Genomic DNA, 57,361 nt, shown 5'->3' on the forward strand with positions numbered 1-57,361 from the left:
ACCTATGTCATCGCCATCCGCTTCACGTCGAACCGGCCGGAGCGGGCCGCTTACTACGCCAATGCCATCGCCGAGGCGTTCGTCGCCAGCCAGGGCCGCAGCCGCACCGATGCGACCGACGAGGCCGCCGACTGGCTCAGTGGCCGGCTCAAATCATTGAGCGAACGGTTGAAGGCGTCAGAGGACGCCGTGGCCACGTTCAAGCTCGAGCACAGGATCGTCAACGCGGGCAAGGATTCCACCACCCAGCAATTGCGGGTCACCGAACTGTCGCAGCAGGTTGCCGCTGCGCGCGCCCGGACCGAAGAGGCGAAGGCCCGCTACGAGCAGGCACAGCGCGACGTGAAGGCGAATGTCGACAGTCCCGTCAAGCAGGATCTGCTGAGCGCCCTGCGCGCGCAGCGGTCGGCGCTCAATGACCAGATTGCGCAGAAGCGGGCGGTGTTCGGCGATCGCCATCCCGACCTCGTCATGTCGTACAGCCAGTTGACCGATCTCAACAGGCAGATCGAGGTTGAGCGGACGAAGGGCATCGACACCGCAAAATCGGAATACGAGGCCCAGCGCGAACAGCAGAAGGCGCTGGAAGGCCAGATGAAGGCGGCGGAATCGCAGCTTCTGGTCGATGGTCAGGCACTGGTCCGGCTCCAGGAGCTGCAGCGCGACGCCGAGGCCAACAGAAACATCTACGAGCAGTTCCTCTCGCGCTCCAAGACGACGAACGAGCAGCGCCTCTTGCAGAGCTCCCAGACCAAGATTGCGTCGTCCGCCATTCCGCCGCTGCGCTCGACCCTTCCACCGCTGTCCTTGCTGCTCGCCGCTCTCGCGATCGGTTCGCTGCTGACATCGACGGCGGTCGTTGCCGCCACGGGACGCGGATCGGACAAATCCGCTCCCGATATCCGCGACCCCGAACCGGCTCCGCGCCAGCCCGCGACGTGGTCGCGTCCGCCCATTTGGGCCCGCATTCCCGACTTGGCGCCAGGCGAAGCCCCCAGAAACATCTGGCAAGCTCCGGTGTCCGCGACGACCGAACTCGATCTCGGTCTCCACCTGCGTCCGCTGCTGGAGCGGCTGGAGAAGGTGCCGGGACCTCGTGGCAAGGTCGTCCTCGTGATGTCGGTCGGGAAGCGCGCCGGCGGCAACACCGTCGCGCGGTCGCTGAATCGATGGGCAGTGAACACGGGCAGGCTGAGCGTGTTGATCCGGGTCGAGCCGGACCTCGGCGGTGCCGGAGCTGGCCTCGCCAAGGGCCAGGCCGACGGCATGACCACCGCAGATTTCCGCAGCGTCGATGAGCTCCTGAACGCCAGCAAGAAGCCCCAGCCACAGCCCGCGGACGATATTCGTTCGGAGTTCGATCTGATTGTCGTCCACGCCACCTCCCTGGCCTTGCAGCCGGAGGCGGCGGCGCTGGCTGCTCACGCCGATCTTGTCATGCTGGTCGCGCGCGAAGACGCAGTCGACTCGGCCGCAATGCGCAGGGCGATCGCTGCGCTCTCCCGGTTTGCCGGCGTGCCGACGGGCATCGTCGTCAATCGTGTGCCGGCCGGCCCGTCGGCGTCGCGTCGCGGCGAAGTGTTGGGGCTGGCTGGTTGACGCCACCGGCAACGGATTGCCGAGCCGAGCCGTGCCATTGCCTCGGCTGACCAGAGGTCTATTCGCCGGAGTCCGCGCCACGGACCGCGTAGGCGCTGGGCTTCGATGCCGAGAAGCGCAAAAGCCCCAAAATCGAAGGATCGACCCCGGTTCGCCGGCGACAGAGGATGTTGAGAGCGATGGTCGCCAGCGCCAGCGACACAGTGGCCGAGATCGCTGCGCCAAGAACGCCGAGCCAGGGAATGAGGACGAGAAATCCGACCAGCCGCAGCGCTACGTTCCCGGCGATCACGGGGACATACTCGCGCTCATAGCCGGTCAGCTGCAAGATTGCCGCAGAAGGACCGCCCGCCGCCTGGAACGCTGTTCCGATCGCGAGCACGATCAGGACCCAGTGCTGCGCAGCAAAATGCGGCCCGAACAGGTTGAGCAGATGGGGACCTCCAACCCAGATCAGGAGAAGTCCGCTAACCACGCACACCGCGGTTACTTCCGCCATGAGCCGCAACGTTCGCTCGAATTCCTGATGGTTCTTGCTGAAGTACAGCGAGGGGAGCCGACGTGCGCCAAAACTGTACAGTGCGGCCGACAGCATGGCGAAGATGTTGGCCAGCCGCGAAGCGGCAAAGTAAATTCCGGCGGTCGCCGGGTCCAGCATCCAATAGACCAGAATGACGTCGAAATACTGGTTCGCGGCTTCGAGGATGGATGCGACCCAGAAATGAAGCGCGCTCGATCTCCAGCGCGACGTCTCGGACCCCACCGCCGTGCCGCGGAAATCCGGCAGGGTTCGCGCAATCGCGATGATCTGTGCAATCAGTCCGACCGACATGGCAATCGTCATCACGGCGATCAATTCGGCGGGATCGAGCTGGCGATGGCCGAACACGATCGCGAGCAGGAACAGCACGACGCTGACGCGCCAGAAGAACTCCCTGTTTCCTTCTCCCATGAGAATGCTGACCAGCGAGCGTGCGATCTGGCTGCCAAGCATCAGTCCCGCATTCACGGCCGTGTAGGCCGACACCGCGAGAACCAGCAGCCACGAGGCGCCTTTGATGTTCGCGCCGATCGCCATTGTGCCGATCGCGATCAGCATCGCGACGGAGGAAATTTTGAGGCTCGATAGCAGCACGCCTTTGGTGAGATCGGGCTGATTTCCCACCCGATACTCGTTCAGAAATCGCACCAGCAGCGATTCCTGGCCCACCAGTCCGACGACCGCTGCCATCTGGGCGACCGAAAGCCAGGTCGCAAAGATACCAAACCCATCGGGCGACATCGTTCGTGCCGCAAGCGAGAACAACGCGAACGCAAGCGCGCCGCTACCAACCTTGAGAAGGATGGTTCCGGCAACGCCGCGCGTCACGTCGCGCCGCATGAATTGGACGATGGATTCGATCATGGAGATTTAAGGGGCAACTTCCCCTGAAGGGACATTTCCGATTACCTGCAAAAGCCTAGCATGCCGAAAAACCGCGAGTGTTAATGGACGGCCTCCATGATCCTGCCGACCGCGGCGACGTCGCGGCCATTCCTGTTGCTTCACTATGGAACATCGCCGACCCCATTGTCCCAGATAGAGCAAAGTGCGGCCTGATCGCGTGGCGGCATAGCGCCGCATCGACGGCCAATGAGGCGAGATGAGCCGCTGGAATGCGGACCGGCTCGCCGGGAATGCCTACCCCGAGCAAGGCGCGTGCCGGATCTCGTCGGGCCGGGCCGGTCTCCGCTGCATTAACCGAGATATCGAGAAATGATCGCGTTTGGTCCTGCGATGCGACATCAGGCGAGAGAATTGCACGGGCAATCATCGTTGACCGTGGGAGCCTGGACCATGACGGCGGATAGCAACGCGCCCGAGCCGATTGCCGCAGCCGGCCCTTCGACGATCGTCGCCGACATTGTGATCGTAGGCGGCGGCCTCGCGGGCTCGCTCGCGGCGGCCGTGCTCGCGCGGTCAGGGCATCGTGTCGCGCTCGTCGACAAGCGCGCGGTCTATCCGGACGAGTTCCGGGTCGAGAAAATTGGCGGCCATCAGCTGGAGATGTTGCGCAAGCTGGGCTTCCTCGACGCGCTCAACAGCGTCGCCTGCCGATATGATCAGGTGCTCAATATCAGGGAAGGCAAGGTGGTCGATATCAGCGTCGGCCGGGCTTACGGACTAGCCTATGCCGATCTCGTCGCCATGGCGCGCAGTCAACTGCCTGATCCGTGCAGCCTGATCGTCGACGAGGTCACTGCCGTCAACTGTAGCGACGATATCCAGCATATCGAGCTCGCGTCCGGGAGACGCATGACAGCGCGCCTCGTCGTGTTGGCCACGGGCATGGCGGGCGTTCTCGGTTACAAGCTCGGTATCAAGCGGCGGGTGCTGGCCGAGCGTCATTCGGTCACGTTCGGATTCACGACCGCGCGCCGAGACGATGCGCCGTTCGATTTCGAGGCGCTGACCTGTTACGGCGAGCGCACGGCGGACGGCATCGATTATCTCAGCCTGTTTCCCGTGCGTGCCGGCATGCGGGCAAATCTCTTCATGTTCCGCGACGCGGCCGATCCGATCATGCGCGAGCTGCGCCGCGAACCGGAAGCGACGGTGTTGCGCCTGCTGCCGGGTTTGCGGCCTTACCTCGGCGATTTCCACGTGATCGACCGGGTGCAGAATTGGGTGATGGACCTGTCCGTCGTGGAAGGACATCTCCAGCCCGGCGTCGTGCTCATCGGCGATGCGTTCCAGACCAATTGCCCTGCCGCCGGCACCGGCGTTGCCCGCCTGCTGGTCGATGTCGACCGCCTCTGCACCGAATATGCGCCGCGTTGGCTCGTGACCGAAGGCATGAGCCAGGACAAGATTTCGGAATTCTATTCCGATGTCGACAAGGTCGCGGCGGACCAGCAGTCGCTGAAGATGGCGCACTTCCGGCAGGCGCTGACGTCCCGCAACGATATCGGCTGGGACGTGCGACGGCGCCTGCACTTCCTGCGACGCAGGATCACCCACCGGGTCGATCAAATGCGGCCGGGCTGGCTCGCGCATGTTCGAGGCGCGCTACGCGCCTGAGAGCCGCACTCATCGGGGCCTCGCGCCGGTCAGCGCGTGGGCGTTGAGGTCCGGGTCGGCAGGAGCCGGAACTCCGACATTCGCTTGGCGGCCAGTTTGAGCCAGGGCGCCTGCTTCAGTGCGAACAAGGAAATGGCGCCCACGGTGCTGCCGGCCTGCGTGACCACCCACATCGGCGCGGGCTGCGCGCCGAACTGCTTCTTGTAGGGCTCGTCACCGATGGTGAAATCGAGCATCTGATCCCCGCGCTCAATGCAGTCCTTCGCGACTTGCTCGAACATCAGCGCGCCCAGGGACTGGCTCTTGTATCCGGCAATGTCGAAGGCGCTCATGATAACGAGGAAGCTGCCTCGATGGCAGAGCCCGAGCACGGCGGCAATCACCTCGCCATCCATCTTCATGGCATAGAGCCGGACAAAGGAGCCGAGGCCGCGCTGCGCCATCTCGGAATAGAAGCCGTAATATTCGGGGCGCTGGAGCAGATCTCCGTCGCCTTGCGCCTGAAAGCGCGGACCGCGGAATTTTCGCATTACGTCCAGCGCCTCGATCACGGAGGCGCTGTCGCCGCAGCATGAAAAGCTTAGATCGCCCTTCTTCTGGAGCTGCCGGGATTTCTTTGCGAGTTCCTTCTGATAGGAACGGTCCATCGCGCTGGCGCGCCATTGCTCGAACGGCGCGACGAGAACGGTCGCGTAGGCGTTGGAGTCCATCGCGGCGCGGCGGGGCGTAGCCAGGAGGTTCTCGATCGGAAGCCGTCCATCCGGGAGCTTGGTCATTCGGAGCAGATCGAACGGGCGGACAAGGTACCTGATTTCTGCGCACGCGCCCTCGTCCTTGAGTAGCTCGGAAAAGACCTGCGGACTGCACACCGGAGCCAGATAGTCGGAGACGCGAAGGTCGGCGAATTCGACGGTCCGTATCGGGCCGCGCCGGATCCGCAGCAAGGGCAGCACCATCGCAAGGGCGCCCGTCGCGCGGTGGCGGACCACGACAACCAGAGGCGTTGCGCCTGCATGAGACGCGAGCCTGGTGTAGAGGGTGTCCAGCCAGAGCGGATGCTGGAACGCGGTGGCGGCCGAGTTCTCGAACAGCTCTGCGTAATCAGGTGACAGGAAGTCGAATCCCTGCTCGATGGCGATGTCGAATTTGCTGCTAGGTCTGTTCATGATAACCAGGGAAGCCGGATAGCTCGGGACTGTCGATCGAACCGGACCTGCGCTTTATAGCAGGGTCGTTACAGGCGAGACACCGGGGCGTGTGATTTGCACTAATGCTTCAAGCAGGGCTCGTATCGTTACCAAACCGTTAATTTCTCGCAACGGCGCCGCCTCGCGGCGTGGAGATCGACCTGCGCTAGCGAATTATTAACCGCGCTTAAGGAAGGTCATCTCATGGCCAGCCTGCAGACCGAGGTGGATTCCGGGGCACCCGGGCGCGCGATCTGGACGACGCGCAGCGTTGGCGTCGAGAGGATAGCCAGGATCGCGATCAGCTGTTCGATCACCATCAACGTGGTCGCATCGATGGGCATCTTCAACGCTGCGCTAGTGCCGGCGGAACTGAGCTTTCTGCAACAGGCCATAGCCCTTCTGATGTGGGCTATCCTGATCTACGCAAGTGCATTCGTGCAGCCGCGCCTGCGGTTGCAGGTCAATCCCGATCTGGTGGCGCTGGTCGCATTCTATGCCTTCGCTATTCTCTCGGTGTTCTGGTCCAGCCTGAGCGTCGCGGCGATCATGAAGAGCGCGGCGCTTGCGATGACGACGTTCGGCGCATTTTGCCTCGTCACGCGCGTCGACGTGGACGACATCGTGAGAGCCACGGCCCTTGGGCTCTTCATATTGGTCGCCGCGTCGGCTGTCTGTGCGTTGGCCGTGCCCGACATCGGGATCGACCACAGCTGGATGCACAACGGTCAATGGCAGGGCGTCTACGAATCCAAGCAGACGCTCGGCTTCGTCGGCGCGTATCTGATGTTCTTGGCCTGCTATCAAAAGATGACGGGGCAGGGGTGGCTGGCCTTCCTCGCCGTGTTCCTGTTGGCGTCGACATGTGTGCTCGCGTCGGAATCGCGCGGCGCCGGCGCTGTCGCCCTGGCCGCCTGCGCCATGCTCGTGACCTCGATGTGGTCGGTCGGCTGCATGAGGCTCTATGCGCTCCTGCCGTCGGTCATGTGCGTTCTGGCCGGCCTCCTGATCCTGTATTTCTACGTGACGGGATACGACGCGATCCATATCGGCGATGCCAGTATCGATTTCACCGAACGAACCTTCATCTGGCATTACGCGATAAGCCATTTCAACGATGCGCCGCTGCTCGGCTTCGGCATCAACGGCTTCTGGACCATCCCGTCGATCTACGATTATTTCGAACAGAATCACGGCTGGGTGCTCGACAATTATCACAGCGGCTACATTGCGATCCTGATGGAAACCGGCTTCCTGGGGTACATGCTATTTGTTGCGAGCGTCCTCCTGTTTTCGCACAAGATCCTTCATCTGATTTCCGCTCGCACGATCGACCGATCGCATTGTGCCCTCATCATCGGATTTGTCGTCCTCAGCTTTCAGACCAATTTTACGGAGACGACGTTCCTTCGCTCGACGATGTTCACATCGGTGCTCCTGGTGGGATTTTTCTTCGCGACGTGCAGGCCGGTGCGACCGACGGAATTCCAGGCTCTAGGAATGGAAGCGGTATGACCGCCACGCGCGCTCGCTGGTCGAGAAGCTTCAATCTCGCGGTAGCGGCGTTCTTCCTTGCATCGCTGTTCTCCCACGCCCACGGGGCCGAGCAGACCGCCGCCCGTGACATGCCAAAACTGGGTCGCGGTATCAACATTCTCGGCTACGATGGTATCTGGGAAGGCGGCCAAAACGCGCCATTTCGCCTGGACAATCTGACCGCCATCAAGAAAGCCGGGTTCGCGCATGTCAGGATCAATTTCTTCGGCTTCAAGTTCATGGGGCCGGGGAATGTCATGGACGAAATCGTCCTGAGGCGGCTCGACGCCGTCATCGAGGAGGTTCTCGCGAGGAAGCTCGTTCCCATCGTCGACGAGCACGATACTCATCTTTGCCAGCGCGACGTTTCCGAATGCGCCGAGAAGCTCAAGGCGTTCTGGCGGCAGATCGCCGAGCGCTATGCCGGAAAATATCCGGCACTCGTCTTCGAGGTGTTGAACGAGCCTGGTGGGGAAATGACGTCCGCCGGCTGGAATTCGCTCCTCAATGAATGTCTCGGCATTATCCGTCGCACCAATCCCGAACGGCCGGTCATCGCCGCCGTTCTCAACACCGACGAGATCCCTGTCGACGCGCTGGCTCTGCCGCCAGAGGACAGGCATCTCATCGTCACGTTTCATTATTACGCGCCGATACGGTTCACCCATCAGGGCGCGCCGTGGTCTCCGACGTTTTCGCGGATCGGGCCCCTGGACTGGGGCAGCCCGGAGGATGAAGCGAAGGCTGCCGCGGACTTCAGGAAGATGAGCCTCTGGGCGGAGAAAGAGCAGCGCCCGGTTTATGTCGGCGAGTTCGGAGTGTACGAGCGTGCGCCATCCGACAGCCGGCAGCGATATTTGTCATTCGTGGCGAGAAGCGCCGATAGGCTCGGCTGGTCATGGGCCTACTGGCAGTTCGATCACGACTTTGCCGCCTTCGACAGCGCGCGTCAGGCCTGGAAGCCAGGTATCCTGCGTGCGCTGATGCCGCCGATGCGTTGAAGTCGGGTCCCAAGCCCGCTCATGTCGCGGAAGGAGTGTCGGGCCTTGTCCCGTCGGGCAAAACACCCGCCACCGCGTCAACCCCTCTCCGCAAAAAGATTCCACTTTACCGAAATTCGGTTTTGGCGTATGTGTCGCTCATCCCGGCTCATCCTTGAGGGGCGATCTTGTGGTCGTCACGTTCGCGAGCCGGGCTTGCGGTGGACGCGGCAGCGTTCGGGTGCGAGTGGCCAAGGGCAGGGCGGATTGCTCTCCGTGAGCCCAAGGCTTCGTTCCGACGAGCGGCGCTGCTAGGCTTCGTCTCGTCTGTAAGTTTCCGGCTCTGTCGACAGGGCTGGAAAAACTGCGGCGAAATGGCGAACCGTGCGTACGGCAAAACCGTGTGGTCCTGGCCGTCGTTGCTACGGTCAAGCCCTGGCGAATGCGGCATCTGCGTCAACCGGCGCGGTGCCGGTGAATTTCGCGAAGGCGAGGGAGGCCAAAGAGAACTCGGCTCCCGGGAGAGCACGGCATAAGCCGTCCAACCATCGCGCAGGGAAGGCCGAGTGATTGGCTACACCTGTATGCTGCTGTGCGGTTTTCCTGCGTGTGCTTTTCGCGCAGCGGACCGCGGGTGCCAGCCGGCACCCGGCCTTCCCTGCGCCCTCTTGGATTTGAGGGTGGAGTGACCAGGCAAACCTCGGGCGAATTTCGCCGCGAGAACGCGGCGGTGCGTCCGCCAACCCCAATATTCCGGTTCGGGCACCGATGACTTGTCCCTAACGCTAGGGACAGACACGTTGCTGCGATCCGCTTAGCATGGCCCACCCGGTTGCTCGGGACCGCAGGAGGAAACGCGTATGTCGGACGACATGCCTCTTGAGCGGCGACGGTGTCGTGGGGAGCACTGCAAGCTCGAGCCGGGGCGCCGACGCAGCCGGCGGAATCGTCAAAGCGGACAGGGAGGAACAGGACATGAAGATCGGTTTCGCGCGAGCCTCGCTTCTTGTGGCATGCGTCCTCTATGGAAATGCGGCTCACGCGGACATCAAAATTGGAATTGTGATTTCGGCAAGTGGCTCGGGATCCGCACTGGGACAACCGCAGCTCAAGACGGTTGCAGCTCTTCCGAAAGAGATCGGTGGAGAGAAGGTGACCTATATCGTTCTGGACGACGAGTCGGATTCGACCAAAGGGGTCCAGAACGCACGCCGGCTGGTGATCCAGGACAAGGTCGATGTGCTGGTCGGCTCCTCTCTGACGCCGGTGACCATGCCGATGCTGGATGTCGCGCTCGAATCGAAGACGCCGCTGCTGTCGCTCGCTGCCGCTACCGCCATCGTTCAACCGATGGATGAGAAGCGCGCCTGGGCTTTCAAGGTCGTTCCCAATGACGACCTCATGGCGGCCGCCATCCTCAAGCATATCGCGAATTCAGGCGTGAAGACGCTCGGCTATATCGGTGTTTCGGATGGCTACGGCGAGGGCTACTACAAGGAGGTGAGCCGCCTCGCGCCCGCGCTGGGGCTGACCGTAACCACACACGAAGTCTATGCGCGAGCCGACACCAGCGTCACCGGTCAGGCGCTGAAGGTGATGTCGACCAATCCGGATGCCGTCTTCATCGCGTCCGCGGGAACTCCGGCGGTCTTGCCGCAGCAGGCGCTCCGCGAGCGCGGATACGCCGGGAAGATATTTCAGACTCACGGCGTGGCCAGTGAGGAATTCATCAAGCTTGGTGGCGCGAACGTCGAAGGTGCCGTATTCGCGGGCGAGGCCTTTACCATTGCCGCCGACCTCCCCACGGGAGATCCGTTTCGTCGCTCGACGGAGGAGTTCGTGACCGCGTATGAAGCGGCAAACGGGCAAAAGCCCAACATGTTCGCTGCTCACCTCTGGGATGTCGTCGCGCTGATCGGAAAAGCTTCGCCGGATGCGCTGAAGACGGCAAAGCCTGGCACAATCGAATTTCGCGCGGCCCTGCGGGACGCACTCGAGCGAGGGCAGAACATCTATCTCAACAATGGGCTGTCGAACATGAGCAAGGCCGATCACAACGGCTATGATGAGCGCTCGGCCTTCCTGATCAAGGTCGAAGGCGGGAAGTTCCGCCTGGCAAAGTAGCGGCGCGCCAATGCACGATCTCGCCTGCTCCGCCTCAGACCCAGCCTCCATCGACGATGTAGTGCTGGGCTGTACAGGCGGAAGCCTCGTCGGAAGCGAGGAAGATGGTGAACTTCGCGACCTCGTCCGGCATGAGCTTGCGCTTCAGGCATTGTCGCTGCATCAGCTCGACCTCGCCCTCGGGCGTCATCCATTTGTCGAGCTGGCGCTCGGTCATGATCCATCCCGGCGCTATCGCGTTCACGCGGATGTTGTAGGCGCCATAATCGCGCGCCAGGGAGCGCGTGAGACCGATGACGCCTGATTTGCTGGCGGTGTAGGCGGCCATGCCGCCTTGTCCGGCGATCCACGATACCGAACCGAAATTGATGATCGCGCCGGCATTCGCCGCCTTCATGTCCGGCAACACGGCCTGCGCAGCAAAGAACTGGTGCTTCAAGTTGACCGCGACACGGTTGTCCCAATATTCCGGTGTCATTTCCTCGGTGCTGTGCCGCTCGTCATGTGCGGCATTGTTGACGAGGATGTTGATCGCGCCGTGCACGTTGCGCGCCTCCGCGACACCGGCACGCAACGCGGCGATATCGGTCAAGTCGATACGCATGAAATGCGCGCTAAGACCTTGGCCCGATAGCTCGCGTGCCAAGAATTGGCCCTCGTCAGCTTTGATGTCGAAGAACACGACATTGGATTTCTGCTGTGCGAAGCGCCGCACGATCGCAGCGCCAATTCCGGATGCGCCCCCGGTGACGAGAACGACCTTGCCGGCGAGGTCGGAATAAACGGCAGCCATGGATATCCCTCGATTTGCGTTGGGGCAGCGCGACGCGCCGCCCGATTCTCGCGCTCACCTTAACGACCTCCTTCGTGAGGTGCATAGATCAGAATTTTAGTTGCGTACCTCAAAAATCGAAGGCAGGATTGCACCAAAGAATAAAAGCCGTTGGGAGGAATGTGATGAGACTGCTCGGGAAACTGGGACTGGCCGTTGTCGCATGCCTGCTCGGAGCGAAACTCGCTGCGGCCGATACGACGGTGAAGTGGCTGCACATCGAGGCCAACCCGGCCCAGGTCAAAATCTGGGAAGAGGTTGCGCGCGCCTTTGAGGGGTCGCATCCGGGCGTCAAGGTCGAGATGCAGTTCCTCGAGAACGAGGCCTACAAGGCCAAGCTGCCGACCATCCTCCAATCCAAAGACCGGCCCAACATCATCTACAGCTGGGCGGGCGGTGTCCTGAAGACGCAGATCGAGGCCGGCGTGCTCGACGACATCACCGATTCTGTGAAGGGCTACAGCGACAGTCTCACGCCGGCGGCGCTCGCCGCCTTCACCCGCAACGGCCGCGTTTATGGTCTGCCCACGGCGCTCTCGCAGGTCGGCTTCCTCTGCAACAAGGAGCTGATGGCCAAGGGGAAGGTCGATCCTGCCGGGATCAAGAGCTGGGACGATCTGCTTGCTGCCGTGAAGGCGTTGAAATCCGCCGGCGTGACCCCGATCGTGGTCGGCGGCGCCGATAAATGGCCACTGCACTTCTACTGGACCCATCTTGCTGTGCGCATCGGCGGCAAGGCGGCGTTCGATGCGGCGCTGCGCGGCGAGAACGGCGGCTTTGCCGGGGAAACCTTCCAGAAATCCGGCGAGCTGTTCAAGCAGCTCGTCGATCTCCAGCCGTTCCAGAATGGCTTCCTGGGCTTCAAGAATCCGCAGGCGGTCGGCTATTTCGGCGACGGCAAGGCGGCGATGACGCTGGCGATCAGCACGGTCTATCATCTGCAGCGCGCTCTCGCCGCCGACAAGGTCGGGTTGACCGAGGACAAGATGTGCTGGTTCGACTTCCCGGTCGTGACCGGCGGCAAGGGTGCGCCCACCGATACGCTCGGCGGCATCACCGGTTGGCTGATTACGAAAGGCTCGCCGAAGGAAGCCGTCGATTTCCTGAAATACTTCGTCTCCAAAGAGGTGCAGACGCGGCTTGCCGCCGGCAACTTCATCATCCCGGTGGTGCAGGGCGCGGACGCAGGGCTGAACAACAGCTTCATGAAGCTGATCGCCGCCAATCTGGCGAATTCGAACTACCACCAGAACTTCTATGACCAGAGCCTGGGTCCGTCGGTCGGCCGCGTCGTCAACGACGTCACGGCCGAGATCGCCGGCGGCAGCATGAGCCCGCAAGAGGCTGCCAAGGCAATCGAGGCGGCGTGGAAGCAGGGCAACTGACGGTGGCGCGGCGGACCGCGAGCGTGTCGGCGATCGGTGCTGCTGGCGAGATGGTACCGCAAGTCAGGGTCCGTGGCCCGGTTTGGGACGGCAGGCTGACGGTGCTCATCCTGTTCCTGCCGCCGGCGCTGCTGTTGTTCACGTTGTTCGTTGTGCTGCCGATCGGCGAAGCAGCCTGGTATTCGGGCTTCAATTGGAACGGGTTCGGCAGGCCCACCAACTGGATTGGCTTGGACAATTACCGCTTCGTGCTGGAGACCCGCGCCTTCTGGCTCGCGCTGCGTAACAACGGGCTGATTATCGCTGTTTCGCTCGCCATCCAGCTGCCGCTCGCGCTCACGCTGGCCTTGATGCTCGCCGAGCGCTTTCGAGGGGCGGTGGCGCTGCGCATGCTGTTCTTCATGCCCTATATCCTGGCGGAGATCGCGACCGGGTTGATCTTCAGCTTCGTCTATGATGGCGACTACGGCCTTGTGGCTTCGATCTGGCGCAGCTTCGGCGCCGAGCCTCCGCATCTGCTGGCTTCGACGGATACGGCGATGCTGGCGGTGCTGATCGTGATCGTCTGGAAGTACTTTGGCTTCCACATGATGCTGTTCATCGCAGCGCTCCAGAGTCTCGACAAGAGCCTGGTCGAGGCGGCACGCATCGACGGCGCGACCCGATCGCAAGCCCTGCGACATGTGGTCATTCCCTTGCTCTATCCGACGATAAGGCTCTCCGTGTTCTTCGCCATCGTCGGCTCGCTGCAGCTGTTCGACCTCGTGATGCCGCTGACGCGCGGGGGGCCAGCGGACTCCTCGAACACGATGGTGAGCTTTCTCTACAACAACGGCATCTCGCGCATGCGGGTCGGCTACGGCAGCGCCATCGGTGTCATTTTGTTTGCGATCTGTGTGACCTTTGCCTTCACGTACAAGCGATGGTTCATGCGCGATGAGTAACGCCAGGATCATCCGCGCGCCGTTCGATCCCGCAATGCTGTTCAAGCTGGTGTTCCTCGCCGTCGTTGCCATCATCGTACTGGTGCCGCTGCTCGCGACCTTGTTCGGTGGCTTCAAATCACTCGGCGAATTGCGCGTCAATCCGTTCGGCCTGCCACGTCACTGGGAGTGGCAGAACTATGCTGATATCCTGTTCTCGGCGCGTTACTGGCAGCTCTTGCGCAACTCGCTGATCATCTCGACCCTCACGGTGGCCCTGACCCTGATCGTCGCCTCGATGGCGGCGTTCACCTTTGCCCATATCAGGTTCTTCGGCAGCTCGATGCTGCTGAGCTACCTGACGCTGGGCCTGCTGTTTCCGGCGGCGACAGCGGTGCTGCCGCTCTTCATCAAGGTGCGCGATCTCGGATTGCTCGATACATATTTTGGCGTTGCCCTGCCGCAAGCGGCCTTCGGTCTTGCGATGAGCGTGTTGCTGCTGCGGCGCTTCTTCAAGGACATCCCGTACGAACTGCTGGAAGCCGCGCTGGTCGACGGCTGCAGCTATATCAAATTCTTCCGCTATGTGACGTTGCCGTTGTCGCGGCCGATCCTGGCGACCGTCGGTACCATCACCTTCGTCAACAGCTGGAACGCCTATCTGTTGCCGCTGGTGATGCTCAACACGGACGCGCTCTATCCCTGGCCGCTCGGCATCATGGTTTATCAGGGCGAGTATTCGTCCGAGTGGCATCTGATTCTGGCCTTCATCACACTGACCATCCTGCCGACGATCATTATCTTCCTTCTCGCGCAGAAACACATCGTCGCAGGCCTCACTGCCGGCGCGGTCAAGGGATGAACGGCACCTCACGGAGATCACAATGAGAAAAGTCGGCATCGGCATCATCGGCTGCGGCAATATCAGCACCGCTTATCTGAAGGCGGCCCAGCGCTTCCCGGTCATGGAAATCAAGGCGCTCGCCGATATGCGCAGCGACATCGCAGAGCGGCAAGGCGCCGCCTTCGGGCTGCCGGCGATGCGGGTTGATCAACTGCTCAAGCGGGACGACGTTGAGATCGTCATCAATCTCACCGTGCCACTCGCCCACACCGACGTCAGTCTCGCGGTGCTGAACGCCGGCAAGCACGTTCATTCCGAGAAGCCGCTCGGCATCAACGTCACGGAAGCCCGCAAGGTGATGGAGCTCGCCGCGCAGAAGAGTCTTCGCGTCGGCTGCGCGCCCGATACGTTCCTCGGCGGGGGGCACCAGACGGCGCGCAAGTTGATCGACGATGGTGCGATCGGCAGGCCTGTGGCCGGTAGCGCGTTCTTTGGCTGCCCCGGTCACGAGCGCTGGCATCCGGCGCCGGGTTTCTACTATTTGCGCGGCGGCGGGCCAATCCTTGACATGGGCCCGTACTACATCACCGATCTCGTGCAGTTGCTCGGCCCGGTGGCGAGCGTGATGGGCTCGACGGCGCGTCCGAAATCCGAGCGGTTGGTCACCAGCCAGCCGATGAACGGAACGCTGATCCCGGTCGAAGTTTCGACCCATGTCGCCGGCACGCTCGAATTCGAGAGCGGGGCGGTCGTCTCGATCGCGATGAGCTTTGATGTGCCCAAGCACCGACATGCGCCGATCGAGATCTATGGCGACAAGGGCAGCATGCTGGTACCGGACCCGAACCGCTTCGGCGGCGAGGTGCAGGTCGCGAAGACCGGCGGCGAGTGGGAGCCGGTGCCGCTGACTCACGGTCATGTCGACGGCGAGTTCCGTTCCATCGGTGTCGCCGACATGGCCTCCGCGATCCTGAACAACCGGCCGCATCGTGCCAGCGGTGCGCTCGCGTTCCACGTGCTGGAGGTGATGGAAGCGTTCCAGACCTCTGCCGACGAAGGGCGACGCGTCAAGATCGAGAGCTGCGTCGAACGGCCGGCGATGCTGCCGGCCGGGCGTGAAACCGGACAGATCGACTGAGGGAATGACCATGCGCAAGGCAATGATTGTATGGGGCGGTTGGCCGGGGCACGATCCCGATCTCTGTGCTTCGATGATCCGGGGCTGGCTGAAGGCTGAAGGCTTCGAGGTGCGGATCGAAACCACCACCGCCGCGTTCGCCGATCCCGCGATTCACGACCTGTCACTGATCATCCCGATCTACACCATGTCGAAGATCGAGAAGGCGGAAGCGCTCAATCTCTGCGCTGCGGTCCGTAGCGGCGTCGGGCTCGCCGGCCATCATGGCGGCATGGGCGACGCTTTCCGCGATTCTGTCGACTACCAATTCCTGTGCGGCGGGCAGTGGGTTGCGCATCCCGGCAACATCATCGACTACAAGGTCGACTTGACGAAGCCGGATGATCCGATCATGAAGGGCCTGAAGAGTTTCGAGCATCGTTCCGAGCAGTACTACATGCATGTCGACCCCGCCAACGAGGTGTTGGCGACGACGACCTTCACCGGCGAGCACGCACCCTGGATCGAGGGCGTGGTGATGCCCGTGGTCTGGAAGAAGCGATACGGCGCGGGCAGGGTGTTCTATTCCTCGCTCGGCCACCGCGCTTACGAGCTCGACGTACCGGAGATCCGTACGTTGATGATCCGCGGCATGCTGTGGGCGGCGCGCGAATGAATGCTGGTGCGACCCAGCCGGTGCTTCGTGCCACGCTCGAGGACGTCGCGCGCACGGCAGGTGTTTCGCTCGCCACCGTCGACCGCGTCGTCAACCGGCGCGAGGGCGTGCGCGCCAAGACCGTCGCGCGGGTCGAGGCCGCGGTGGCAAAACTCGGCTATCGAGCCGACGTCGCGGCCGCGCGGCTTGCCCGCGGGCAGACGTTCCGCTTTGCCTTTGTGCTGCCGACGGGTAGCAACAGCTTCATGACCAACCTGACCGAGCAGGTCCAGCGCACCGCGGACTGGCTCGCCGGCCAGCGCGGCTTCATTGATATCCTGCATGTCGACGTGTTCGATCCGGACGTACTCGCTGCCGCACTGGAAAATCTCTCGCCGGTGTATCAGGGCGTCGCCGTCATCGCGCTCGATCATCCCAGGGTGCGCGCCGCGATCGACGAACTCACCACGCGCGGGGTCGCTGTGGTGACCCTTGTGTCGGACGCGCCGAGCTCGCGCCGGCTGCACTATGTCGGCATCGACAACCCGGCGGCAGGCCGCACCGCTGCAACGCTGATGGGACGGTTCCTCACTGGTCGCGAGGGGACGGTGGCCGTGATCGCGGGATCGTTGTCGCTGCGCGATCACACCGAGCGGAAATTCGGCTTCCACCAGATCCTGTCCAGCGAGTATCCGAACCTGCTCGCGCTGCCGGTGATCGAGGGCCGCGACGACAGCGAGCGCACGCGGGAGCTCACTGCGGCACTGCTCGCGCGCCAGCCCGATCTGCGCGGCATATACTGCTGCGGCGCCGGCAACCGTGGCATCGCCGATGCGCTCGAGGCCTCGGGACGCGCGCGCGAGGTGGTCTGGATTGCCCATGAGCTGACTCAATACACACGGCGTTTCCTGGTCCGCGGCGCGCTCGATGCTATCATCAACCAGGATCCCGGCCACGAGGCACGGTCTGCGGCGCGAGTCCTGCTCGCGCATTGTTCGGGTGAGCCCATCAGCCCCGACCAGGAGCGCATCCGCATCGACATTTTTCTGCGGGACAATCTGCCGTAACCTTTGAGTCGCCTGCGGAGCGCATCAGAAGCTCGCGGCCATTGCGGCCAGACGTTGGTGGGCGCGTTCGCGGGCCGCCTCGATCGGCTGTTGCGGTCCGGTGGTTGGTCCGATTGGAATGAAACGGACATTGTTGATCCCGACAAAACGCAAAATTTCGCGCAGGTAAGGTGTTGCCATGTCGATGCGCCCGCGGTTCATTCCGGTGGCGAAATCGCTGCCACTGGCAATGATGACGATGGTCGGCCGGTCCTTCAGCAACGGGACATACCCCAGCGACGGATCGAACCGGAAGGTGAGCCCGGGCTGGACGATGACGTCGAACCATTGCTTGAGCTTATAGGGAATGCCGAAATTCCACATGGGCGTGGAAATCAACACCCGCTCGGCAAGCGCCAAGCGCACCGCCATCCGCTCGGCCTCCGCGAAGCTGTCCCGCTGCGCGTCGTTAAAGGCCTGCGCCTTCATCCGTGCATATTTGGCCTCGACAATAGGGCCTGAAAACTCCGGCAGGCGCTCGCGCCAGAGATCCATGACGTCCACGTCCCAATCGGGCCGAGCTTGGCGAAAGCCATCGAGGAAAACGCGGGCGCCGGCGCTTGACCAGGAGTCGTCGCGGGGCGAGCAGGACAGGTGCAGGAGGTTCGCCACCGCTCATCCCAGCGCTTTGATGACCGCATCGGCCCTGGTCACGACGGCGACGTTCTGCATGGCGAAGTTGATCGACGCGGCGTGCCAATCGGCGTTCATGGTCGAGCAGCAATCCTCAGGAACGATCATGAAGTAGCCCTTGTCGGCACCGGTCCGCGCCGTGTGCTCGACCGACATGTTGGTCCAGGCGCCGGTGTTGATGATCATGTCGCGACCGGTGGCTCTCAGGATCGTTTCGAGCTTCGTGCCTTCCCAGGCGCTCATTCGCACCTTCTCGACCACGAAATCGCCGGGCCGTGGTTCGAGACCTGAAACCGGTGCCGCGCCCCAGCTTCCGCGCACCATCGCCTTGCTGTCGACGAGACCCTCGAACAGTGGCGCATTCAGAGTCACGCCGGGCGCGCCGGGCTCAACGACGAACCAGACATGGATGACGGCGACGCCGCGCGCCCGCGCGGTTTCGGCCACGCGGCGGACGTTCTCGACGACATGCTGCTGGCGCGCATGCCCGGGCGCGCCGGAATCGGCAAAGGCGCCACCGTCCATGATGACGTCGTTCTGGAGGTCCTGGATGATCATAGCGCAGCGTCGCGGGTCGAGCTGCATCTCGCCGTCGGCGAGGACGGGTGCAGCGGAAGCAGAGCCGGCCGCCGCTGTGCCGCCGCCTCGCTTGCCGCTCATATAGGGCTCGTGGCGCGGTCCGACCTTGGTGGGAATGGCATAGACCGAGTGCGTCGAAGTCAGGTACAGCGTGCGGAAATCCGGCCCGCCCCAGGTAAGGTTGGCGACAAGCTCGGGCAGGCGGAGCTTGCCGAGCAGCTCGCTGCGCGGCGAATAGACCCACACGCCGCCGGGTGCCGTGACCCAGATGTTGCCGTGCTGGTCGCACTTCATGCCGTCGGGCAAGCCGGGCTCGAGCTCGGAGCGGATGCCGCTCGCGAACACACGCGCACTCGACAGCGAGCCGTCGCCGTTGACATCGAATACGCGGATCAGTGCCTGTACGGTGTCGTTGACATAGAGCAGTTTCTCGTCGGGCGAGAAGCACAGCCCGTTCGGCTGGTCGAACAGATTGCGGTCCACGACGAGCTTCGGCTCGGCGCCGGGCACCACGCGATAAACGCCCTGGAAACCGAGCTGCCTTGGCCGCTCGACGCCATAGACCGGCATGCGGCCATACCAGGGATCCGAGAAATAGATCGCGCCCGAGGAGTGCACGCAGACGTCATTGGGACTGTTGAGCTCCTGTCCCCCAAAGTGCGAGGCCAGCACCTCGCGCCGCCCATCCGGCCGCTCGCGGATCAATGACGACGTCGCGTGCTCGCAAACGATCAAATTGAGTTCGGCGTCATAGGTCATGCCGTTGCATTTGTTCGAGGGACGCTTGACCTCGGCGACGCCTCGCCGCGCATCCCAGCGCCGACGCACGTCGGCCGGCATGTCCGAGAACAGCAGATAATGATCGACTGGATGCCAGATCGGTCCCTCCGTGAAGTCAAAACCGGTGCCGATCTGCGCGACTGGTGCGTAGGGGTCAATCAGGGTCTCGAATTCGGAGCGTAAAGTGACGTGCGTCATCATCCATCCTCTGGCGTCTAGGCTGGAAACCAGTTGCGCTGGGGCAGGGACTGCACGACCGGCCCAGGCACCTGGTCGTGGAGTCGGCCGACGACGTTGCCACCTTCGATCTTGGCGGGACGGTCATGGACCGGCAGCAGATATCGCGAATTGCTGAGCAGCTTCTTGATGGCGGCCTTCTCGGCGCGCTTGGTGGTGCCGTGATTGCCGGTGGTGCGCGGCTCCCAGTCGTGGATCTCGTTGAAGGGCGTTACGATCTGGTCGTTGAAATCATAGATGACGTCGCCGCAAATTGTGGCGATGCCGTCGGCGGTTTCGACGATGATGTTCATCGAGCCCTCGGTATGCGCATTCGCAGCGTCGCAGTAGACGCCCGGCATCAGCTCGATGGGACCTGTGATCTCAAGGTCGAGAAAGCGCAGGGCACTCTTGGTGTGCAGACGGTCGATCAGATGCTTAATATCCGGCGCCGGATATTGCGGATGCATCAGGCCGGACACGGAGTATTCAAGCTCCCGACGGTTGAGGACGACAGTCGTGTTCATCGGAAACAGATCGTCCTTGCCGGCGTGGTCGATGTGCAGATGGGTGTGGCAGACGAAGCGCACATCGCCCATCCGCACGCCGTGCCGTGCAAGCTGGTTTTCGATCATGTGCTCGTGATACTGCAGGCCGCGCATGCCCAGCGTTTCCATGATCTGGTTGGAGCGGTAACCCGTATCGACCACCACCGGATACTTGCCGCCGAGGATCAGGAAACCGAGGGTGAGGACGCGGCGGGTGCGGCCGCAATCGCGGCCGAGAACCAAAAAGCTCGATTCCAGCTCAATATCGCCATAGTCCAGAATCTTGATCTCCAGCGGCATTCCGTCCCTCCCTGTGTCCGTTCTCGTTGTTTCCTCGGCGCTCAGAGCCGATAGACGCGCATGGCAGTGGTTCTGAAAACGGCTTCGCGCTGATCATCGCGTAGCGGCGCCGCGGCGACACGGAATGCATCAATCAATTCGCGGTAGTTGGTCCACAATTTCTCGATCGGAAAATTCGAGCCGAACAGGCAGCGTTCGGCGCCGAAGATCGCAATCGTATCGGTCAGGACGGACGCGATATGCGCGGGGTCGTTGCGGTGGATGAAGGTTCCGAGCCCCGACAGTTTCGACACGATGTTCGGGCATGCGGCGAGGCGGGCCATGCCGGCGCGCCACGCAGCGCGGCCTGGGGGTGAAAGGTCCTCCAGCATGCCGGCGTGCTGGAGGATAAAGGTCACCTTCGGGCAAGATTCCACAAGGCGCGCGGCGTCCGGAATCTGCGGCGTGAACACCTGAAGGTCAAAGCTCCAGCCATAATCCGCAAGGCGGGCGATGTTGCGCTGGATCACGGGATCGGTGCAGAGATCCGGCCGCGCGGCGAAGCGATAAAGCGGGTTCTCGTGCCAATGCAGTTGCATGCGAACGCCGCGTACGAGGGTATAGCGCTTCAGGCGATCGAGCTGTGGACGCACGTCATCCACTGAAAAGTCGGCGTAAGCTACGATGGCATGCGGCCAGCCGTGCTCCTCGGCGGTCTGCTGCACCCAGGCGGCCTCGTCCTCGAAGCGGTCATTGGCCCAGTTGGTCTGGACATAGACTGAGCGGGTGACGCCGCTGCCTTCGAGGTCGCGGAGATATTCCCCGATCGGGTAATCGCGCCGGATCGGCTCGTATGGACCGAAGATGCGCGGCTGCATCGGACCGACCAGCCAGGGCAGGTCAGCCTGGCGCCAGATATGATGGTGCCCATCGACGATGTCCGTCACGCAACTCTCCTCTGTCCCAGCGCCAGCACATGCGCGACGATCGACGCGCTCGATCCACCATCGGCCAGGTCGTCGACGAAGCGCTCGATCGCGACCAGCGCTTCGGTCTGCGGCCGAAAGCCGGGACCGGCCGCGAGCGGCGTCAGCCAGCTCACGCGCCACGCACGGCGCGATAGTTTCGCGACCGCATCGCGCAGCGCGTCGGGTTCGCCCCGCTCCAGGCAGTCGGAAATAATGATCACGGCAGCTCCTCGCGCGTATCCGCCAAAGCGGGGCACGGCGAGAAAGGCCTGAAGCGCCTCGCCGATCCGGGTGCCGCCGTCCCAGTCGCTGACCACATAGGCCGCGGCCTTGAGCGCCTGCTCGCGGCGCTTGAGACGCAACGGGCGGGTGATGCGGGTCAGCCGCGTGCCGAAGGTGAAGACCTCGACATTGGGTGCCGCCTGCACCAGCGTGTGCGCGAACTTCATATTCTCTTCGGTGCGCGTCTTCATCGAACCGGAGACGTCGATCAGAAGCAACACCTTGCGTGGGCGGTGCCGCCGCTTCAAACGTCCCAGCCGGAGGATTTCGCCGTCGCTGCTAATGGAGTCGCGGAGAGTGCGGCGCAAATCCGCGTACGGTCCGCTGCGAGCCCGCATGCGGCGATGGCCGCGCCGCTTCGGCAGGCGCCTGGGCGCCTCGCGGGACAGCCGGCGCAGCGCATCGGTGGTGGAGAGCTGCGCAAAGCGGCGCTCGACCAGCGCTTCGGCGCGCGCAGCTGCGAGACCGGACTCATTGGCTTCGTCCGACAACAGTGGCTCGTCGTTTCCACGGGCCTCCTCTTGGAGCCGAACTGTCTCGTCGTTCTCGCCGTCATCGACGCGCTCGATTGCCTCGTTTCCGCGAAAGTGCAGATCGAACAGCCGGTCGAACGTTGCGCGACGCTCCGGTGGAGGGGCCAGTGTTGCAAGGGCCGCCTGCCGAATGTCTTCCAGGCTGCGGGGACCGAGCAACTGGATCGCGGCCAGGAACGAGGTCGTCTGTTCCGGTGCGACGGCAAACCTGTTCGTTCGCAACAAGCCGACGAACGAGATGAAAACACGCGCAGCGCGCGGCAGTTCGGGTTCGGCGCTCATGCAGAGGCCTCCGCCAGCAGGGCGTCGAGGCGCGGCGAAATGAAATGCAGATCCTCCTCGTCTTTCAGGGCAACCCCAATCGAGCGCCTGAAGGCATCGGGCCACCGTGCGCCGCCCTTGTGCAGCAGCGTGGCGGCCTCAGCCCAGTCAACGGCCTCGGCGATCCCGGGCGCCTTGCTGAGCGGCTCGCGTCGCAGCTTCTCGACGGCGGCGACGACGGCCCGCGCGGTCCCCTCGGCGACGCTGGAGGCCCGCATCATCACGATGCGGGCTTCGCGCTCCGCCGAGGGATAGTCGATCCAGTGATAGACGCACCGCCTCCGCAACGCTTCATGAAGATCCCGCGTGCGGTTTGAGGTGAGGACGACGACCGGGCGCTCAGAAGCGCGCACCGTGCCGCGCTCCGGGATCGAGATCTGAAAGTCGGACAGAAACTCGAGCAGGAAGGCTTCGAATTCCTGGTCGGCGCGATCGATTTCGTCGATCAGCAGCACAGTCGAGTCAGGCGCGCGCAGTGTCGCCAGCATCGGTCGCTCGATCAGAAAGGTTTCGCCGTAGATGTCGATGCTCTCATCGCCGGCCTGGCGGATGGCGAGCATCTGGCGCGGATAGTTCCATTCGTAGAGTGCTGCGGATGCGTCGATGCCTTCGTAGCATTGCAGGCGGATCAGGCGGCGACCGAGGACGGCGGCGATGGCTTTGGCGGCTTCGGTCTTGCCGACGCCCGGCGCACCCTCGAGCAGCAATGGTTTGCCCAGCGCCAGCCCGAGATAGGCCGCGGTCGCCAGCCCCTCGTCGGCGAGGTAATAGGCGGCCCGAAGCGCCTTCTCCAGTGCCTCGGGGCTGTCGATGCCGACGATGTTGCTGCGGACGGCCATCGCGACCTCAGCGCCGCGCCTGAGGGCGCGCGCCGCCCTCGGCCTTGATCGCGCGCAGCACCTTCTCCGGCGTAATCGGCAGATCGTCGATGCGAACGCCGACGGCGTTGAAGATGGCGTTCGCAACGGCCGGCAATACCGGATTCGCGCACATTTCCCCGGGGCCTTTGGCGCCGAAGGGACCATCGGGAGCGGGGCGTTCCAACACGGCGATGTCGTGTGGGCAGATGTCGCCAGGACCAGGCATGACATATTCGACGAAGTCGCGAGGGCCGTGGACAGGGTCGGGATAATAGGGTTCAGGCGTCTCGTAGAGCGCGTGACTGACGCCCATCCAGGCGCCGCCGACGAGCTGTTGCTCGACCAGCCGCGGGTTGAGCGCGCGGCCGAGCTCATAGGCAGAGTCCATGCGGATCATCGTGACCTCACCGGTCTCGTCGTCGACCTCGACCTCGGCGACAAGACAGGCATGGGCGTAGCAGGTCGCCGGCGACATCTCGCCGGTTTCCGGATCGACATTGGACAGAGGAACCAGGAAGATGCCACGGCCAGAGATGGTCTTGCCCTGCTTGAACTGCGCCGCGATGGCGACGTCCTTGGTGGAGATCGAGCGGTGCGGCGCGCCCCTGACGTGGATGTTGCCCCGGCCGTCGGTTTCGAGATCGGCGGCGTTGACCTCGAGTTCCTCTGCGGCGGCCTCCATCATCACGCCGCGCGCCTCGCGCGCCGCCGCCATCACGGCATTGCCGACGCGATGGGTGCCGCGCGAAGCGAACGAGCCCATGCAATGCGGACCGGTGTCGGAATCGGCGGTGTCGACATAGACGTCCTCGACGGGCACGCCGAGCGTCTCTGCGCAGATTTGCCGCGTGACCGACTTCATGCCTTGGCCGAGATCAATCGACGACAGCGCTACGGTGAATTTGCCGCTTGGGTTGGAATGGACCAGGGCTTGGCTGGGATCGCCGCCGAGATTCATGCCGATGGGATAATTGACCGACGCGATGCCGCGTCCGCGATGTCGGGTCATCTCAACGCCTCCTGGTGCCGAACACGGATGAGAATCGACCCGCCCCGTGCGAGGGCGATGCCGGTCGCGGTGGCTGCGGCGGGGAGGGCGCGGGCGGTGGGGGCTCGCGCGGCGGTTCGCGCGACGCGGCCGTTGGAAGGCGATCATAGCTCGTGCGCTGCGGCGCCGGCGCGGTTGTCCGCGCGTTGGTGTCGGCAGGCGTCCGCGGGATGACGGCGCGGCTGCCGCCGCCGTCCTTGCGGGAGGAGGCACGCTTGAACTCGTCGCGGATCGGCCATTTCGCTTTCTCGGCAGCTACCTGGACGCACTCGATCAGCGCCGTGTTCTTGGCCTCGCGCCGGTGCGCCTTCATGTCGCCGTCGCGATAGGCATTGAGGATGCGGAACTCCATCGGATCCATGCCGACGAGGTTCGCGAGCTTGTCCATCTGGCACTCGATCGCAAAATCCATGGCGGTGACGCCGAAGCCGCGCATCGCGGTTGCCGGCGTACGGTTGGTGAAGACGCAGTAGACGTCGCCATAGACGTTAGGGATGGTGTAGGGTCCTGGCAGGTGGGCTGCGCATTTCACCGCGGCATAGCTCGAGAGCCGCGTATATGCACCGCTGTCGAAATATGCGCGGATCTTTCGCGCAACGACGCGGCCGTCGCGCATCACGCCATCCTTGATGTAGATGCGCTCGGCGCCGCGCGGCGGACCGTATTGCATCTCTTCTTCGCGTCCGAACACGTAGCGCACGGGACGTCCCATCAGCATCGCACCCAGGATGCATAAAGGTTCGGTCAGCGTGTCCACCTTGCCGCCAAAGCCGCCGCCGACGGTGCCGCCAATGAAATGGAAGGTGTTGGAGGGGACGTCGAGGATCTTGGCGCAGGTGTCGACCGAAAAGAACAGTGCCTGCGTCGAGGTATAGACGACATAGCGCCCGTTGGTGTCGGGCGCCGCGATCGAACCGTTGGTTTCGGTCGGCGCATGCTCGATAGGCGACATCTGGTAGCGCTGTTCGAGCACGTGATCGGCCGTCGCCAGTGCGGCATCGGCATCGCCGAAGCGGAGTTTTTGGTGGTCATATACGTCGTGATAAATGAAGGCATTCTTCGGATAGGTTTCGTTGACGACGGGCGCGCCGGCCTTCAACGCATCTTCTACGTCGAACACCGTCGGCAACGGCTCGTAGTCGATCCGCACCTTTGCGATCGCCTCGAACGCCTTGCGTTCGCTGTCGGCGACGATGGCCAGGATCGGCTCCCCCTTGTAGCGGACCTTGTCGACGGCCAGCGACGGCTCGTCGTCCTTGCCGAAATTGATCAGGCTCAAAAGTGTGTTGAGGTTACGGGGGACGTCGGAGCCCCGGATGATCCGGCGCACGCCGGATGAGCGCTCGGCGTCCGCGGTGTCGATCCGCCGGATCCTTGCATGCGAATGGGTCGAGCGGACGACCTTCAGGTGCAGCATGCCCTGGAGCTTGTGGTCGTTGAAATAGCTCGACGTCCCCGTGACATGGCCGAGCATGTCCTGGCGCTGCGTGCCCTTGCCGATCTCGTTGAGATTGTCGTCGCGCTCGTCGGCGAAAATGTCTTTGCGCAGTTCCAGCATGATCTGGTCCTTCAGGCGCTCACCCGGCCACCGGAGGCGGCGAGGATGGCGTTGATGATCGGCTCGTAGCCGGTGCACCGGCAGATGTTGCCGGAGATCGCCTCGACGATCTCGGCGCGGCTCGGCGAGGGATTGCGATCAAGCAATGCCTTGGCAGCCATCAGCATGCCCGGTGTGCAATAGCCGCACTGGGCAGCAAAATTCTCGGCGAAGGCGCGCTGCAGCGGATGGAGGTTCGGTCCCTGCTTCAGGCTATCCAGCGTCTCGACGGAGCGGCCGGCAACGGTCTCGGCCAGCGTCAGACAGGAGAGATGGAGTTCGCCGTCGATCAGGACACTGCAGGTGCCGCAGCCCCCCTGGCCGCAACCGAACTTCGGCGTCATGTCGCCGATCAATTCGCGAAGCGCGACGAGGAGGTTGGTGCCACCATCAACGAAAATGGCGACATCGCTGCCGTTGTGGCGGAATTGCAGAGCAGTCTTGGCCATACGATCTATTCCTGACCCAAAAGAAGACGACGCAGATGGACGCCGACGATCTCGCGGCGGTACCAGGCGCTGCCGAGCGCGTTGTCGGACGGCGATGTTCCTTCCGCGGCTGCAGAGGCTGCGGCCGCGACGGTCGCGGCATCGAGCGCGCGGCCTTCCAGGGCGCGTTCGGCCGCCCGCGCACGTATTTGCGTCGGCGCCATCGATCCCAATGCAATTCGCGCCCCGGCGATCCGTCCGCCACTGATAGGCAGATGTGCGGCGAGCGTGATGACCGAGCCGCCCTTGGGCTTGATCCGTGCGATCTTGCGGTAGCGAAAAGCATCCGCGTTTGTCGGTCGCGTGCACGACACCGACAGCACGAGCGCACCCGCCTGCCTTTCGCGCGACTGCAAAAACTCCTCAATTGGAATGTCGCGCGATCCAAAGCCGCCTTGCAGGGCCACCGTGGCATCGAGCGCAAGCAGGGCGACGGTGAAATCGCCATAGGGGTTGGGCGCGAACAGATTGCCGCCCACCGTACCCATGTTGCGCACCGCCGGGCCACCGATCGAACGGGCAGGGGCGTGCAGGAAAGCAAGGTCGCGCTCGCCCAGAATCCGGGCGAAAGTTACACCAGCACCTAGGGTGATCCGCGGGCCGGAGGGGTCGATGCGCGTCAAGGCATGGTCATTGGCGCGCACGACGGTCGAGATCGAGATGTCGCCTTCGTTCAGTGCGCGCATCACCAGCGTGCCGCCGCCGAGATAGCGCGCGTTGCGATCGGACGACAGCGCGGCCGCGGCCTCGCTCGAGCTCGTGAAGGTCTTCACGGTCACAGTCATGTTGACACAGCCTCCTTGAGGTACCGCCGGATCGCTTCGAATCCCGCCTGGTAGATATCTTCCGCGACCATGTGGGTGATCCGGTCCTTGTCCTCGGGCCGTGCCGAAAAGCGGGATTCCCAGTGCCAGAAGGTGCGGTCGCCATCCGTGACGGGCAGCAGGCGGACGTGGGCCACGTAGTTGAACATCGGGACCGGCGTATCGAGCAGGCAATAGCTGAAGGTCTGCTCCAGATCCGACAGCGTCAGCAATTGCTCGCGCAGCTCCGAGCCGTCCTGCAGCTTGAAGCGCCTGACACAACCGATCTTGTCCGAAGCCTGCGCGCGCTCGATCGTGGAGGTCGCGACCGCCGGATGCCAGCGATCGTGCCCGTTGAAGTCGCGCAGCACGGCCCACACGGAGCCGGTCGGCGCATCCAGGATCGTGCTCTTGACGATATGCGGCACGGCGCTCAGCCTCCGAACTGGCGCTTGAGGGCGTCGAAGCCGCCCTGGAACACGCCGCCGCCGATATTCGCGACGAGCTCCGCCTCCCGCTCGGGTGCGCAGTCGAACTCGGCGGTCCATTCCATGAAGGTCTGGTCGCCATCCGTGACCGGCGTCAGCCGAAGCGTCGCGACGTAGTCCTCGACCCCCATCGGGGATTCGAGGATCGAGTAGGTGCAGAACATGTCGTAATCGGACAGGCCGAGCAGCTTTTCCCGGATACGATCGCCGTTGCGCAGGCGAAAATCCCTGACGCAGCCGATCTTGTCGGAGGGCTCGCCGCCCTCGATGCGGCTTTCCGCAATCGCGGGATGCCAGTTCGGCAGACCGTTGAAGTCGCGTACCCGCGCCCAGACGCGATCGTTGCGTGCGTTGACGACGGTTGAGACATAGACCCGGGCCATGGGGCGACCTCAGCTCTTCTTCCGAGGGCTGCGCTCGGCGGTCGGCTCGCCGTCGGACGAAGGCGAGGGCGCAGCGGTCGGCTTCTCGCCGCCGCCGCCCTTGCGCGCGGAGTCCTTGATGCCCTGCATGTCGCGAGCTTCTCGGATCAGGCCTGGCATCTTGGCGAGGCTGCCGCCTTCGACGCCGATGTCCGCAAGAAGCGAGTCGATCAGCGGCGCCTGGACGCGATAGCGCAGCGCCGAGTCGATCACCTCGTCGGTCGCGCTCCGGCCGCCATTGCCGCCATGGCCGTTGCCGTTGAGGCCGTCGACCTGGAGGATGCGGATGCCCTCGATCTTCTCCATCGGCTTGACGCTCTCACGGACGATGCCCTCGATGCGGTCGAGCAGCTTTCTACGGAACAGCGAGTAGCGCGCCTGGTCCGTCAGCACGTTCTCGGCCTCGTTGAGCATACGCTGCGCCTCGGCCTCGACCGCGGCGCGGATCCGTTCGGCTTCCGCGGCAATTCGCGTCTCCTCGGCCTGCTTCTCGGCGATCAGGATCTCCACGGTCTTGCGACGCTTCGCGATCTCGCTCTCGCGCGCGGTAATGACGCGCTCGGTCGCCTCAGTGGCATGCACCCGCGCCTCCTCGGCCGAGGTCTTGGCCGCGGATTCCTCCAACGACTTCAGGTGGATGGCAATCGCCTTCTCCATCAGAACGGTCTCGACCTCCTTCTCACGATTGATTTCAAGCTTGCGCAGCTCGCGCTCGCGGCCGATGCGGGCCTCGTCGAGGCCGCGATCGGAGGCAATGCGGGAGCGCTCGACCTCTTCACGCGCGGCAATCTCGGCTTCCTGCAGCGACTGGACGCGAGCGACTTCGAGCTGTTCGATCGAACGGCGACGTTCGATCCGCGCCGCCTCCAGCGCATGCTCGCGCGAGACGTCCGTGGTCTCGACCTCCTTGCGCGCGACAATCTCGGCCTGCCTGACCTGGCGGTCGGCGTCGATGCGCTCGGACTTCTTGGTCGAGAGCGCGATGACCCGGTCCTCATCCGCGATCTCGATCGCCTTCTTGTGCTCGATGTTGAGGACTTCGCGCTTCCTGGAGGACGTGATGCGCTCGGTTTCGAGCGCGAGATCGACGCCGATGCGCTGCCGCTCGATGGTGTCGCGCCGCTTCAGCTCGGCCGCCTCGAGCACGGCTGTGCGCTCGATCTCGAGCGCGCGTGTGTCACGCTCGGCCTGAATACGCTCGGCTGCAACAGACTTCTCCTGCGCGATCCGCGCGGCTTCGATGGCTTCGCGTGAGGCGATGTCGGCTTCCTCGACGGCGCGGTTGCGGGCGATTTCCAGCGACCGAACGCGTTCTTGTTGGGTGATGCGGGCAGCTTCCGTGGCCTCGCGTGCCGTGACCTCTGCGACTTCCAGCGTCTGATTGCGTTCGATCTCCAACTGCCGGGTATTCTGCTCGACCGCGATGCGCTCGACGGCGAGCCTATGCTCGCGGTCGATGCGCGCCGCCTCGACCGCACGCTGCGCCTCAATCTCGGCTTCCTGGATGTTACGCACCTGCTGGATCTCCAGCGCACGGGTGCGCTCATCGGATGCGATGCGCTCGACATTGACAATCATGGTCTGGGCGATGCGGGCCTTTTCGGTCGTCTCGCGGGCAGCGATCTCGGCTTCGTCCACGGCGCGCGTCCGGTCGATCTCGCGGCGCCGGGTCTCCTCTTCGTTGGCGATGCGGGCGTCCGTCACGACGCGGTCCTGCTGGATACGCGCTTTCTCGATCGCCTCGCGGGCGGTGATCTCAGCTTCCTCGATGGTCTGCATCCGCTCGATTTCGCGCTGGCGCACCTCGCGTTCGGAGGCGATGCGGCTGGTATCGATCGAACGCTGGTTGGCGATCCGGGTCTTCTCGATTTCCTCCCGTGCGAGCAGCTCCTTCTCCTCGATGGTGCGGGTGCGCTCGATCTCCCGCTGACGGGTCTCACGCTCCGAGGCGATGCGGGCCTCGGCGATCGCCTGATCGTTGGCGATGCGGGCCTTCTCGATGGTTTCACGGGCGGAAATCTGCGCCTGCTCGGCTTCGGTCTCGCGCAGGGCCCGCTCGCGTGCGACCTCGGTGCGTTGCAGGGCCCGGCGCATCTCGATGTCGCGCTCCTGTTCGAGGCGCGCCGTCTCGCTTTCGCGTTCGATCTCGAGAGCCTGCCGCTCGGCCTCCAGGTTGCGAGAGCGGATCTTGATCATCGAATCTTGCTCGATGTCGTTGCGCAGCTTGCGCTTGGCCTCGATGTCCTCCATCAGGCGGGTCAGACCTTCGGCGTCGAAGCGGTTCGAGGGGTTGAAGAATTCGAGATCGGTCTGGTCCAGATCGGTGATCGCGACTGACTCCAGCTCGAGTCCGTTCTGGGCGAGGGCCTCTGCCGCGTTTGCCTTGAGGCGGGCGACGTACTCGCCGCGCTGTTCGTGCATCTGCTCGAGGGTCATCTCCGAGGCAACGGAACGAATGGCGGAGATGAATTTGCCGGCGAGGAGGGCGTGGAGCTGTTCGGGCTCCATGGTGCGGCGGCCGAGCGTGGCGGCCGCGATAGACACGGCTTCGCGGGTCGCCTGCACGCGGACATAAAAATCGGCCTCGATGTCGACGCGCATGCGGTCACGGGTGATTACGGCGTCCTGGCGGGAGCGAACGATGCCCATCGGCTGCACGTTCATGTTGACCGGCGTGTAGTCGTGGATGAACGGCAGCACGAAGGCGCCGCCGTTGATCACGACGCGCTCGCCGAGCAGGCCGGTCCGGACGAATGAGGTCTCCTTGGACGAGCGGTGATAGAGCCAGTTCACGATGTAGACGCCGACCACGATCACCACGACGGCGACGATCAGCCAGAGGATCAATTCACCGACCAGAGTCCCTGACATGTTTCTCTCCCTCGACCTTTGGGCGTTATCGCGCGCCGATCGCCTTGAATTTGCGAACCTGATCCGTCAGTGCCCGCTCGACCGGCAGCCGTTCCATCGAGGAGGCGCCGTAGAAGCCGTGGCAATTGCGTGTGTTCCTCATGATGAAATCGGCATCGTCCGGATCGGAGATCGGTCCGCCATGAGCGAGCACCAGAATGTCCGGATTGACGCCGAGTGCGGCGGAGGCCCAGGTGTCGATGTGCGCTGGGCAATCCGTCAGCTTGAGCGCTGTCTGCGCGCCGATGGTGCCCCCGGTCGTCAGGCCCAGATGACAGACGATGATATCCGCGCCCGCGATCGCCATCGCGGCAGCTTCCTTCTCGCTAAAGACGTAGGGCGTCGTCAGCAGGTCCTTCTCGCGCGCCTTTGCGATCATGTCGATCTCGAGCGCATAGGACATGCCGGTCTCTTCGAGATTGGCGCGGAACACGCCGTCGATAAGGCCGACGGTCGGAAAGTTCTGCACGCCGGCGAAGCCGAGCGCTTTCAATTGGTCCAGGAAAAGATCCATGTCGCGGAACGGATCCGTGCCATTGACGCCGGCGAGCACTGGCGTCCTGGAGACGACGGGCAGCACTTCGCCGGCCATCTCCAGCACGATGGCGTTGGCGTCGCCGTAAGCCATCAATCCCGCGAGTGAGCCTCGGCCAGCCATGCGGTAGCGGCCGGAATTGTAGATGACGATGAGGTCGACACCGCCAGCCTCCTCGCATTTGGCCGAAAGGCCGGTGCCGGCGCCGCCGCCGACGATCGGCTCGCCGCGCCTTGCCATGTCGCGGAAGCGCTTCAACAGTGCAGCGCGTTCAAACCGTGCCATCGGTCACCTCGCTAGTCTCCGGCGCGCCCCAATGCGGCCGAACAATGTTCGGAACGCGCTGACAATGGTGGAGGCGAACTCGGGGTCATTGATGTTCTTGGGAACGCGGATAAGCTGACGGTTGGCGGTCTGCCGCACGTTGCGCTCCAGCGTGCGGAACAGCGCCGCATCGGCATCCGGATCCCAGAATGGCTGTCCTCGCGCGTCGAGCGCGGAGACGCCGCCCTCGGGCAGGAAGAAGCGCACCGGCCCGTCCATCCGGTTGAGTCGATCGGCGATCCAGTGCCCCATGCGCTCGTTCTCCTCCGCCGTGGTCCGCATCAGTGTGACCTGCGGATTGTGGATTTGGAATTTCCTGCCGCGGTAGCGCTCCGGGATCGTCTCGGGAGCGCCGAAATTCACCATGTCCAGCGCGCCCGCCGAGCCGACATAAGGCACCCGGCTGCGGATGATGGCGCCAAAGCGGTCGTCGGTGGCCGGGAACACGCCACCCATCAGGAGGTCCCCGACCTCCGTGGTCGTGAGGTCGATGACGCCTGCGAGCTGCCCGGAATCGACGAGCTTCTCCATTGAGCGTCCTCCAACGCCGGTGGCGTGGAAAACGAGACACTCGAAATCCTCGCGCAAGTCGGCCGCGATCTTCTGCACTGCCGGCGTGGTGACACCGAACATGGTGATGCCGACCGACGGCAATCCGCTGTCGTCGCGATCCTTCCGTGCATGCTGATCCAGGCGCGCCTTGACCATGCCGGCCAGCGCGTTGGCGCCGTTGGCCAGCACGGCGCGCGAGATCGAGTTGAGGCCCTGCACGTCGGCGACCGAATGCATCATGGTGATGTCCGCGGGGCCGACATAGGGCCGGACGTCGCCGGAGGCGACCGACGAGACGATGAGCTTCGGCACCCCGACAGGAAGCATCCGCATACCCGGCGCGACCAGTGACGCTGCGCCCGAGCCGCCCGCCGAAATCACGCCGGCAACATTGCTCTGGCGCCGCAGCCAGCTGCTGAAGGCCTCGGCCATCGCGGTGACGGCGGCGCCGCGGTCGGGTCCGAATACCGCCGATCCGCCGCGACCATGGTTCAAGGCGATCTCCTGGGCGGAGACGTCGCTGGCCGCGTGTCTGCCGCTGGTGGAGACATCGACCAATCGGGTTCGCAGGCCTGTCCCGGCGATGATGTCGCGGATGAAGCGGAGCTCCGTGCCCTTGGTGTCGAGCGTACCGACGACGAGCACGACCGGGGGGCCCTGCGTTTGCGTCGCAACCGGTTCGCGCGCTCGCCGTGTGGTCTCGTCGAGACGCATCACCTGTGTCGAGAACGTGCGGGCCGCGGCCTCGATGCGGGCGATCGGCACCGGTTGCGACCAGCGAGTCGGCGGCGTCGGGTTGGAGATGTAGATGCGGATCGCGCCGCCCGGCCGCGTTTGCGGCGGAGAAAGCTTCTCTTCCGTATCCGCCGGCGGCACGTCGAGGTCGAGCTCGAGTCCGGCGTGCATTCCGACGCCGAGCAGGCGCTGCTGCAGTTCGCGATCGGCGGCAAGCCGCACCGAATCGATGATGCGGTTGACGCGACCGTTGACCATGATCGCGACGTTGCCCGACACGGCGGTCGCCACCCCGATATTCTGCTCGATCACGAGCACGGACATGTCGCCGTCCTCGCCAAGCCGTAGCAGCATCTCCTCGACCTGGGCCACGATGACGGGCGCGAGCCCCTCGGTGGGCTCGTCCATGATCAGGAGCCGCGGGTTGGTGAGCAACGCGCGCGAGATCGCGAGCATCTGTTGCTCGCCGCCGGAGAGCTGGCCGCCGCCGTGATCCTTGCGCTCGGCCAACCGCGGAAACGTCTTGTAGATGCGCTCGACCGTCCAGGCGCCGCGGCGCAAGCCGGCGGCAAGCTGCAGATGCTCGTCGACGCTGAGTGAACGCCACAGCCGCCGTCCCTGCGGAACGTAGCCGACACCGAGTCGGGCTATGTGGGCGGGCGGCTGCCGGGTGATGTCATCGCCGCGGATGCAGATCGAGCCGCCGCTGACCGGCACCAGCCCCATGATCGCCTTGCACAGCGTGGTCTTGCCCATGCCGTTGCGGCCGACGACCGAGAACACGCCGGCCTCGAGCGTCAGATCCACGCCCTGCAGCGCATGCGAATGGCCATAATAGACGTCCAGACCGCGGACTTCGAGCGCGGCGGCGGTGCGGCGGACCTCATTCATGGCCGCCTCCGAGGTAAAGCTCCTGCACTTCGGGATCGGACTCGATCTCCTGCGGACGACCTTCCTTGAAGATCCGCCCGTTGTGCATCATCGTGACGCTCTCGACGACGCGCAGGGCGACGTCCATGTCGTGCTCGATGATGATGTAGCCGATATGCGCGGGCAGGGAGGTCAATATCTCGATCAGCTCGGCACGCTCGGTCGGCGACAGTCCCGCGGCGGGTTCATCGAACAGGACGAATCGCGGCGCGCCGGCAAGCGCAAGTGCAATCTCGAGCTGGCGCTGCTGGCCATGCGCGAGCTCGGCAACGCGCTGATCCTTCACGCCGGAGAGATGGACGGCCTGCACGAGATTTTCGGCCGCGTGCATCAACGCATCGTTTTGACCGGGGCGGAGAAACGAGAAGCGTCCCCGTGAGACGCCACGGCAGGCGAGGTAGACATTGTCCTGGACGGTAAGGCCGGGAAACAGCGCGGAGATCTGGTAAGTCCGACGCAGGCCGCGGCGGATGCGCTCATAGGGCGGGAAGTGCGTGACGTCCTCGCCGAAGAAGCGGATGGTGCCGGAAGAAGGTGGGAAGTCGCCGGTGATGCAGTTGAACAACGTGGTCTTGCCGGCGCCGTTGGAGCCAAGCACGGCGCGCCGTTCGCCGGGGCGGACGGTAATGGTGATGTCGGTGAGTGCCGCCAGCGCGCCGAACAGACGAGTGACGCCGCGCAGCTCCAGGGCCGCGCCGGCACCTACGACAGAGAGGCGTTGCGCGACGCTATCCATGGTTGGATCCTTGACTGGATCCTTGGCCAGATTCTCGGCCAGAGTCTCGGCCACGTCGTCCGCTTGAACTTGCCGCGCCGGAGCGTTGGCGGCGGCGCCAGCTCTGCCAGAGCCCGATGACGCCGTCCGAGGACCAGAACACGATGGCGAGGAAGCCGAGGCCGATCAGGAGCCGAAAGCGGTTGCCGTCGAGCCCCAGCTTGACCAGGAAATCGAGTGCGAAAGTGCGCAGCAGCACGAAGATCAGCGCGCCGATAAAGGGTCCGATGGGGCGCGTGATGCCGCCGACGACTGCGATGATGAGAATATCGATGCAGGCTCCGACGCTCACGGAACCCGGCGAAATCTGCCGGTAATTCCAGACCTGGAGTACCCCTGCCAGCGCCGCGACAAACGACGCGAAGACGTAGGCCGCGACGCGATGCGCATTGACGTTGAAGCCGAGCGCCGCCATGCGGCGGGGATTGTCGCGGACACCTTGCAACGCGAGGCCGAACGGCGCGCGGGAGATGTAGTCGACGGCGAAGTAGCACAGCGCGGCTACCGCGAGGACGATATAATAGAAGGGAATGTCGGCGCGCCAGTTGACGCCCCAGAAATGCGGCGTGGCAACGGTATTGATGCCGGTATGGCCGTTGAAAATCGCCCAGTTCTGGTTGGTGAAATAATAGAACGCCGCGCCGATCGCGAGCGTGATCATGATGGTGTAGATGCCCTCGGTGCGCACCGCCAGCGCGCCGCCGAGCGTGCCGAAGATGGTCGCGAGCGCAAGTGCCATCGGGACCGCAAGCCACCACGGCCAGCCCAGGCTGATATTGGCGTTGCCGCTGACGCCAAACACCGCGACCATATAGGCGGAGAAACCAGCGATGGTGAGCTGCATCAGGCTGACCATGCCGCCATAGCCGGCAAGAAACATCAGACTCAGCGCCATGGTTCCGAGGATCAGCGTGGTCGCAAAGATCTCGATCAGGAAGAAGCCGTTGGCGATCAGGGGCATGATCAGGAGAATGGCCGCGACGGTCCAGGCTGCCGGATTGTCGATCTCCGGCCATCCGCGCAATTTCGAGCGCTGCACCGCAGTGGCGGGACGAACCGGGACGCGGGCGTCGTGAGCGAGGGACATGTCAGCGCCTCGCCAACAGGCCCTGCGGCCGAATTGCCAGCACCAGAACCATGATCAGGAAGGTCACGACGATGGCGTAGGTCGGGATGTAGACCGAGCCGAGCTGTTCGGCGAGGCCAATGATGAGCGCGCCCAGCGCAGCCCCAGGAATCGAGCCCATCCCACCGACGATCACGACGACGAGGGAGGCGAGCAGGAAGCGGATATCTTCGCCTGGCGAGAGCGACTGGAAGGTTCCGCCGACGACGCCAGCGACGCCGGCGAGGCCGGCGCCGAGCGCAAACACCACCACGAAAACGAGTTGGATCCGTACCCCGGTCGCAGCCAAGATGTCGCGATCGTCGACGCCGGCGCGGATGATCATGCCGATGCGCGTGCGGTTGAGCGCCAGCCACATCGCCATGCCGATCACGACGGAGGCGGCGAAGATCACGAGTCGAACCAAGGGATAGCGGAGATAGACCGGCTCGCCTGAGGATTTGATCGCGGTGACCAGCGGCAGCTCCACAGGTCCGATCAGCCAGTTCGGGGTCTGGATCTGATAGAAATCGCCACCGCAGGCCCACAGCATCAGATCGGCGAACACGATCGAGAGTCCGATGGTCACCATGGTCTGGCGCAGGTCCTGGCCTTCCATACGGCGGAAGACGAGGACCTGGAGCAGGACGCCGACCAGTGCCGTCAGGACGAAAGCGACGATGAAGCTGAGGACCCATGAACCGGTAGCGGCGCTGATGGCATAGCCGACATAGCCGCCGAACAAATAGAGCGAACCGTGCGCGAGGTTGACGTTGCGCATCAGGCCGAAGATCAGCGTGAAACCGCTGGCGACGAGGAAATAGAGACCGCCGAGCGTGATGCCGTTGAAGAGGGCGTTGAGGAAGACCCGCTTGCGGCCGAACGCATCTTCGACGCCCTGCGGCCACACTGCGAAAATCAGCCAAAGCGCCACCGCAATCACGATGATGACAATCAGTGCCCAGGCAGGATGGCGCTCGACAAAGCGGGTCATGATCGCCGCTCCGTCTTCACGTCACCCCATCTCTCACCCCGCAAGCGGGGCGGAGAGGCACGCAGACCGTTGCCGGCCGCAAGCCCTGCCATGAACGTGCGCTCCCTATTGCGCGTGATCCTCTTTTCGGGATCGCGTTTGGCGCATCCTAATGCGGCTGTAAGGGAGGTGTTTGATCGTGAGTATCTTTTCGCGTGCGGTCAGGCGCGCAAAACCTTGGCCGCGCGGCGATAATCGGTCGGCGCCATGCCGACATTGGCGGCGAAGAAGCGGGTGAATCCGCTCTGCGACGAGAAGCCGAGATCGAAGCCGATATCAGCGATCGGCGCTTCGCTCGCCACCAGTGCCTCCAGCGCCTGCTCCATCATCAGCGTGTTGAGATAGAGGTGTGGCGTGACGCCGGTCTGGGTGCGGAAGAGCCGGTAGAAATGCGGCCGCGACAGGCCGGATTCGCGCGCGATGGTGTCGAGCTCGATCTCGGCGCCAGGACTCTCCGACATCATCTTGATGCACTTGCGCACGCGAAAATCCGTGACGGAACCGTTTGCCCGCGGATCGCGTGCGGTCGCCGCCTGTTGCCAGCTTTCGTCATAACAAATGTCGATCAGGCTTCTCAGCTCGCCATCGAGGCTGTTGAGCGAGGGAGCGCCGCACACGAGGGCGGCTGCGTGCCTGATATGCTTGTCCAGCGCAACGGACCGCGTGAACTGGGTGCGGCCGAAGCGTAGGCGGTCGGCGCCGGGCGCATCGGGCGCGAACCACTCCGCATTGACGTAGAGCACGAAGAAAACGGCGCCGCCTTCGAGATCGGACGGCAGGAAATTATGCGGCTCCCACGGATTGACCGCGACGACGGAACCTTCGGTGAGCTCGTAGCGTCCGTCACTGACATCGATGCATGCGGAACGCCCGCCGACATGGAAGATCAAATGACCTTCGCGATGTGCGTGGATGTTGAAAGGGCGGTTCAACTGATAGACCGTCGCCCGACCAAAGCGGCCGTGGAAGACGGCGAGCGCCCGGCTCATGCCTCTCCTCCCAAAAGCTCTTGGTATTTTTTGGTAGCGTTCAACAACCGAGGAGAGAATGCAAGGGCGCACGTGTCGCGCTTCTGGCAAATCTCTCCCCGGCCGGTCATCGTTCGCGAACGAGACTAGGTCAGTATTTCTTACATTCCGGTACTGTGCGGCTCGGTAAACCGATTTTGGCGAACACCGCGGGATCGTAGCCCAGCGTTTGGTTGACGTTCGGGATCACGTTCACGACCTTTGAGAACAGCGCGCCCTTGCCGTCGTCGACGACCTCGGTGACGAAGTTGGTGCCGATCGCCTGGCGGTTGGAGTCCAGCTTGATCTTGCCGTTGGGTGCGTCGAGTTCGATCTTGGCAAGCGCCTCCTTGTACTTGGCCTGATTGTTGGAGAGATCTCCGTTGACCTGACGCAGCGCCAGGATCAGCGCCATGGTCGAGCCATAATAGTTGGTGGCGAGCAGCGATGGGCTCGGGAAGCGCTTGTTGGGCGGGAAGGCGTCCTGATAGTCCTTCACGAACTTCTGCCAACTCGGGTTCTCCCAGGTGTCGGCCTGGCCGCTCGCGGCCAGCGTGCCGATCAGGGCATTCTTGGCGTTTCCCTTGGACGACAGGATGGTCTGGTCGATCATGATCGAGCCGCCCATCAGATGCGCCTTGCCGCCGGCCTGCTGGTATTGGTTCAGGAAGTTGACGGCGTCGGCGCCGCCGAGGCCGAGATAGATTGCGTCGACGTCGTCGGGCAGTGCGGCGATAACCGAGGCAAAGTCCTTTGTGCCAAGCGGCACCCATTGCCGGTTGGTGACCTGTCCGCCAGCACCGCAGAACTCGAGCACGAGGCCGAACACCTGCGTATAGATGAAGGAGTAGTCTTCGCCGACGGTCGCGATCTTGCGGTACTTCTTTTGGTCATAAGCGTATTTGCCGAGGCCCACCTGCCACTGCGCGCCGTCCATGTTGTAGCGGAAAAAGTTCGGAGCCGGATCGACATAGGTCGTTTCCTGGGCACCGGAGGCGGCATTGATGAAAGTGAGTTCGGGATGGGTCTTTGCAAAATTCTTGACCGCGATGCCTTCGTCGCCAGAGAGCGGCGACAGCAGGATCTGTACCTTGTCCTGCTCGATCAGCTTGCGCACGGCTCGTACGGCGGAGTCCGGCGTCGCGTCGGTCGAGGCGATGACAAATTCGAGTTCCTTGTCGCCGACCTTCTTTCCGAGGACGTTGAGGGCCGTCTGGAAGCCGCGGATGCCGTCCTCGCCGAGCACGGTGTAGGTGCCTTCGAGCGTCGCGGTGACGCCGACCTTGATCTTCTCCTGTGCGAAGGCGGTGCCCGAAAGTAACAGGCTGCTCAACGCGATCAGTCCTAGACTGCCTTTCAACATTGCTCTGCTCCCTGAGCGTTCTTGTCACTGTTTTTCACCGCGCCTGGACGCGCCCGCCGCGCGGTGCGGCGTTCGGACAAGGCCAACGGTTCTTGAAATGGAGGCTAACTGAACTCCGATGCAGCGCACGTGCCGGAGCCGCGCGCGGCTTAACGGGCAGTCTCATTTTGAATGCTGCGTCGCGATTAACATCGCAGTGCAACAGGCGTCAGGCTTCCCGAATTTGCACCCGCCAGCCGCATGGCGGTCGCGGACTGCCGCCGTGTGAAGGGATCGCTCGAATAGAGGAGAAATCAATCGTAGGCATTGCGTGATTTCGCCGCGCGCGGCACTCGCTGGTTATACGTTGTGGCAGGCGATCGTCCGACCGTCCGCACCGACAGATCGAAGTTGTGGCACATCGACGAGACAGCGATCGCTGGCCATTGGACAGCGGGGCGCATATGCACAGCCGTGCGGTCGCGTGAAGAGGCTTGGCGGTTCACCCATTTCGATCGCGCCCTGGATCCGTTCCGATGGATCGGGCTTCGGAATTGCCGCCACCAACGCGCGCGTATAGGGATGGAGCGGATGATCCAGGACCGTCCGCGTCCCGGCCTGCTCCACGATCCGGCCCATATACATGACAGCAACGCGGCTGCTGATCTGTCCGATCACGCCAAGGTCGTGCGAGATGAAGAGCATCGACAGTCTCAATTGGTCACGCAGATCCATCATCAGGTTGAGCACTTGCGCCTGCACGGAAACGTCGAGGGCCGAGACCGGCTCGTCGGCGACGATGATGGACGGCGTGGGAAGAATGGCGCGCGCGATTCCGACCCGTTGCCGTTGCCCGCCACTCAGTTCGTAAGGATAGCGAGCGGCGAAAGACGGGTTCAACCCGACGGCCGTCAAGGTGGCGGCTATGGCCGCGCTGCGCTCGGCGCGGCTCTTGAAGATGCCGCTGATGTCGGCCGCCTCCGCCACCGAATCTCCAATTGCGCGCCGCGGGTTGAGCGATGCATTGGGGTCCTGGAAAACCATCCGGACGTTCAGACGCATCTCGCGCAGGCCGGAGCGGCCGGCTCCGATCAATTCGGTTCCCTTCAAATTGATGTTGCCGCTGTCGGGCTGGACCAGCCCGACGAGGGTTCGGCCTAGCGTGGTCTTGCCGCAGCCGGATTCGCCCACGATCCCGAGGACCTCGCCTTCCGCCAGCGACAGCGATACACCATCCACCGCCTGCACCCGGTATTTCCGACCGGCTCGCCTGGCACTGAACGAGACCATCATGTCCCGGACGTCGAGGATGACATTGCCGCTCATGGCAGCCCCCCGCCGGCCAGCGGAAATGCGCAGAGCACCTCGTGTTCTTGGGAGACCTCCAGGCGAGGCGGGGTCGCCACGCGGCACTCATCGCGCACCGCTGCGCAACGCAAGGCAAACACGCAGCCGGCAGCGACCGTACCTGGCAGCGGCGGCTGACCAGAAATGGTTGGCAGCCGGCGCGCGCCGGAATTTCGCGACGGCATGCAATCCATCAATCCGCGGGTGTAATGATGACGGGGTGCGCCGAACAGCGCATCGACTGAAGCGGTTTCCACGATCCGACCGGCGTACATGACAGCGACGCGATCGGCGAGCTGCGCAATGACTCCCATGTCGTGGGTGATGAACAATATCGCCATATCCAGCCGATTGCAGAGCTCGCGCAAGAGCCCGAGAATCTGAACCTGTATGGTGACATCGAGCGCGGTGGTCGGTTCATCGGCGACCAGCACCTGTGGCCTGCAGGCCAGCGCAATCGCGATCATGACCCGCTGGCGTTGGCCTCCGGACAACTGATGCGGATACGCGGACAGCTGCATTTTGGGGTCGGGCATACGTACCAGTTCGAGCAGTTCGCGCGCACGGACCAGCGCCGCCGCGCCCGAAATTCCCTCATGCACGCGCACGGCTTCGGCGATCTGATCGCCGATCCGACGAACAGGGTTGAGTGAGGTCATCGGCTCCTGAAAGATCATTGCCATGCGGCCGTGGCCCGCTTCGACACGTTGCCAGGGCTGCAGCTGCGTTACGTCGCAGCCCTCCAACAGGACCCGCCCGGCGCGAACCCGGGGACCGGGCTGCGGCAGCAATCCCATGACCGCAAGCGAGGTCATGCTCTTTCCGCAACCGGACTCGCCGACGAGACCAAGGATCTCGCCCTTGGCCAAGCCGAAGGACACGCCCGCGACGATGTCGACCGGCGAGGTTTCCGGCCCCACTGACACCGTAAGGTCGCAAACTGTCAGCACGGCCTAACCCTTCTCACCAAAGACCTGACGGAATCGCGGATCAAGTCGATCGCGCAATGCATCGCCGACCAGGTTCAGAGAAAACGCCGTCGCCACGATCATCATGCCCGGAAAGAAGAGCAGCCACGGAGCGCGCGTGATGAAGGTCCGCGACTCCGCCAGCATATTGCCCCAGCTCGGAATGTCCGGCGGGGCGCCGAGGCCCAGGAAATCGAGTGATGCCGCGCCGAGCTGCGCGAACGCGAAGACGAAGCTGGCCTGCACGAGAAGTGGTGAGACCAGGTTCGGCAAGATGTGCCGACTGATGAGCCATGCCGCTCCGGCGCCCATGCTGCGCGACGCCTCGACATAGGTTTCCGCGCGCAAGCGCAGTGTCAGTCCGTAGACGATCCGGGTCGTCGTCGTCATGTAGCCGATCCCGATGGCCAGAATGACGGTGGCCACACTTGGGCTCAAGATGACAATCAGGCCGAGTGCGAGAAGCAGAGTCGGGAAGGCCATCAGCACGTCGACCATGCGCATCAGCAGGTGACCCAGCCGCGGGAACAGAGCGGAAAGTACGCCGGCCGGAACGCCGGTCGCGAGAGCGAAGACGACCACGCCCGAGCCGATCAGAAGAGCCATGCGTGCTGAATGAATGGTGCGCGACAGGGTATCCCGGCCGAATTGGTCGGTGCCGAACCAGTGGGTCACGTTCGGGGGCGTCAGGCGGATCAGGGGATCGATCGCATATGGATCGTAAGGCGAGAGCCATGGTGCGAAGACCGCGGCGAGCACGGTCGCCAGAAGGACCCCGAGCCCGGCCAGTGCGATCGGGCGGGCGATGAACGGCTTGAGCCACAATGTCACGCTGTTGCTGCTCATTGAAGTTCAACCCGCGGATCGAGCAGACGATAGCTCAGATCGACGATCAGATTGATCAGGAGATAAACCACGACAACAACTAGGATGACGCCCTGGATCACAGGGTAGTCTCGGCGAAGGATCGACTGAACGACGAGGCGGCCGATGCCGGGCAGGGCAAACACGGTTTCGGTCACCACCGCTTCGGACAACAGTGCGGCGAAGGTGAAGCCGAAGGCCGAGACGACCGCCAGCAGTGCATTACGCCAGATGTGACGACGCACGACCTGCCACGGCCTAATTCCCTTTGCACGCGCCGTGCGCACGTAGTCCTCCCGGGAGACGTCGAGCATGCTGGCGCGCGTCAGCCGCAGGATCAAAGCGGCATTCGGAGCCGCAAGCGCCAGGCTGGGGAGGACGAGATAGCGGAGATTGACGACACCGCCTTCGAAGATCGACGGATAACCGGAGCTCGGAAACCAGCCGAGCCAGGCGGCGAAGATCAGGATCAGATAGAGCCCGACCCAGAACGTGGGTATCGAGGCCATCAGCATCGCCCCACCGGACAATCCCTGGTCGAGCCACGTGCCGTGCCGGACCGCCGCAATCATGCCGATCGGCACGCCGATGACCGCAACCCAGATCATCGTCATGGTGGCGAGCAAGATGCTGGTCTCGGCGCCATCGGCAATCACCGACAGCACGGGCGCCTGGAAGAAGATCGACCGCCCGAGATCGCCCTCGAGCACATGGCCGGCCCAAGTGAGATATTGCAGGATGATCGGCTGGTCGAGACCGAGCTGGTGTCGCAAGGCGTCGATCTGGTCGGGCGTCGCGGTGTCACCGAGCAGAACATAGATCGGGTCACCCGGCACGATATGGATGAACGCGAAGATGATGATGGACGCTGCCAGCAGCGTCACCGCCGTCGTTCCTGCGCGCTTGAATGCGTAAGACCACATGTGATTGGGCGCCTGGTCAGCGGCAACGATGCGCGCCGGCGCCGGCGCTCGACAGTCCTCGCGGCCTCATTGTCCGTCCTTATTTCGTGGACACATTCCAGAACACGGGACCGTTTGGATTGAGCCCCTTGAGCTTGGGAGACGCAATGTCATAGGTGTAGGCATCGCCTACTTTCATCACCGGTACCTGCTCATAGATCAGCGACTGGATCTTGTCCCATGTCGACTTGCGCGCAGCTGGATCGGTCGTGTTGATCAACTCTGCCCGAAGCGAGCCGATCTCGGGGCTGTCCCACCAGCCGGGATAGCTCGCATTCAGGAACGTGAGCAGCAGCGGGTCGGGCGCGAAGGAATGGTGGGTGACGAAGATGTCCCACTGTTCCGGCTGGCCGCGCATCTTCAGAAGGGTCGCCCAATCGACGACCATCATCTGAACATTGATGCCGGCGTCGGCCAGCTGGCGGGTGAAGACAGAGGCTTCATCATAGTGTGCCTGGTAGTTCGTCGAGACCAGCAGGCGGATCGGCGTCCCCGTGTAGTCCGCCTCCTTTGCGAGCTCCTTGGCCTTCTTCGGATCGTGCGCACTGTAATTGGAGGCGCCTTCGGTCGAGTACCAGGGTGTGCCGTTGGGAAAGATCGATCCTTCGGCATTCCACAGGTCCTTGGGACCGAAGGCGACGCGCAATGCCTGCGACTTGTCCAGCGCGGTCTGGATGGCGCGGCGGAGCTTGTAATTGTCCTTCAGGATTCCCTGCTTCGAGTTCATGAAGAAAAGGCCGAAGATCGGCGCGTTGGTACGCCGCACCTGAACCGATGGATCTTTGCTCAGGGACTCGTACAGATCGCCGGAGATCATTTCCGCGTAGTCGTAGTCGCCCGCCTGCACGCCGCTCACGCGCGTGCCGACGTCAGGCACCGGAATGAACCGGATCTTGTCGAAGCTCGCAACGCGGGCGCCGGCGAAGCCGTCCCCCTTTTCCTTGACTGGCTTGTAGCCCTCGAACCTCTCCACCTCGACATAGCGGTTCGGCCGCCACTCCACGAACTTGTAGGGTCCGGTGCCGATATAGTCCTTTTGCTCGATCGGCCGGTTTCCCGCTTTGGCGGCTATGTCTTCCGGATAGATCGCAAGGCCGCCATTGACGTCCGCAATGAGAGCCTTCCAGGCGCCGTTCGGCGCGGACAATTTCAGCGTGACTTCATACTTTCCGGTCGCCTCGACCGAGGTAGCCGCCGCCATCAGGAGCTTGCCACGCGCACCGAAACTGCCCCATCGCGTCATCGAGGCGACCACGTCCTTGGCGGTCATCTCCTTGCCGTTGTGGAAGAGGACACCTTCGCGGAGCTTGATGACGATGGTCCGACCGCCGTCTTCCGTGCGATCGCTCTCGGCCAGCATCGGACGCGGCGTATAGGTCGAGTCCAGGGCATACAGGGTCTCGAAGATGTGGCGGCCGATGACCGATGCGACGTCGGCTGTCGTCAGCATGACATCGAGCGGCGGCGGTTCTCCGATGGTGGCTTCGCGGAGCAGGTTGGCGGCATTGGCCTGCGCAATCAAAAACGACGCAGTGGCCAGCCCCATGACGCCACGCATCAAGACACTTGGACCGTATCTCATGATCGCCCTCCCGCCTTGTTGAACCGCCTGCTTCCCGGTGCAGGGGATGTGCCTTTCAGCTGTTGGGCTGATGGCACGCTATTGGTTGTTCGAAAGTTACATACACAATTTGGTAATTATCAAGCGGAAAATGCTGTTCTTGATGGGGCATACCGATATACGTTTGGTCGATGCTGAAGGTTTCTTACGGCAGCTTCTTGCCAAGGGCGCAGGTTGATCTGACCTGGGGAAGGGCGGGCAATGGCGCGTGCAAAGCGAAATCATCCGGCGAGAGCCGTTGGTACAGCGATCTCGAAGCCGTCGGGCGACGACAATGTCGTGGCCGGCGACATCATCTCCCTCATCAGGCAAAGCGCTCCAAGCCTCAGCCCCTCGGAGCAACGCGTTGCCACGGTGCTGCTGGCCGATATGGAGTTTGCCGTTCACGCCAGCAATTCCGAGTTGGCCCGTCGGGCGCGCGTCAGCGAGCCGACGGTAACCCGGTTCAGCCGCTCCGTCGGTTGTCGGGGCGTCCGCGACCTCAAGGTGAGGCTGGCTCAAGCAATGGCGGTCGGGCGGATTTACGTTGAGCTTCCCCCGCATGTCGGGACCGATCTGGCGCGCCCCGCGCTCTGGCGGTCGGTGTTTCAGGAAATTCGCCGTGCAATTGCCGCCGCCGAGGAAGGACTTCGCAAGGAAGACATCGAGAGGGCTGCCGAAGCTATCTCGCGCTGTTCGAAGCTTGCCGCGTTCGGGGTTGGGGGCGGTTCCACTCTTGCGGCGGCGGAGGTTCAGAACCGGTTCTTTCGTCTTGGGGTTGCCGTCTCGCATGCCTCCGATCCGAGCTTGATGCGGATGATCGCCGCGACCCTCGGACGGGATGATGTCGTCGTTGCCATCTCGACCACCGGTGCAGCGAACGCGGTGATCGAGGCAGCCAGTATCGCCAAGCAATACGACGCCTTGGTCGTCGCAATTACCAAGCCGCAAAGCAGGCTGGCCTCGATCGCCGATATTGCGCTCGGCGTGCACGTGCCGGAAGCGCCCGACGCGCTCAAGCCGACGGCGTCGCGCTATGCATTTCTCGCCACCATCGATCTGCTCGCAGCGTCAACCGCCTATTGCAAGCCGCTCGAAGCCCAGGCACGCATGCGGCGGATCAAATACGAGTTGCTGAAGGGAAGCGACGGGGACGCCAAAGGGCCGCTGGGAGACTGAAAAATCTCCCAGTGGCCCGACGAGGATTTGTTCGGTGCATCGCCGCTCGCATGTGGCAACGTCCATCGCGCTCCGAAACCTGAACAGTACATGCTGCAGAAAAATCGTCCGGCAGGATACGATGTTCAGAGCCGGCTACGACGGCTATCAGCGGCAGACGTAGCTGCCATTGACCAGAACGCGGACACATCCCGTACCGACAGCGGCTGCACCAACTGCTGCGCCGCCGACGACCGCGCGCCTGGTGGTGCGCCGTGCTACGCCGGCGACTGATACGGGCGTCAAGGGCCGCCCGACCCGTGCTTCAGCCCGGCCGAGCGAGAGCGAAAGGCCTTCGTCCACCGACCAGTCCATCGAGCCGGACACTCCGAGGGCGACCACGGCAACTGCGAGTGATAATTTTGTGACCAAACCAAGCTTCATAATAGTCTCCGCCTGTGAGAGTGAATTTGGACGCTCCATGGACTGGGGCTCGGACCATTGATCAAGATCAAGGAACCGTCGAAATCGTAAGCTGGTAACCGAAGGCGAACCACCAGAACGATTCAGTCGGGTTCGGGTACATGCGTCACCCTTTTCGCCTCGTTTTTACTTCTGTATGCAGAGCGGCCTCAGCGTCTCGTCGCTGCTGCGCGCTTTCGCGTATTCCATCAGCGCCGTCCGGGCTGCTTCGCAACGCTCTGCGCTTGAAAATTCTTGTGTCGATATGACGGCGCCATTCGCGACGCCGAGCCAGCTGATGACGACCAGAACATAGGTCACGGTATCCTCCCCCTCAGCCGTCGATCTCCTGAGCTCAGATTAGCGCGACAGGCGGCTTAATTAGCGCCGCCCATCGCGCCATCATCAAGCTCTATTGGCACACGTACATGATGCCATCGCCGCCCTTCACCAACGAGCCTGGGACGCAACCGATGCCGTTGCGCGCCGCATAGTCGGTCCAGCCGCTATAGCCATAGCTCCACGGTCCGCCGAAGTAATAGGCTCGCACGGCGTACCAGGGCAGACCCTCGTTAGTGTAGTAGTGTCCGCGATAATAGGGAGTGACGTACAACCTCGTCGCCGCTTGCGCCTTGTCGAGCCCCAGCGAAACTCCGCCTTGATCGGTCCAGCCGATGGACAGCGTCGTGCCGCATACGAGCGCGGCGACGGCAACGGCAATCTTCCTTGCGCTTATCGACTTCATGGACGTTCTCCAAAAATGAACTTCAACGCCACCACACCAACGCAGCACCAGGGCGGCGGCTTGCTTTAGATCAAGGGATTCAACAAATCGCATCTGCTTCGTCTTCGATTTTACCGGGTCAAGTTCAGATCGAGTTAAGGGAATCTGGATGACGACGCTTTGACGTCCGACGAGTGCAGCCCGCCGGGTCGCATCGGAAAGCATGCTGTCACGTGGTGCACCGGCTCTCTCCATACTTGAGCCATGTATGCAATCGTGCGAACGCTTCTCGCTGGAATGCGTCAGGCAGTCGGTGACAAGCTCCGAGGCGGTATGACGCGTTTGGATCTACTTTTCATCATTTCTGCCGTTTGGTTCGCAGGCTCGTGTTGCGCCGCGACCAATTTGTTGAAGGCGAAGAATAACCGGGCGGTGATGCCGCCTTTCAATTGGTGCTCATCAGGAAGCATCTCGGCGGCCAGCCGTGACCAGCTTCTTGCCTCGGCCATCCAGACCGTTTGGTTTGCCGGATCCTGGCTTGCAAGCTGCCGGCAAAGTGCTGCGCGCGAACTCAGCTCGAATTGACTCATCATCGGCCCTCCCTGCCAGAAGCTCGATGTACACGGTGAGAATTCTGCGTTGCGTGCCACACCTCTGCAATTGCCCTTCCGGTCATTGTACCAAGGGGCAGGTCACGGCCACTGACCAAGCCGTGCGATACTATGCGAGGCCGTGTTGCGATAGTTCAATTCGTTGATCTGGCTCAAGCGAAGCCGCGTTCGGACGCGGTGAATATTCGCCTGCTGCAGCGTGCGTGCGCTTACCGACGAAGCGCCGCCATGCCTCAGCAAGTGCTTCACCAGGGGCGCGCCGCGGCAGAAGCGGCGGCTCGATTTAGGCAGCCATGCCATGCAGGTTGCATTGCTTCGCCAATTCTGCCGCCGTGGCCCGTTGCTTGCCCGGCGAAGATCTGCGGCGGCAATGGCGCCGACAATGCCCATCTCACGATATCTGCTCTATGTCGGCAGTACGTTGCTCGCGATGCTCTTTGTTGTGGACGCACTGGTGCCGGATCGGCCCGCCATCCACGGTGGAGCTGCGCGCTCCGCGACCATCCGCATCCATTCCGATTGGAAATTACCCGAGCGGGTCGTTCTCGACACTAGCCTGCCGACGATTGTCGCAACCGACATCGCCAGGGTCGAGCTTGGTATCCTGCCCGGCGCCGACGTCTCACAGAGGCGCGCTCGCGAGGCCTTTGCTCAGCTAGGAGCCCCCGATGCCGAACGACCGCCAGCGCGTCCGTCGACAAAGGCGGAAGTGAAGCCGCAGCGCCAAAACAAAAGTGCGAGGAGGCACATCGAAAAAAATATCCGGCTCGTCGCGCGGCCGCCGCAATACGGCTGGTTCGGCAACCAGGTTTGGTGAGCGTCTCCTATCGTCGCATCTTCGGAGTGGGGCGCCCGCCATTGATACTATCAACGAGTGCACGTCGAGGCATTGCCCAATCAAACGTCCTTGAAGATCGGGAGTAACTGACATGAGTGAAACGTCAAGGTCTGAGCGAATCGATCGTCGCCGGGCTCTTTCGTTGCTCGGATGGGCCGCGGTACTCGGATTGGCGACCTCCGGAACGTTCCTGTTCGGAGCAGAAGCGCCGGCGCAGACGATCGGCATGGAGCGACGCCAGGAGAGGCGCGGAGCCCGCCACGAGCGGCGTCAGGAACGGCGCGCGGGCCGGACTGAACGCCGTCAGGAAAGGCGTACAGGGCGCACGGAGCGCCGTGAAGAGCGGCGCAATTAGGACGCCGACATGACCTCACCGATTATCGTTCGCCGGCAGATGTCTGCTTGATCGCGATCCGGAAGCTGGCGGATGCCGCAGACCTGGTACGTAACATTCGAGGTGCACAAGCGTGGGACCTTGCCGAAGCGGCGAAGTCCACGGGAGACACGCACATTCGAGAGCGAAGCCGAGGCGCGGGCTTTCGCGCGAGCGAAGTTCAATGAGGGATTGATCGTGTTTGCAGGCACGCTCAATCCCTTTTTGCCGCGACGGCTGATTCCCTCGAGCGATATCCCGTCCTGGATAGAGCAAGACCGAGGCGACGAGGTTGCCGGCCACGATGCCAAGCGCGACCCGGAGAAATAGGCAGCATGTCTTGGTGCTCATGCCGATGTCGCGTCGAAATGTCTTGAGTGTTGCCATTATGGCACGTGGAGTTTGTGGCGTCGCCCGTAGAGTTTCAGCTGGAAGTTGGGGGATGATTGCAGTGCAACAAGCCGCCGATCGGGCAATCAAAAGCGGCCGGCAAGGAGAGAGCATGATGAAAAGACTTCTACTAGCAACCGTTGGTCTGGTGGCGCTGTGCACGGCGGGGACCGCCATGGCTGCCGATATGGCCGTAAAGGCGCCTCCACCGGCACCGATCATTCCGATCTACAATTGGACGGGGTTCTACATCGGCGGCAATGGTGGCTGGGCGCAGAACCACAACTGCGTCGATTTCCTTGACGCGGCTGGAGTCGCCGTCGCCTCTGGCTGCCGCGATCGTTCCGGTGGTGTCATCGGTGGCCAGCTCGGTTATCGCTGGCAGGCCAGCCAGTGGGTGTTTGGTCTGGAGGCTCAGGGCGATTGGGCGGATCTCAGCAACCAGCGCGTCAGCCTGTTCAATCCGGCGCTCTCCACGCGCGCCAAAACGAGCGCCATCGGCCTCTTCACCGGCCAGATCGGCTACGCCTGGAATGCGTCACTGTTCTACGTGAAGGGTGGCGCTGCGGTAACAGACAATCGTCTCAGCGTGCTTGATACTGCGTCCGGCGCCGAGCTCGCGGCGCAAAGCGCAACCCGCTGGGGTGGTGTCATTGGTGTCGGATACGAGTATGGCTTCACCCCGAACTGGTCGGTGGGGCTCGAATACGACCATCTGTTCATGGGGCATCGGAATAATTCGTTCACGGCCGCCGATCCGCGCCTTGCCGCTTTTGTAAACGACCGGATCACCCAGGACGTGGATATGCTCACCGTGCGCTTCAACTACCGCTTCGGAGGGGCCAACCCGGTCGTCGCGAGGTACTGAACTCTCCCGGTCTGATGTCTTCAGGGGGCCGGCAGTCATGTCGGCCCTCATTTTTGTGGTCTCATCGTGCAAGCCAGTCAGCGTCTGCCGGCGCGATCGACCGGACCGCCGCGGTTGGTCGGAGTGCCGGACCGCACTGCTTCTCGTGCGGCAGCGCGCGCGACGGGACGCACTCGCAAGACGACGCCCGGTCTTGCGACGCAATGCGCGGGCTAGTCCACATATTGGCAATATACGGCCGCGTTGGCGCTTTCAGGACTCGCGAAGACGAGCCCGGGCACCAAGAGCGCGTGCTCAGGAAAATCCGGGGCAGATCTACCAGCCGGAATAGTAGCTCCGCCTCGCATAGTAGCCGCTATAACCGCCATAGCTACCGTAGGCGCTGTAGGCACTGGGCGGACAATATTCATAGCCGTACCTCCGCCGTAAGAGGAGTATCCGTCGCCGTAGGAGGGATATGCACCATAGTAGCCGGAGCTTGCGATCGCGCCACCCACGACAGCGCCCGCAACCACCGCGCCGGCGCCCCAGCCACGGTAGCCTCGATATCCGTAACCTCTGTAGCCATATCCGGCGCCGCGATAGCCCAAACCACGATAGCCCAATCCCGCTCCGCGGTAGCCTCCACCCCATCCGCCGCGATAACCCCAGCCTCCGTAGCGCACTTTCACCACGTCATTATCGAGCGTGGCTCTCATGGCGCCGACGTTGGTCGGCAAGGGCGCTGCTTCGCTTCCGGCTATAGAAATCATGGTGGTCGCGACAGTAAGAATTGCTGGAAATGCTCCTTTGATGAACCTCATCATATCCTCCATTGGCTTAAATCTCGACTGACCGGCGAGAGAAGAATTCCGTCACGCCGGCGGCACGACCGCGCACATGAAATGTTTGCGGTCGTTACCGGCTTGGCCTTGATTTGAATCAACGAGCGAGCTTGGAGGCCGTGAGCGGCTCCGGCCGGTCACGGGCCCGCTTGCCCGAGGCGCGGCACCAGATGGATCGTCCTTAGGTCGCAGAGCGCGGCGGGCTTGAAGAACCTGCGAATATAGCGAACATTAATCGCAACGGCTCGATCTGCATATCGTCGACACTTGCATAGTGGAGCGGCCTGATGATCACAGTTCCGGAACTGGTGTCGCAAGCTCTGGGCGCGTTTCTGACGACGGAAACCAAGGACCGGTTCGGCGCCTCGCATGCCGGCCTGACCGAATTGCTTCCATTTGCAGCCAAGCTCACGATGGAGTGCATCGGCAACAGCGATGCTCTCTATCACAACATCGAGCATACGTTGCTCGTGACCCTTGCCGGGCACGATATCCTGACAGGCCGCGCGCTGCTCCGGCCCACCACGGCAAACGACTATGCGAATTTCATTCTGGCGTGCCTTGCCCACGACATCGGATACGTCCGCGGCGTCGTTCAGGGCGATGAGGACGATCTGTTCATCGCGGACGTCACCGGCAACACGGTTCGTCTGCCGCGAGGATCGTCCGATGCGGCTCTCGCGCCATACCATGTCGATCGGTCGAAACTGTTCGTGCTGGAACGGTTGGATTCCGTCGAGCAGGTGGATGCCGATCGGGTCGCTCGGGCGATCGAATATACCCGGTTTCCTTACACGATGTCTTCGAATGACAGCCTCATTGAAGAGGAGGGATTGCTGTTGCGGGCCGCCGATCTCATCGGTCAGCTCGGCGATCCCAACTATCTGAAGAAGTCCAACGCGCTGTTCTACGAGTTCGAGGAGATCGGACTCAACAAGACCTTGGGCTACGCGACGCCAGCGGACATCGTTTACAAATATCCACAATTCTATTGGAGTAACGTAGCTCCCCAGATCCAACCGGCGATACGTTATCTCAACGTGACGTCTCGAGGCCGGCAATGGATAGCGAGTCTCTACGGCAACGTATTTCGGGCCGAGCGTGAGCTGACTCTCTCCGGACCGCAGCCCTAGACCGGACCACAGCCCTAGAAGAGGCTCGACGCTTGATCTGGATCAAGCGTGCGGCGTGAGAGCAGGGGCTAGTTCGCCTCAGCATGCGCGGCATGACTGAAGGCGCGTCCGTGAAAACACTCCGTCAGATATTCTCTGGAGACGAGATCATCCAGCTTTTGATCCGGCTTGGATTGCTCGGGCTGCTGCTCGTCTGGGCGCTCCTCCTGGTCCGTCCATTCATCCCCATATTGGCCTGGAGTGTCGTGCTTGCTGCTGCGCTGAACCCGGTTTTTCGGCGCCTCAGCGACATTCTCGGTGGGCGGCCGAAGCTTGCGGCGACGATCCTCACGCTCGTCAACCTGGCTGTGGTGATCGGACCGGCGACCTGGCTGGGCATGGGCGCGGTCGACGGGATCACCGATCTTGCCGCCCAGGTGACGGCCGGTGAATTGCATGTGCCTTCGCCGCCGCAGTCGCTCAAGGAGTGGCCAGTCATCGGGCCTCAGCTCTTCGATCTCTGGGATCAGGCGACGACCAACCTCCGGTCGCTCTTGCGCGCGGTCGTGCCCTATTTGAAGCCATTCGCGACCACCTTGCTTGGGTTTGCCGGCAATGCCGGTGTGGGAACGGTCAAGTTTCTGCTGTCGGTGGCGGTGGCCGGCGTGCTGTTTCCGTATGGACCTCAGCTCGTGGCCGCAGGGCGCAGCTTTCTGTCGCGCATCGTGCCGGACCAAAGCGAGCATTTTCTGGACTTGGCGGGAGCCACGATCCGTGCGGTGGCTCAAGGCGTGATCGGCGTTGCTATCATCCAAGCCTTGCTGGCGGGAATAGGTTTCAAGCTCGCCGGCATCGCCAGCGCGGGCCTTCTTGCCTTCGTGGTGCTGTTGCTGTCGATCGTGCAGATCGGCGGGACCATCGTCATCCTGCCGGTTATCATCTGGATCTGGACCGACAAGGAATTTCCGATCGCGCTCCTGCTGACGGTGTTTCTCGTGATCGTGTCGGTGCTCGACAATATCCTGAAACCGCTTGTCATGGGCCGCGGCCTGACCACGCCGGCGCTCGTGATCCTGATCGGGGTGATCGGAGGAACCCTCTTCCATGGGATCATCGGCCTCTTCATCGGACCTATCATTCTATCTGTGGTCTGGGAGCTGACGGTGGCCTGGATTCGTACCGAACGTGCTGTGCCGGCGAAACTGGCGATCGAGCGTTGACGCATATCAATTCGACTGAGCCTTTCAGGCAAAGCGATACGACAACGAGGTCGGAACGTGGTGGTGGAAATATCTGGCCCGCCTGGTCCCCTTGCTGTGGCCGCCGGTATTGATGCAGGACTTCGGCATGCTCCAACGAGTGCGACGTGAGCGCCATGGATACCATTCTTGTCATCAATGCCGGCTCTTCCCACCTCAGATTCCGTATTTATTCGGTCGAAGGAGAAGGAAGCCTACGGCAGCAGATCAAGGGGCGGATCGACGGGATCGGACGTTGCCCGCGACTGCAGGCGAGCAGCGCCGGTGGCGATCCGCTTGCCAATCGCGCCTATCCGATCGAAGCAGTGCGGGATATTCCGGCCGCACTGAACATTGCAGGCGCCTGGTTGCGGGATGAGCTTCATATCAGCCCCATCGCTGTCGGGCACCGCGTCGTTCACGGCGGTGCGGAGCATGACCGGCCGGTCCTGATTGATCAGGGGATGCTGGCTCGCCTGGAAGGACTGACGGCGTTGGCGCCGCTTCATCTACCGCACAATCTGGCGCCCATACGAGCGATCCTGGCTGACTTCCCGACGCTTCCGCAGGTCGCCTGCTTCGAGACCGCATTTCATCGAACACATGCTGCGGTGGCCGACCACGACGCGATCCCTCGTGGGCTTCATGCAGAGGGCGTACCGCGCTATGGATTTCATGGCCTTTCCTACGAATACATCGCGAAGACCTTGCTGAGGGTTGCGCCGGAAATCGCGATGGGACGCGTGATCGTCGCGCATCTCGAGAGCGGGGCATCAATGTGCGCGCTCGATGGAGGGCGGAGCGTCGAAAGCACCATGGGCTTCACCGCGATTGACGAACTGCCGATGGAAGCGCGACCAGGGCAGATCGACGCGGGAGTTGTGCTTTATCTCATTTCGGAGAAGGGAATGGCAGCATCCAGAGTGCAGGAGCTTCTCCAGGGAGATTGCGGGCTGAACGGCCTCTCGGGCCTCAGCTGCGATATGCGTCAGCTCGAGGCAAGTAAAGACGTCAACGCGAAATTTGCGATCGACTATTTCGTTCACTGGGTCAGCCTTAACGCTGGTATGCTCGCAGCTGCGTTGCAGGGGCTCGATGCGTTCGTCTTCACCGCCGGGATCGGCGAAAGCTCCGCGTCGATCCGTTTGCGCGTGGCGGAGCGGCTCGCATGGCTCGGTGTCAAGCTTGATGTGGCGCAGAACGCGCGGCAATCGCAGTTGATATCGTCTGCCGCGAGCCGCATTCCGGTTTACGTCTTGCCGTCCGACGTGGATCTTATGATCGCGAGACACACGTTGGCGCTGCTAATGAACAGCAGCTCGACAGCATCAAAGGGGGCGTCGTGATCGGTTCCCCTTGATCGGGGTTGCGGTCAAGCGTCAACGGGGTCCCGTGGTCGGCGCTTGCGGGATCATCGGACGGCTTCTTCGATGTCGGCACCAGGAGTGCGTATTGGCGGTTCAATTCCTGCTCGGTACCTTGATCAGCGTGATCAACATCATGATTCACGCGCTGGTGACCGTTGCGGCCATCGACATCGCCCGTACCGCCGGATTGAAGCATACGGCGCGGCCCCGGTCGCACCTGATGGCCGTGATGGTCATCACTGCTGTCATTTTGATGGTCGCGCACGTCGTCGAGGTTCTCATTTGGGCGCTCGCCTATGCGGCGGTCGGCGCGGCGCCTCCGGGAAGCGATCTGCTATATTTCACCTTCGTGAACTACACCACCCTCGGCTATGGGGACATCACGCCCGTGGCGGGCTGGCGGCTGACCGGACCTATGACCGCCATGAACGGCATCCTGATGTTTGGTTGGTCGACCGCGGTTCTTTTCGAGGTCCTGCGCAAGACGGTTGAACATCTCGCGGCGATTGCGGCGCCTAAGTCTAGTTCTGGAGATCGAGGCTAGCGAGCTTCAGCCGGTCCAGCAGCACGATCTGGCGCTGGGTATTTCCGACGAAGCCGAGGATACCGAGTTCATGCAACCGCGATAATGCGCGGGAGACGGTTTCCAGCGTTAATCCGAGATAGTCGGCGATATCGCGCCGCGACATCGGCAGCGCCATGATCCCGGCGGCTGTCAGCCGCTTGTCCATCTCGATCAGGAAGGCTGCGACCCGCTCCAGCGACGTCTTGCGGCCGAGCAGCAGCATGTGGTCTTCCGCATGCTGAAGGTTGGTCGTGGTCATGCTCAGCAGGTTGCGAGCCACCACGGCGTCGTCCTGCGCGACCAGCTCGAGACTTTGGCGCCTCACCAGGCGAACCGTGGTATCGACGATCGCTTCCGTCGTGAACCTGTGCGCACTGCCGTTTTCCAGCCCGAAGATATCGCCCGCAAGATGAAATGCGCCGATCTGGCGGCGGCCGTCCGACAGCAGCTTGTAGCTCCGCACAGCGCCGTTCTTCACCTGATAGACGTACTCTGCGGGCTCCTTTTCGCCGTAGACTTCGGAGCCCTTCTTATAGGTAAACTCGTTTAAACTGATGATCGGGTTTGAATCGGTGTTTAACCCTAGCTCGCGGAGCGAATGAAGCCGCGAGGAGGCGTCGGCAGCGGTGCGAACGAACATGGCCAACTCCCGAACTGATGGTGACGCGGTATTTCCATCGCGGGAATAAGGAGCCGCCGAAAATCCGCTTCCCGCGAAGGTTGTTTAGGCGATAATTGGGGTTTTCAACCATTGTCTGTAGGTGCATTGTACCAAGGTACAGGAGGGGTTCGATGCGCTGACTGAGAACCCGTCAGAGTGTCTGTCAGATGGTGCGGCAATATGCCGAAAACGGACGCTTCGTTCCCGATTGCAGCATCCTAATTGGGCTGCTTTGCTTAGGCATCAACGGCACGTCTGGTCTTTCTGCATTTGAAGTACCCATCGAGGGGAAAAAACTTGTCCGGCTTCGTATATGTCGTGGACGACGACGCATCCTTTCGGATGGCGATTCAGCGTCGGCTCAAACTGGCTGGGTATGAAGTTGTGACCTACGCGTCTGCCCAGCAGCTGCTGGATGATCCGCCAAGGGCCGACCATCCGGGATGTATCTTGCTCGATGTGCAGCTTCCGGGCCTGAGCGGGCCGGAGTTGCAAGCCTCGCTCGTCCAATGCCATTCGCCGCTGCCCATCGTCTTTCTGACCGGACATGCGGATACCGCGACGACGGTCCGTGCAATCAAGGCCGGCGCAGAGGATTTTCTGACCAAGCCGGTGTCGTCGGAACAGTTGATCGATGCGATTGAGCGGGCAATGGCTCAACAGGAGGTGGCGCGGAGCCAACAAAGCAAGCTCGATTCGGTACGTTCTCGCTTGAGGTCTCTATCGCGACGCGAGCGACAGGTCTTCGACCTGATCGTGCGCGGGAAGATCAACAAGCAGATCGCCTACGAGCTTGGAACGACCGAACGCACGGTGAAGGCGCACCGCCACCAAGTGATGACAAAGATGCAGGTACTATCGTTTGCCGAATTGGTGTCCGCTGCCGAGCGGCTCGGCCTGCTGGATTCGGCAAAGGTGTGACGCAGGCCGGTTTTCGTGCGCTTCGTCAGGTCTGCGATGAGACCTGTACGATGGGACAATATGAAA

The 57,361-nt window shown here is 62.9% G+C and carries 54 protein-coding genes (1 of these 54 running past the window's edge); 21 read left to right on the forward strand and 33 right to left on the reverse strand.

The window, feature by feature from the left end:
- Window positions 1–1,599 carry the 3' portion of a GumC family protein gene (locus ABIB80_RS12905; RefSeq protein ID WP_354127579.1) on the forward strand. 495 nt of this gene lie to the left of the window's left edge, so the window shows 1,599 of its 2,094 coding nt (coding positions 496–2,094); its start codon lies beyond the left edge, outside the window; it ends in the stop codon at window positions 1,597–1,599.
- 58 nt (window positions 1,600–1,657) lie between these two features.
- Here the strand turns inward: ABIB80_RS12905 and ABIB80_RS12910 are convergent, their stop codons facing one another.
- On the reverse strand, window positions 1,658–3,004 hold the full coding sequence (locus tag ABIB80_RS12910) for a lipopolysaccharide biosynthesis protein (RefSeq protein WP_354127580.1): 1,347 nt from the start codon (window positions 3,002–3,004) through the stop codon (window positions 1,658–1,660).
- Between the two features lie 432 nt (window positions 3,005–3,436).
- Here ABIB80_RS12910 and ABIB80_RS12915 point away from each other — a divergent pair, with 432 nt between their 5' ends.
- Entirely contained in the window at window positions 3,437–4,660 is a 1,224-nt protein-coding gene (locus ABIB80_RS12915; protein WP_354127581.1) for an FAD-dependent oxidoreductase, read from the forward strand.
- Window positions 4,661–4,689: 29 nt separating this feature from the next.
- Here the strand turns inward: ABIB80_RS12915 and ABIB80_RS12920 are convergent, their stop codons facing one another.
- Entirely contained in the window at window positions 4,690–5,826 is a 1,137-nt protein-coding gene (locus ABIB80_RS12920; protein ID WP_354127582.1) for a GNAT family N-acetyltransferase, read from the reverse strand.
- A 225-nt stretch (window positions 5,827–6,051) separates the two neighbouring features.
- Between ABIB80_RS12920 and ABIB80_RS12925 the strand changes: the two genes are divergently transcribed.
- The 3 genes from ABIB80_RS12925 (at window position 6,052) to ABIB80_RS12935 (ending at window position 10,487) form a co-directional block, all read left to right on the forward strand.
- Window positions 6,052–7,362: an O-antigen ligase family protein gene (locus ABIB80_RS12925; protein WP_354127583.1), complete on the forward strand. Its 1,311-nt coding sequence runs from the start codon at window positions 6,052–6,054 to the stop codon at window positions 7,360–7,362.
- Complete coding sequence (locus tag ABIB80_RS12930) at window positions 7,359–8,384, forward strand: glycoside hydrolase family 5 protein (protein ID WP_219681089.1); 1,026 nt, start codon at window positions 7,359–7,361, stop codon at window positions 8,382–8,384. Before ABIB80_RS12925 ends, ABIB80_RS12930 begins: the two co-directional genes overlap by 4 nt.
- A gap of 954 nt (window positions 8,385–9,338) precedes the next feature.
- On the forward strand, window positions 9,339–10,487 hold the full coding sequence (locus ABIB80_RS12935; protein WP_354127622.1) for an ABC transporter substrate-binding protein: 1,149 nt from the start codon (window positions 9,339–9,341) through the stop codon (window positions 10,485–10,487).
- A gap of 34 nt (window positions 10,488–10,521) precedes the next feature.
- Here ABIB80_RS12935 and ABIB80_RS12940 read toward each other — a convergent pair whose 3' ends face one another.
- On the reverse strand, window positions 10,522–11,280 hold the full coding sequence (locus ABIB80_RS12940; protein ID WP_354127584.1) for an SDR family NAD(P)-dependent oxidoreductase: 759 nt from the start codon (window positions 11,278–11,280) through the stop codon (window positions 10,522–10,524).
- Between the two features lie 164 nt (window positions 11,281–11,444).
- On the opposite strand from ABIB80_RS12940, the gene ABIB80_RS12945 reads away from it, so the two are divergent.
- From ABIB80_RS12945 to ABIB80_RS12970, 6 genes are read left to right on the forward strand one after another with little or no spacing between them, the layout of a single operon-like run.
- Entirely contained in the window at window positions 11,445–12,704 is a 1,260-nt protein-coding gene (locus tag ABIB80_RS12945) for an extracellular solute-binding protein (RefSeq protein WP_219684417.1), read from the forward strand.
- A 2-nt stretch (window positions 12,705–12,706) separates the two neighbouring features.
- Window positions 12,707–13,648 (forward strand): carbohydrate ABC transporter permease, encoded by a 942-nt coding sequence (locus tag ABIB80_RS12950; protein WP_473367137.1) that lies wholly within the window; start codon window positions 12,707–12,709, stop codon window positions 13,646–13,648.
- Window positions 13,641–14,489, forward strand: a complete 849-nt coding sequence (locus ABIB80_RS12955; RefSeq protein ID WP_219684416.1) for a carbohydrate ABC transporter permease — start codon at window positions 13,641–13,643, stop codon at window positions 14,487–14,489. Before ABIB80_RS12950 ends, ABIB80_RS12955 begins: the two co-directional genes overlap by 8 nt.
- 22 nt (window positions 14,490–14,511) lie before the next feature.
- The gene (locus ABIB80_RS12960) at window positions 14,512–15,609 is read left to right on the forward strand and encodes a Gfo/Idh/MocA family protein (protein ID WP_354127585.1); all 1,098 of its coding nucleotides are present in this window, start codon (window positions 14,512–14,514) and stop codon (window positions 15,607–15,609) included.
- Between the two features lie 10 nt (window positions 15,610–15,619).
- A complete protein-coding gene (locus ABIB80_RS12965) occupies window positions 15,620–16,264 on the forward strand; it encodes a ThuA domain-containing protein (RefSeq protein WP_219684414.1) in 645 nt (214 codons plus the stop codon).
- Window positions 16,261–17,310 carry a LacI family DNA-binding transcriptional regulator gene (locus ABIB80_RS12970; protein WP_354127586.1) on the forward strand — a complete coding sequence of 350 codons (1,050 nt, stop codon included), beginning with the start codon at window positions 16,261–16,263 and terminating at the stop codon, window positions 17,308–17,310. Before ABIB80_RS12965 ends, ABIB80_RS12970 begins: the two co-directional genes overlap by 4 nt.
- Window positions 17,311–17,334: 24 nt before the next feature.
- Here the strand turns inward: ABIB80_RS12970 and ABIB80_RS12975 are convergent, their stop codons facing one another.
- The 25 genes from ABIB80_RS12975 to ABIB80_RS13095 all read right to left on the reverse strand — a co-directional run bounded on the left by ABIB80_RS12975 (window position 17,335) and on the right by ABIB80_RS13095 (window position 45,165).
- Window positions 17,335–17,961: an FMN-dependent NADH-azoreductase gene (locus ABIB80_RS12975; protein WP_354127587.1), complete on the reverse strand. Its 627-nt coding sequence runs from the start codon at window positions 17,959–17,961 to the stop codon at window positions 17,335–17,337.
- 3 nt (window positions 17,962–17,964) lie between these two features.
- Complete coding sequence (locus ABIB80_RS12980) at window positions 17,965–19,539, reverse strand: isochorismatase family protein (protein ID WP_007593033.1); 1,575 nt, start codon at window positions 19,537–19,539, stop codon at window positions 17,965–17,967.
- Window positions 19,540–19,556: 17 nt separating this feature from the next.
- A complete protein-coding gene (locus tag ABIB80_RS12985) occupies window positions 19,557–20,405 on the reverse strand; it encodes an MBL fold metallo-hydrolase (protein ID WP_007593031.1) in 849 nt (282 codons plus the stop codon).
- Window positions 20,406–20,446: 41 nt separating this feature from the next.
- Window positions 20,447–21,331 (reverse strand): amidohydrolase family protein, encoded by an 885-nt coding sequence (locus tag ABIB80_RS12990; protein WP_354127588.1) that lies wholly within the window; start codon window positions 21,329–21,331, stop codon window positions 20,447–20,449.
- Complete coding sequence (locus tag ABIB80_RS12995; RefSeq protein WP_354127589.1) at window positions 21,328–22,449, reverse strand: vWA domain-containing protein; 1,122 nt, start codon at window positions 22,447–22,449, stop codon at window positions 21,328–21,330. Before ABIB80_RS12995 ends, ABIB80_RS12990 begins: the two co-directional genes overlap by 4 nt.
- The gene (locus ABIB80_RS13000; RefSeq protein ID WP_027569309.1) at window positions 22,446–23,327 is read right to left on the reverse strand and encodes an AAA family ATPase; all 882 of its coding nucleotides are present in this window, start codon (window positions 23,325–23,327) and stop codon (window positions 22,446–22,448) included. The genes ABIB80_RS12995 and ABIB80_RS13000 overlap by 4 nt, the downstream gene beginning before the upstream one ends.
- 7 nt (window positions 23,328–23,334) lie before the next feature.
- On the reverse strand, window positions 23,335–24,357 hold the full coding sequence (locus ABIB80_RS13005; RefSeq protein ID WP_354127590.1) for a xanthine dehydrogenase family protein molybdopterin-binding subunit: 1,023 nt from the start codon (window positions 24,355–24,357) through the stop codon (window positions 23,335–23,337).
- Between the two features lies 1 nt (window position 24,358).
- Window positions 24,359–25,954: a xanthine dehydrogenase family protein molybdopterin-binding subunit gene (locus ABIB80_RS13010; protein ID WP_354127591.1), complete on the reverse strand. Its 1,596-nt coding sequence runs from the start codon at window positions 25,952–25,954 to the stop codon at window positions 24,359–24,361.
- 11 nt (window positions 25,955–25,965) lie between these two features.
- Window positions 25,966–26,442: a (2Fe-2S)-binding protein gene (locus ABIB80_RS13015; protein WP_007593025.1), complete on the reverse strand. Its 477-nt coding sequence runs from the start codon at window positions 26,440–26,442 to the stop codon at window positions 25,966–25,968.
- A 5-nt stretch (window positions 26,443–26,447) separates the two neighbouring features.
- Entirely contained in the window at window positions 26,448–27,266 is an 819-nt protein-coding gene (locus tag ABIB80_RS13020; protein WP_219684407.1) for an FAD binding domain-containing protein, read from the reverse strand.
- A complete protein-coding gene (locus ABIB80_RS13025; protein ID WP_354127592.1) occupies window positions 27,263–27,712 on the reverse strand; it encodes an SRPBCC family protein in 450 nt (149 codons plus the stop codon). Before ABIB80_RS13025 ends, ABIB80_RS13020 begins: the two co-directional genes overlap by 4 nt.
- A gap of 5 nt (window positions 27,713–27,717) precedes the next feature.
- Window positions 27,718–28,155 (reverse strand): SRPBCC family protein, encoded by a 438-nt coding sequence (locus ABIB80_RS13030; RefSeq protein ID WP_007593021.1) that lies wholly within the window; start codon window positions 28,153–28,155, stop codon window positions 27,718–27,720.
- 9 nt (window positions 28,156–28,164) lie between these two features.
- The gene (locus ABIB80_RS13035) at window positions 28,165–31,065 is read right to left on the reverse strand and encodes a flotillin family protein (RefSeq protein ID WP_354127593.1); all 2,901 of its coding nucleotides are present in this window, start codon (window positions 31,063–31,065) and stop codon (window positions 28,165–28,167) included.
- Between the two features lie 25 nt (window positions 31,066–31,090).
- Entirely contained in the window at window positions 31,091–31,924 is an 834-nt protein-coding gene (locus ABIB80_RS13040; RefSeq protein ID WP_007593017.1) for a phosphoenolpyruvate hydrolase family protein, read from the reverse strand.
- Between the two features lie 3 nt (window positions 31,925–31,927).
- Window positions 31,928–34,141 carry an ABC transporter permease gene (locus ABIB80_RS13045; RefSeq protein WP_354127594.1) on the reverse strand — a complete coding sequence of 738 codons (2,214 nt, stop codon included), beginning with the start codon at window positions 34,139–34,141 and terminating at the stop codon, window positions 31,928–31,930.
- Entirely contained in the window at window positions 34,134–34,916 is a 783-nt protein-coding gene (locus tag ABIB80_RS13050) for an ABC transporter ATP-binding protein (RefSeq protein WP_007593014.1), read from the reverse strand. The genes ABIB80_RS13045 and ABIB80_RS13050 overlap by 8 nt, the downstream gene beginning before the upstream one ends.
- Window positions 34,909–36,042 carry a branched-chain amino acid ABC transporter permease gene (locus ABIB80_RS13055; RefSeq protein ID WP_007593013.1) on the reverse strand — a complete coding sequence of 378 codons (1,134 nt, stop codon included), beginning with the start codon at window positions 36,040–36,042 and terminating at the stop codon, window positions 34,909–34,911. The genes ABIB80_RS13050 and ABIB80_RS13055 overlap by 8 nt, the downstream gene beginning before the upstream one ends.
- A gap of 1 nt (window position 36,043) precedes the next feature.
- Complete coding sequence (locus ABIB80_RS13060) at window positions 36,044–37,054, reverse strand: branched-chain amino acid ABC transporter permease (protein ID WP_354127595.1); 1,011 nt, start codon at window positions 37,052–37,054, stop codon at window positions 36,044–36,046.
- Between the two features lie 200 nt (window positions 37,055–37,254).
- Window positions 37,255–38,082 (reverse strand): AraC family transcriptional regulator, encoded by an 828-nt coding sequence (locus tag ABIB80_RS13065; RefSeq protein ID WP_027569321.1) that lies wholly within the window; start codon window positions 38,080–38,082, stop codon window positions 37,255–37,257.
- 130 nt (window positions 38,083–38,212) lie between these two features.
- The gene (locus ABIB80_RS13070) at window positions 38,213–39,463 is read right to left on the reverse strand and encodes an ABC transporter substrate-binding protein (RefSeq protein ID WP_007593010.1); all 1,251 of its coding nucleotides are present in this window, start codon (window positions 39,461–39,463) and stop codon (window positions 38,213–38,215) included.
- A gap of 339 nt (window positions 39,464–39,802) precedes the next feature.
- Window positions 39,803–40,768 carry an ABC transporter ATP-binding protein gene (locus tag ABIB80_RS13075; protein WP_007593009.1) on the reverse strand — a complete coding sequence of 322 codons (966 nt, stop codon included), beginning with the start codon at window positions 40,766–40,768 and terminating at the stop codon, window positions 39,803–39,805.
- Complete coding sequence (locus ABIB80_RS13080; protein ID WP_354127596.1) at window positions 40,765–41,739, reverse strand: ABC transporter ATP-binding protein; 975 nt, start codon at window positions 41,737–41,739, stop codon at window positions 40,765–40,767. The genes ABIB80_RS13075 and ABIB80_RS13080 overlap by 4 nt, the downstream gene beginning before the upstream one ends.
- A 3-nt stretch (window positions 41,740–41,742) precedes the next feature.
- Complete coding sequence (locus ABIB80_RS13085; RefSeq protein WP_354127624.1) at window positions 41,743–42,588, reverse strand: ABC transporter permease; 846 nt, start codon at window positions 42,586–42,588, stop codon at window positions 41,743–41,745.
- A gap of 11 nt (window positions 42,589–42,599) precedes the next feature.
- The gene (locus tag ABIB80_RS13090) at window positions 42,600–43,544 is read right to left on the reverse strand and encodes an ABC transporter permease (RefSeq protein ID WP_354127597.1); all 945 of its coding nucleotides are present in this window, start codon (window positions 43,542–43,544) and stop codon (window positions 42,600–42,602) included.
- A 79-nt stretch (window positions 43,545–43,623) separates the two neighbouring features.
- Window positions 43,624–45,165 (reverse strand): ABC transporter substrate-binding protein, encoded by a 1,542-nt coding sequence (locus tag ABIB80_RS13095; protein WP_354127598.1) that lies wholly within the window; start codon window positions 45,163–45,165, stop codon window positions 43,624–43,626.
- A 318-nt stretch (window positions 45,166–45,483) separates the two neighbouring features.
- Between ABIB80_RS13095 and ABIB80_RS13100 the strand changes: the two genes are divergently transcribed.
- Entirely contained in the window at window positions 45,484–46,362 is an 879-nt protein-coding gene (locus ABIB80_RS13100) for a MurR/RpiR family transcriptional regulator (protein WP_354127599.1), read from the forward strand.
- A 147-nt stretch (window positions 46,363–46,509) separates the two neighbouring features.
- On the opposite strand, the gene ABIB80_RS13105 is transcribed toward ABIB80_RS13100, so the two are convergent.
- The 4 genes from ABIB80_RS13105 to ABIB80_RS13120 all read right to left on the reverse strand — a co-directional run bounded on the left by ABIB80_RS13105 (window position 46,510) and on the right by ABIB80_RS13120 (window position 48,120).
- Window positions 46,510–46,785, reverse strand: coding sequence for a hypothetical protein (locus ABIB80_RS13105; RefSeq protein ID WP_007593000.1), 276 nt, complete (start codon window positions 46,783–46,785; stop codon window positions 46,510–46,512).
- A gap of 165 nt (window positions 46,786–46,950) precedes the next feature.
- Window positions 46,951–47,124 (reverse strand): hypothetical protein, encoded by a 174-nt coding sequence (locus ABIB80_RS13110; protein ID WP_007592998.1) that lies wholly within the window; start codon window positions 47,122–47,124, stop codon window positions 46,951–46,953.
- 91 nt (window positions 47,125–47,215) lie between these two features.
- A complete protein-coding gene (locus tag ABIB80_RS13115; RefSeq protein WP_245285886.1) occupies window positions 47,216–47,752 on the reverse strand; it encodes a hypothetical protein in 537 nt (178 codons plus the stop codon).
- 77 nt (window positions 47,753–47,829) lie between these two features.
- Window positions 47,830–48,120 carry a hypothetical protein gene (locus tag ABIB80_RS13120; protein WP_157158565.1) on the reverse strand — a complete coding sequence of 97 codons (291 nt, stop codon included), beginning with the start codon at window positions 48,118–48,120 and terminating at the stop codon, window positions 47,830–47,832.
- Window positions 48,121–48,436: 316 nt separating this feature from the next.
- Between ABIB80_RS13120 and ABIB80_RS13125 the strand changes: the two genes are divergently transcribed.
- The 8 genes from ABIB80_RS13125 (at window position 48,437) to ABIB80_RS13165 (ending at window position 55,692) form a co-directional block, all read left to right on the forward strand.
- On the forward strand, window positions 48,437–48,955 hold the full coding sequence (locus tag ABIB80_RS13125; protein ID WP_354127600.1) for a hypothetical protein: 519 nt from the start codon (window positions 48,437–48,439) through the stop codon (window positions 48,953–48,955).
- Between the two features lie 448 nt (window positions 48,956–49,403).
- Window positions 49,404–49,679 (forward strand): hypothetical protein, encoded by a 276-nt coding sequence (locus tag ABIB80_RS13130; protein WP_007592990.1) that lies wholly within the window; start codon window positions 49,404–49,406, stop codon window positions 49,677–49,679.
- 172 nt (window positions 49,680–49,851) lie between these two features.
- Window positions 49,852–50,607 carry an outer membrane protein gene (locus ABIB80_RS13135; protein WP_007592988.1) on the forward strand — a complete coding sequence of 252 codons (756 nt, stop codon included), beginning with the start codon at window positions 49,852–49,854 and terminating at the stop codon, window positions 50,605–50,607.
- A gap of 696 nt (window positions 50,608–51,303) precedes the next feature.
- Complete coding sequence (locus ABIB80_RS13145; protein WP_354127601.1) at window positions 51,304–51,441, forward strand: hypothetical protein; 138 nt, start codon at window positions 51,304–51,306, stop codon at window positions 51,439–51,441.
- A 277-nt stretch (window positions 51,442–51,718) separates the two neighbouring features.
- On the forward strand, window positions 51,719–52,564 hold the full coding sequence (locus ABIB80_RS13150; protein WP_219684394.1) for an HD domain-containing protein: 846 nt from the start codon (window positions 51,719–51,721) through the stop codon (window positions 52,562–52,564).
- 83 nt (window positions 52,565–52,647) lie between these two features.
- Window positions 52,648–53,763, forward strand: coding sequence for an AI-2E family transporter (locus tag ABIB80_RS13155; RefSeq protein WP_007592983.1), 1,116 nt, complete (start codon window positions 52,648–52,650; stop codon window positions 53,761–53,763).
- Window positions 53,764–53,918: 155 nt separating this feature from the next.
- Entirely contained in the window at window positions 53,919–55,127 is a 1,209-nt protein-coding gene (locus tag ABIB80_RS13160; RefSeq protein WP_354127602.1) for an acetate/propionate family kinase, read from the forward strand.
- Between the two features lie 106 nt (window positions 55,128–55,233).
- Complete coding sequence (locus tag ABIB80_RS13165; RefSeq protein WP_354127603.1) at window positions 55,234–55,692, forward strand: potassium channel family protein; 459 nt, start codon at window positions 55,234–55,236, stop codon at window positions 55,690–55,692.
- Here the strand turns inward: ABIB80_RS13165 and ABIB80_RS13170 are convergent.
- On the reverse strand, window positions 55,670–56,353 hold the full coding sequence (locus tag ABIB80_RS13170) for a helix-turn-helix domain-containing protein (RefSeq protein WP_007592978.1): 684 nt from the start codon (window positions 56,351–56,353) through the stop codon (window positions 55,670–55,672). The genes ABIB80_RS13165 and ABIB80_RS13170 overlap by 23 nt on opposite strands.
- A 318-nt stretch (window positions 56,354–56,671) precedes the next feature.
- On the opposite strand from ABIB80_RS13170, the gene ABIB80_RS13175 reads away from it, so the two are divergent.
- On the forward strand, window positions 56,672–57,295 hold the full coding sequence (locus ABIB80_RS13175) for a response regulator transcription factor (RefSeq protein WP_354127604.1): 624 nt from the start codon (window positions 56,672–56,674) through the stop codon (window positions 57,293–57,295).
- Window positions 57,296–57,361: the final 66 nt, after the last annotated feature.

It is taken from the genome of Bradyrhizobium sp. i1.15.2 (assembly GCF_040548425.1).
GTDB classification, from domain to species: Bacteria; Pseudomonadota; Alphaproteobacteria; order Rhizobiales; family Xanthobacteraceae; genus Bradyrhizobium; species Bradyrhizobium canariense.

Coding starts and splice junctions, on each gene's coding strand:
- ABIB80_RS12910 (WP_354127580.1), bottom strand. CDS start 3,004: ATGATCGAATCCATCGTCCAATTCATGCGGCGCGACGTGACGCGCGGC.
- ABIB80_RS12915 (WP_354127581.1), top strand. CDS start 3,437: ATGACGGCGGATAGCAACGCGCCCGAGCCGATTGCCGCAGCCGGCCCT.
- ABIB80_RS12920 (WP_354127582.1), bottom strand. CDS start 5,826: ATGAACAGACCTAGCAGCAAATTCGACATCGCCATCGAGCAGGGATTC.
- ABIB80_RS12925 (WP_354127583.1), top strand. CDS start 6,052: ATGGCCAGCCTGCAGACCGAGGTGGATTCCGGGGCACCCGGGCGCGCG.
- ABIB80_RS12930 (WP_219681089.1), top strand. CDS start 7,359: ATGACCGCCACGCGCGCTCGCTGGTCGAGAAGCTTCAATCTCGCGGTA.
- ABIB80_RS12935 (WP_354127622.1), top strand. CDS start 9,339: ATGAAGATCGGTTTCGCGCGAGCCTCGCTTCTTGTGGCATGCGTCCTC.
- ABIB80_RS12940 (WP_354127584.1), bottom strand. CDS start 11,280: ATGGCTGCCGTTTATTCCGACCTCGCCGGCAAGGTCGTTCTCGTCACC.
- ABIB80_RS12945 (WP_219684417.1), top strand. CDS start 11,445: ATGAGACTGCTCGGGAAACTGGGACTGGCCGTTGTCGCATGCCTGCTC.
- ABIB80_RS12955 (WP_219684416.1), top strand. CDS start 13,641: ATGAGTAACGCCAGGATCATCCGCGCGCCGTTCGATCCCGCAATGCTG.
- ABIB80_RS12960 (WP_354127585.1), top strand. CDS start 14,512: ATGAGAAAAGTCGGCATCGGCATCATCGGCTGCGGCAATATCAGCACC.
- ABIB80_RS12965 (WP_219684414.1), top strand. CDS start 15,620: ATGCGCAAGGCAATGATTGTATGGGGCGGTTGGCCGGGGCACGATCCC.
- ABIB80_RS12970 (WP_354127586.1), top strand. CDS start 16,261: ATGAATGCTGGTGCGACCCAGCCGGTGCTTCGTGCCACGCTCGAGGAC.
- ABIB80_RS12980 (WP_007593033.1), bottom strand. CDS start 19,539: ATGACGCACGTCACTTTACGCTCCGAATTCGAGACCCTGATTGACCCC.
- ABIB80_RS12985 (WP_007593031.1), bottom strand. CDS start 20,405: ATGCCGCTGGAGATCAAGATTCTGGACTATGGCGATATTGAGCTGGAA.
- ABIB80_RS12995 (WP_354127589.1), bottom strand. CDS start 22,449: ATGAGCGCCGAACCCGAACTGCCGCGCGCTGCGCGTGTTTTCATCTCG.
- ABIB80_RS13000 (WP_027569309.1), bottom strand. CDS start 23,327: ATGGCCGTCCGCAGCAACATCGTCGGCATCGACAGCCCCGAGGCACTG.
- ABIB80_RS13005 (WP_354127590.1), bottom strand. CDS start 24,357: ATGACCCGACATCGCGGACGCGGCATCGCGTCGGTCAATTATCCCATC.
- ABIB80_RS13010 (WP_354127591.1), bottom strand. CDS start 25,954: ATGCTGGAACTGCGCAAAGACATTTTCGCCGACGAGCGCGACGACAAT.
- ABIB80_RS13015 (WP_007593025.1), bottom strand. CDS start 26,442: ATGGCCAAGACTGCTCTGCAATTCCGCCACAACGGCAGCGATGTCGCC.
- ABIB80_RS13020 (WP_219684407.1), bottom strand. CDS start 27,266: ATGACTGTGACCGTGAAGACCTTCACGAGCTCGAGCGAGGCCGCGGCC.
- ABIB80_RS13030 (WP_007593021.1), bottom strand. CDS start 28,155: ATGGCCCGGGTCTATGTCTCAACCGTCGTCAACGCACGCAACGATCGC.
- ABIB80_RS13035 (WP_354127593.1), bottom strand. CDS start 31,065: ATGTCAGGGACTCTGGTCGGTGAATTGATCCTCTGGCTGATCGTCGCC.
- ABIB80_RS13040 (WP_007593017.1), bottom strand. CDS start 31,924: ATGGCACGGTTTGAACGCGCTGCACTGTTGAAGCGCTTCCGCGACATG.
- ABIB80_RS13045 (WP_354127594.1), bottom strand. CDS start 34,141: ATGAATGAGGTCCGCCGCACCGCCGCCGCGCTCGAAGTCCGCGGTCTG.
- ABIB80_RS13050 (WP_007593014.1), bottom strand. CDS start 34,916: ATGGATAGCGTCGCGCAACGCCTCTCTGTCGTAGGTGCCGGCGCGGCC.
- ABIB80_RS13055 (WP_007593013.1), bottom strand. CDS start 36,042: ATGTCCCTCGCTCACGACGCCCGCGTCCCGGTTCGTCCCGCCACTGCG.
- ABIB80_RS13060 (WP_354127595.1), bottom strand. CDS start 37,054: ATGACCCGCTTTGTCGAGCGCCATCCTGCCTGGGCACTGATTGTCATC.
- ABIB80_RS13065 (WP_027569321.1), bottom strand. CDS start 38,082: ATGAGCCGGGCGCTCGCCGTCTTCCACGGCCGCTTTGGTCGGGCGACG.
- ABIB80_RS13070 (WP_007593010.1), bottom strand. CDS start 39,463: ATGTTGAAAGGCAGTCTAGGACTGATCGCGTTGAGCAGCCTGTTACTT.
- ABIB80_RS13075 (WP_007593009.1), bottom strand. CDS start 40,768: ATGAGCGGCAATGTCATCCTCGACGTCCGGGACATGATGGTCTCGTTC.
- ABIB80_RS13090 (WP_354127597.1), bottom strand. CDS start 43,544: ATGTGGTCTTACGCATTCAAGCGCGCAGGAACGACGGCGGTGACGCTG.
- ABIB80_RS13095 (WP_354127598.1), bottom strand. CDS start 45,165: ATGAGATACGGTCCAAGTGTCTTGATGCGTGGCGTCATGGGGCTGGCC.
- ABIB80_RS13105 (WP_007593000.1), bottom strand. CDS start 46,785: ATGAAGCTTGGTTTGGTCACAAAATTATCACTCGCAGTTGCCGTGGTC.
- ABIB80_RS13115 (WP_245285886.1), bottom strand. CDS start 47,752: ATGCTTTCCGATGCGACCCGGCGGGCTGCACTCGTCGGACGTCAAAGC.
- ABIB80_RS13120 (WP_157158565.1), bottom strand. CDS start 48,120: ATGATGAGTCAATTCGAGCTGAGTTCGCGCGCAGCACTTTGCCGGCAG.
- ABIB80_RS13125 (WP_354127600.1), top strand. CDS start 48,437: ATGCAGGTTGCATTGCTTCGCCAATTCTGCCGCCGTGGCCCGTTGCTT.
- ABIB80_RS13130 (WP_007592990.1), top strand. CDS start 49,404: ATGCCGCAGACCTGGTACGTAACATTCGAGGTGCACAAGCGTGGGACC.
- ABIB80_RS13135 (WP_007592988.1), top strand. CDS start 49,852: ATGATGAAAAGACTTCTACTAGCAACCGTTGGTCTGGTGGCGCTGTGC.
- ABIB80_RS13145 (WP_354127601.1), top strand. CDS start 51,304: ATGGCGCCGACGTTGGTCGGCAAGGGCGCTGCTTCGCTTCCGGCTATA.
- ABIB80_RS13150 (WP_219684394.1), top strand. CDS start 51,719: ATGATCACAGTTCCGGAACTGGTGTCGCAAGCTCTGGGCGCGTTTCTG.
- ABIB80_RS13155 (WP_007592983.1), top strand. CDS start 52,648: ATGCGCGGCATGACTGAAGGCGCGTCCGTGAAAACACTCCGTCAGATA.
- ABIB80_RS13160 (WP_354127602.1), top strand. CDS start 53,919: ATGGATACCATTCTTGTCATCAATGCCGGCTCTTCCCACCTCAGATTC.
- ABIB80_RS13170 (WP_007592978.1), bottom strand. CDS start 56,353: ATGTTCGTTCGCACCGCTGCCGACGCCTCCTCGCGGCTTCATTCGCTC.